The sequence below is a fragment of the Cellulomonas sp. Leaf395 genome (assembly GCF_001424125.1).
GTDB lineage: Bacteria > Actinomycetota > Actinomycetes > Actinomycetales > Cellulomonadaceae > Cellulomonas.
This window is the reverse complement of sequence record NZ_LMQI01000001.1, coordinates 624,920-682,590: the sequence shown is the minus strand read 5'-3', so window position 1 is coordinate 682,590 and position 57,671 is coordinate 624,920. Positions and strand designations below refer to the sequence as shown.

General features: G+C 72.2%; 45 protein-coding genes and 1 tRNA gene (2 of these 46 running past the window's edge). 9 read left to right on the top strand and 37 right to left on the bottom strand.

The genetic code is table 11. The features are described from left to right. The 5 genes from eno to ASG23_RS03170 form a co-directional block, all read right to left on the bottom strand. Positions 1-111 carry the 5' end (the start) of a phosphopyruvate hydratase gene (gene eno, locus ASG23_RS03190; protein WP_056019900.1) on the bottom strand. It extends 1,170 nt beyond the left edge of the window, so only the first 111 of its 1,281 coding nucleotides appear in the window; the start codon lies at positions 109-111; its stop codon lies off the left edge, out of view. Between the two features lie 86 nt (positions 112-197). Further along, positions 198-1,580 carry a Re/Si-specific NAD(P)(+) transhydrogenase subunit beta gene (pntB, locus tag ASG23_RS03185; RefSeq protein ID WP_056019897.1) on the bottom strand — a complete coding sequence of 461 codons (1,383 nt, stop codon included), beginning with the start codon at positions 1,578-1,580 and terminating at the stop codon, positions 198-200. 4 nt (positions 1,581-1,584) lie between these two features. Further along, positions 1,585-3,138, bottom strand: coding sequence for a Re/Si-specific NAD(P)(+) transhydrogenase subunit alpha (locus ASG23_RS03180; protein WP_056019894.1), 1,554 nt, complete (start codon positions 3,136-3,138; stop codon positions 1,585-1,587). Positions 3,139-3,277: 139 nt separating this feature from the next. Beyond that, positions 3,278-3,910: a MazG family protein gene (locus ASG23_RS03175; RefSeq protein ID WP_235520826.1), complete on the bottom strand. Its 633-nt coding sequence runs from the start codon at positions 3,908-3,910 to the stop codon at positions 3,278-3,280. Then, positions 3,907-4,521 (bottom strand): hypothetical protein, encoded by a 615-nt coding sequence (locus ASG23_RS03170; RefSeq protein ID WP_157465500.1) that lies wholly within the window; start codon positions 4,519-4,521, stop codon positions 3,907-3,909. The genes ASG23_RS03175 and ASG23_RS03170 overlap by 4 nt, the downstream gene beginning before the upstream one ends. 198 nt (positions 4,522-4,719) lie before the next feature. Between ASG23_RS03170 and ASG23_RS03165 the strand changes: the two genes are divergently transcribed. Further along, complete coding sequence (locus ASG23_RS03165; RefSeq protein ID WP_056019888.1) at positions 4,720-5,883, top strand: acyltransferase family protein; 1,164 nt, start codon at positions 4,720-4,722, stop codon at positions 5,881-5,883. A gap of 3 nt (positions 5,884-5,886) precedes the next feature. Here ASG23_RS03165 and mfd read toward each other — a convergent pair whose 3' ends face one another. The 3 genes from mfd to ASG23_RS03150 form a co-directional block, all read right to left on the bottom strand. After that, on the bottom strand, positions 5,887-9,552 hold the full coding sequence (gene mfd / locus ASG23_RS03160; protein ID WP_056019885.1) for a transcription-repair coupling factor: 3,666 nt from the start codon (positions 9,550-9,552) through the stop codon (positions 5,887-5,889). 109 nt (positions 9,553-9,661) lie between these two features. Beyond that, positions 9,662-11,158: a glycosyltransferase family 39 protein gene (locus ASG23_RS03155; RefSeq protein WP_056019883.1), complete on the bottom strand. Its 1,497-nt coding sequence runs from the start codon at positions 11,156-11,158 to the stop codon at positions 9,662-9,664. Beyond that, the gene (locus ASG23_RS03150; RefSeq protein WP_056019880.1) at positions 11,155-12,297 is read right to left on the bottom strand and encodes a glycosyltransferase; all 1,143 of its coding nucleotides are present in this window, start codon (positions 12,295-12,297) and stop codon (positions 11,155-11,157) included. The genes ASG23_RS03155 and ASG23_RS03150 overlap by 4 nt, the downstream gene beginning before the upstream one ends. 250 nt (positions 12,298-12,547) lie before the next feature. Here ASG23_RS03150 and ASG23_RS03145 point away from each other — a divergent pair, with 250 nt between their 5' ends. Beyond that, positions 12,548-12,988: an adenylyltransferase/cytidyltransferase family protein gene (locus tag ASG23_RS03145; RefSeq protein ID WP_056019877.1), complete on the top strand. Its 441-nt coding sequence runs from the start codon at positions 12,548-12,550 to the stop codon at positions 12,986-12,988. Positions 12,989-12,999: 11 nt separating this feature from the next. On the opposite strand, the gene ASG23_RS03140 is transcribed toward ASG23_RS03145, so the two are convergent. The 7 genes from ASG23_RS03140 to ASG23_RS03110 all read right to left on the bottom strand — a co-directional run bounded on the left by ASG23_RS03140 (position 13,000) and on the right by ASG23_RS03110 (position 27,415). After that, positions 13,000-13,749 carry a CDP-alcohol phosphatidyltransferase family protein gene (locus ASG23_RS03140; RefSeq protein WP_082515713.1) on the bottom strand — a complete coding sequence of 250 codons (750 nt, stop codon included), beginning with the start codon at positions 13,747-13,749 and terminating at the stop codon, positions 13,000-13,002. Continuing rightward, a complete protein-coding gene (locus tag ASG23_RS03135) occupies positions 13,746-14,900 on the bottom strand; it encodes a glycosyltransferase family 4 protein (RefSeq protein WP_162242653.1) in 1,155 nt (384 codons plus the stop codon). Before ASG23_RS03135 ends, ASG23_RS03140 begins: the two co-directional genes overlap by 4 nt. Before the next feature lie 49 nt (positions 14,901-14,949). After that, on the bottom strand, positions 14,950-16,083 hold the full coding sequence (locus tag ASG23_RS03130; protein ID WP_056019868.1) for a DUF1972 domain-containing protein: 1,134 nt from the start codon (positions 16,081-16,083) through the stop codon (positions 14,950-14,952). Between the two features lie 206 nt (positions 16,084-16,289). Further along, a complete protein-coding gene (locus ASG23_RS20780; RefSeq protein ID WP_082515711.1) occupies positions 16,290-19,823 on the bottom strand; it encodes a PKD domain-containing protein in 3,534 nt (1,177 codons plus the stop codon). A gap of 41 nt (positions 19,824-19,864) precedes the next feature. After that, positions 19,865-25,402, bottom strand: a complete 5,538-nt coding sequence (locus ASG23_RS03120; protein ID WP_056019861.1) for an alkaline phosphatase — start codon at positions 25,400-25,402, stop codon at positions 19,865-19,867. Positions 25,403-25,413: 11 nt separating this feature from the next. Next, positions 25,414-26,118 (bottom strand): hypothetical protein, encoded by a 705-nt coding sequence (locus ASG23_RS03115; protein WP_056019859.1) that lies wholly within the window; start codon positions 26,116-26,118, stop codon positions 25,414-25,416. 127 nt (positions 26,119-26,245) lie between these two features. After that, positions 26,246-27,415, bottom strand: coding sequence for an oligosaccharide flippase family protein (locus tag ASG23_RS03110; RefSeq protein WP_056019856.1), 1,170 nt, complete (start codon positions 27,413-27,415; stop codon positions 26,246-26,248). 120 nt (positions 27,416-27,535) lie between these two features. Between ASG23_RS03110 and ASG23_RS03105 the strand changes: the two genes are divergently transcribed. From ASG23_RS03105 to ASG23_RS03095, 3 genes are all read left to right on the top strand, one after another. Then, positions 27,536-28,891, top strand: coding sequence for an O-antigen ligase family protein (locus ASG23_RS03105; protein ID WP_056019854.1), 1,356 nt, complete (start codon positions 27,536-27,538; stop codon positions 28,889-28,891). Next, the gene (locus ASG23_RS03100) at positions 28,888-29,934 is read left to right on the top strand and encodes a glycosyltransferase (RefSeq protein WP_056019851.1); all 1,047 of its coding nucleotides are present in this window, start codon (positions 28,888-28,890) and stop codon (positions 29,932-29,934) included. The genes ASG23_RS03105 and ASG23_RS03100 overlap by 4 nt, the downstream gene beginning before the upstream one ends. A gap of 76 nt (positions 29,935-30,010) precedes the next feature. Next, a complete protein-coding gene (locus ASG23_RS03095) occupies positions 30,011-31,615 on the top strand; it encodes a polysaccharide biosynthesis tyrosine autokinase (RefSeq protein WP_056019849.1) in 1,605 nt (534 codons plus the stop codon). A gap of 26 nt (positions 31,616-31,641) precedes the next feature. Here the strand turns inward: ASG23_RS03095 and ASG23_RS03090 are convergent, their stop codons facing one another. The 16 genes from ASG23_RS03090 to ASG23_RS03015 all read right to left on the bottom strand — a co-directional run bounded on the left by ASG23_RS03090 (position 31,642) and on the right by ASG23_RS03015 (position 47,864). Next, a complete protein-coding gene (locus tag ASG23_RS03090) occupies positions 31,642-33,108 on the bottom strand; it encodes a lipopolysaccharide biosynthesis protein (protein WP_082515709.1) in 1,467 nt (488 codons plus the stop codon). Continuing rightward, complete coding sequence (locus tag ASG23_RS03085) at positions 33,105-34,166, bottom strand: hypothetical protein (RefSeq protein WP_157465498.1); 1,062 nt, start codon at positions 34,164-34,166, stop codon at positions 33,105-33,107. Before ASG23_RS03085 ends, ASG23_RS03090 begins: the two co-directional genes overlap by 4 nt. Beyond that, positions 34,159-35,433 (bottom strand): O-antigen ligase family protein, encoded by a 1,275-nt coding sequence (locus ASG23_RS03080; protein WP_157465497.1) that lies wholly within the window; start codon positions 35,431-35,433, stop codon positions 34,159-34,161. The genes ASG23_RS03085 and ASG23_RS03080 overlap by 8 nt, the downstream gene beginning before the upstream one ends. Continuing rightward, positions 35,430-36,260: a glycosyltransferase family 2 protein gene (locus ASG23_RS03075; RefSeq protein WP_162242652.1), complete on the bottom strand. Its 831-nt coding sequence runs from the start codon at positions 36,258-36,260 to the stop codon at positions 35,430-35,432. Before ASG23_RS03075 ends, ASG23_RS03080 begins: the two co-directional genes overlap by 4 nt. A gap of 10 nt (positions 36,261-36,270) precedes the next feature. Next, positions 36,271-37,212 (bottom strand): NAD-dependent epimerase/dehydratase family protein, encoded by a 942-nt coding sequence (locus tag ASG23_RS03070; RefSeq protein ID WP_056019836.1) that lies wholly within the window; start codon positions 37,210-37,212, stop codon positions 36,271-36,273. Further along, the gene (locus ASG23_RS03065; protein ID WP_056019833.1) at positions 37,209-38,006 is read right to left on the bottom strand and encodes a WecB/TagA/CpsF family glycosyltransferase; all 798 of its coding nucleotides are present in this window, start codon (positions 38,004-38,006) and stop codon (positions 37,209-37,211) included. The genes ASG23_RS03070 and ASG23_RS03065 overlap by 4 nt, the downstream gene beginning before the upstream one ends. Continuing rightward, positions 37,993-39,207 carry a glycosyltransferase gene (locus ASG23_RS03060; protein WP_157465496.1) on the bottom strand — a complete coding sequence of 405 codons (1,215 nt, stop codon included), beginning with the start codon at positions 39,205-39,207 and terminating at the stop codon, positions 37,993-37,995. Before ASG23_RS03060 ends, ASG23_RS03065 begins: the two co-directional genes overlap by 14 nt. Positions 39,208-39,259: 52 nt before the next feature. Further along, the gene (locus ASG23_RS03055) at positions 39,260-40,783 is read right to left on the bottom strand and encodes a sugar transferase (RefSeq protein WP_056019827.1); all 1,524 of its coding nucleotides are present in this window, start codon (positions 40,781-40,783) and stop codon (positions 39,260-39,262) included. Positions 40,784-40,899: 116 nt separating this feature from the next. Further along, positions 40,900-41,520 carry an aminoacyl-tRNA hydrolase gene (gene pth, locus ASG23_RS03050; protein ID WP_056019824.1) on the bottom strand — a complete coding sequence of 207 codons (621 nt, stop codon included), beginning with the start codon at positions 41,518-41,520 and terminating at the stop codon, positions 40,900-40,902. A 175-nt stretch (positions 41,521-41,695) separates the two neighbouring features. Then, positions 41,696-42,325 (bottom strand): 50S ribosomal protein L25/general stress protein Ctc, encoded by a 630-nt coding sequence (locus ASG23_RS03045; protein WP_056019821.1) that lies wholly within the window; start codon positions 42,323-42,325, stop codon positions 41,696-41,698. Between the two features lie 260 nt (positions 42,326-42,585). Continuing rightward, positions 42,586-43,260: an SIMPL domain-containing protein gene (locus tag ASG23_RS03040; RefSeq protein ID WP_056019818.1), complete on the bottom strand. Its 675-nt coding sequence runs from the start codon at positions 43,258-43,260 to the stop codon at positions 42,586-42,588. 5 nt (positions 43,261-43,265) lie between these two features. Further along, complete coding sequence (locus tag ASG23_RS03035; protein ID WP_056019815.1) at positions 43,266-44,249, bottom strand: ribose-phosphate diphosphokinase; 984 nt, start codon at positions 44,247-44,249, stop codon at positions 43,266-43,268. Then, complete coding sequence (gene glmU, locus ASG23_RS03030; protein WP_056019812.1) at positions 44,246-45,859, bottom strand: bifunctional UDP-N-acetylglucosamine diphosphorylase/glucosamine-1-phosphate N-acetyltransferase GlmU; 1,614 nt, start codon at positions 45,857-45,859, stop codon at positions 44,246-44,248. The genes ASG23_RS03035 and glmU overlap by 4 nt, the downstream gene beginning before the upstream one ends. A 126-nt stretch (positions 45,860-45,985) precedes the next feature. Further along, positions 45,986-47,323 (bottom strand): phenylacetate--CoA ligase family protein, encoded by a 1,338-nt coding sequence (locus ASG23_RS03025; protein WP_157465495.1) that lies wholly within the window; start codon positions 47,321-47,323, stop codon positions 45,986-45,988. A 136-nt stretch (positions 47,324-47,459) separates the two neighbouring features. Continuing rightward, positions 47,460-47,735: a hypothetical protein gene (locus tag ASG23_RS03020; RefSeq protein ID WP_056019806.1), complete on the bottom strand. Its 276-nt coding sequence runs from the start codon at positions 47,733-47,735 to the stop codon at positions 47,460-47,462. 57 nt (positions 47,736-47,792) lie between these two features. After that, positions 47,793-47,864: transfer RNA gene (locus ASG23_RS03015), tRNA-Gln, on the bottom strand. A 115-nt stretch (positions 47,865-47,979) separates the two neighbouring features. Here ASG23_RS03015 and ASG23_RS03010 point away from each other — a divergent pair. The 3 genes from ASG23_RS03010 to ASG23_RS03000 are packed head-to-tail and all read left to right on the top strand — an operon-like array spanning position 47,980 to position 50,315. Further along, positions 47,980-48,576 carry a TetR/AcrR family transcriptional regulator gene (locus tag ASG23_RS03010; protein WP_056019801.1) on the top strand — a complete coding sequence of 199 codons (597 nt, stop codon included), beginning with the start codon at positions 47,980-47,982 and terminating at the stop codon, positions 48,574-48,576. A 34-nt stretch (positions 48,577-48,610) separates the two neighbouring features. Then, on the top strand, positions 48,611-49,135 hold the full coding sequence (locus tag ASG23_RS03005; RefSeq protein ID WP_056019798.1) for a MarR family winged helix-turn-helix transcriptional regulator: 525 nt from the start codon (positions 48,611-48,613) through the stop codon (positions 49,133-49,135). A 4-nt stretch (positions 49,136-49,139) separates the two neighbouring features. Next, on the top strand, positions 49,140-50,315 hold the full coding sequence (locus tag ASG23_RS03000; RefSeq protein ID WP_056019795.1) for an MFS transporter: 1,176 nt from the start codon (positions 49,140-49,142) through the stop codon (positions 50,313-50,315). Here ASG23_RS03000 and ASG23_RS02995 read toward each other — a convergent pair. Continuing rightward, positions 50,312-52,141, bottom strand: a complete 1,830-nt coding sequence (locus ASG23_RS02995; RefSeq protein ID WP_056019791.1) for an ABC-F family ATP-binding cassette domain-containing protein — start codon at positions 52,139-52,141, stop codon at positions 50,312-50,314. The genes ASG23_RS03000 and ASG23_RS02995 overlap by 4 nt on opposite strands. 87 nt (positions 52,142-52,228) lie before the next feature. Here ASG23_RS02995 and ASG23_RS02990 point away from each other — a divergent pair, with 87 nt between their 5' ends. Beyond that, a complete protein-coding gene (locus ASG23_RS02990; RefSeq protein WP_082515707.1) occupies positions 52,229-53,431 on the top strand; it encodes an LCP family protein in 1,203 nt (400 codons plus the stop codon). Between the two features lie 59 nt (positions 53,432-53,490). On the opposite strand, the gene ASG23_RS02985 is transcribed toward ASG23_RS02990, so the two are convergent. From ASG23_RS02985 to ASG23_RS02965, 5 genes are all read right to left on the bottom strand, one after another. Further along, positions 53,491-53,967, bottom strand: coding sequence for an SRPBCC domain-containing protein (locus ASG23_RS02985; protein ID WP_056019785.1), 477 nt, complete (start codon positions 53,965-53,967; stop codon positions 53,491-53,493). A gap of 2 nt (positions 53,968-53,969) precedes the next feature. Next, positions 53,970-54,299: an ArsR/SmtB family transcription factor gene (locus ASG23_RS02980; RefSeq protein ID WP_056019784.1), complete on the bottom strand. Its 330-nt coding sequence runs from the start codon at positions 54,297-54,299 to the stop codon at positions 53,970-53,972. Between the two features lie 47 nt (positions 54,300-54,346). Then, the gene (locus tag ASG23_RS02975) at positions 54,347-55,285 is read right to left on the bottom strand and encodes a 4-(cytidine 5'-diphospho)-2-C-methyl-D-erythritol kinase (protein WP_056019781.1); all 939 of its coding nucleotides are present in this window, start codon (positions 55,283-55,285) and stop codon (positions 54,347-54,349) included. Next, on the bottom strand, positions 55,282-56,229 hold the full coding sequence (gene rsmA / locus ASG23_RS02970) for a 16S rRNA (adenine(1518)-N(6)/adenine(1519)-N(6))-dimethyltransferase RsmA (RefSeq protein ID WP_056019778.1): 948 nt from the start codon (positions 56,227-56,229) through the stop codon (positions 55,282-55,284). Before rsmA ends, ASG23_RS02975 begins: the two co-directional genes overlap by 4 nt. Positions 56,230-56,438: 209 nt before the next feature. Beyond that, positions 56,439-57,671 carry the 3' portion of a flavin monoamine oxidase family protein gene (locus tag ASG23_RS02965; protein WP_327019456.1) on the bottom strand. The gene runs 321 nt beyond the window's last position, so 1,233 of the gene's 1,554 nt are visible here — the last part of the coding sequence; its start codon lies beyond the right edge, outside the window — the gene reads right to left on this strand; it ends in the stop codon at positions 56,439-56,441.

The window sequence follows — 57,671 nt, the reverse complement described above, 5'->3', positions numbered from 1 at the left end:
AACTGCGGCGCGGGCGATGGTGCCGTCGTCGAGTGCGACCTCGACCTCGACAGTGGGGTTGCCGCGCGAGTCCAGGATCTCGCGGGCTCCGACGGCCTCGATGCTGGCCATGGGTGCTCCTTTGGAAGCGGGTGGGTTTACGACCTCACCCTAGTGGGGTCCCCAGCCGGGCGTCCCGGGCCCTTCGACCCGTGGACTCAGAGCGCCAGCATGATGTGCTCGACCTGGTCCTTCGCGTCCCCGAACAGCATCGAGGTGTTGTCGCGGAAGAACAGCGGGTTCTGCACCCCCGCGTAGCCGGTGGCCATCGACCGCTTGAACACGATCACGCGCGCGGCCTTCCACACCTCGAGGACCGGCATGCCGGCGATCGGGGAGGACGGGTCGTCGAGCGCGGCCGGGTTGACGGTGTCGTTGGCGCCGATGACGAGCACGACGTCGGTGTCCGAGAGGTCGCCGTTGATCTCGTCCATCTCGAGCACGATGTCGTACGGCACCTTGGCCTCGGCGAGCAACACGTTCATGTGCCCCGGCAGGCGGCCCGCGACGGGGTGGACCCCGAACCGGACCTCGACGCCGCGGGCGCGCAGCTTGGCCACGAGCTCCGCGACGGGGTACTGCGCCTTGGCGACGGCCATCCCGTACCCGGGCGTGATGACGACTCGCCGGGCGTCCAGCAGCAGCTCCGCGGCCTCCGGCGGCTTGATCTCGTGGTACTCGCCGAGCTCGACGTCGGAGGCCACCACGGTCCCGCCCGCAGCGCCGTACCCGCCGAGGATGACGCTGATGAAGGAGCGGTTCATGGCCGTGCACATGAGGTAGCTGAGGATCGCACCGGAGGAGCCGACCAGCGCGCCTGTGACGATGAGCAGGTCGTTGCTGAGCATGAAGCCCGCCGCGGCGGCCGCCCACCCGGAGTAGGAGTTGAGCATCGAGACGACGACAGGCATGTCGCCCCCGCCGATGGAGGCCACCAGGTGCCAGCCGAGCAGCAACGCGACGACGGTCATGAGCAGCAGCGGCAGCACCCCGCCGGTTCCGAGGAACCAGACCAGAAGCGCCCCGGAGACAACGACCATCGCGAGGTTCAGCCAGTTGCGGCCGGGCAGCATCAGGGGCGCGGAGCTGATCTTCGTGGCCAGCTTCAGGTACGCGACGATCGAGCCGGTGAACGTCACGGCGCCGATGAGCACCCCGAGGAACACCTCGACCAGGTGCGCCGGGTCGGACGGCTCGGTGAGGAACGAGTTGTAGCCGACGAGCACCGCCGCGAGCCCGACGAACGAGTGCAGGATGGCGATGAGCTCGGGCATCTGCGTCATCTCGACGCGACGGGCCTGCCAGGTCCCGACGGTCGAGCCGACCAGGAACACGACGAGGATCAGAGTCGCGGTGACCTCGACCGGCCGCTCGGAGCCCTCCAGGGCGAGCGCGACGGTCGCGACGAGGGCGAGCGCCATGCCCACCATGCCCGCGACGTTGCCGCGGCGGGCGGTCTCCTGCTTGGAGAGCCCGGCGAGGCTGAGGATGAACAGGACGGCGGCGGCGAGGTAGACAGCCTGGGCCACGGAGGTCAGCACGGGGTCAGGCGTCCTTCCGGAACATGCGGATCATGCGGTTCGCGACGAGGAATCCCCCGAACACGTTGATGCTGGCCACCGACGCGGCGATGACCGCGAGCACGGTCACCAGCCAGCTGTCGTCGCCGATCTGCAGCAGCGCGCCGACCAGGATGATCCCCGAGATGGCGTTGGTCTGGGCCATCAGAGGCGTGTGCAGGGAGTGGCTGACGTTGGAGATCACGTAGTAGCCGACGATCACGGCCAGCACGAACACCGTGAAGTGCCCGAGGAAGGCGGCCGGCGCGAACGAGATCGCGAACAGCACGGCGACGGCCAGCAGGGCGAGGACCACCGACCGTCGCTGCCGTCGACGGGCCTTGTCCGCGAGCGCTGCCGCCTCGGAGGCCGCGCGCTCCTCCGCGGACGGTCCGGCGGCCGCGACCGGCGCGGCGGAGACCTGCACCGGCGGTGGCGGCCACAGCACCTCGCCGTCGTGCGTCACCGCCATCCCGCGCTGCACGGGGTCGTCGAGGTCGAGCACCAGCTGCCCGTCCTTGCCGGGGGTGAGCAGCTGGAGCAGGTGCACGATGTTGGTGCCGAACAGCTGGGACGTGTGCTGCGGCATCCGGCTGGTCAGGTCGGTGTAGCCGACGACCGTCACGCCGTTGTCCGTCACCACGGAGGCACCCGGCACGGTCAGCTCGCAGTTGCCGCCACCCGAGGCAGCGAGGTCGATGATCACGCTGCCGGGCCGCATCCCGGCGACCATCGCCGCGGTGATCGTCGTCGGCGCGAGCCCTCGCACGAGCGCGGTCGTGATGACGATGTCCGCGTCGGCCGACTCGGCGGCGTACATCTGCTGGGTCAGCAGCTCCTGCTCCTGCGTCAGCGCGCTGGCATATCCGTCGGAGCTGACCGCCTGCTGAGCGGCTTCTGCCTGGACGAACGTCGCACCCATCGACTCGATCTGCTCGCCGACCTCGGGCCGGACGTCGAACGCACGGACGCGGGCGCCCATGCTGCCGGCCGCCCCGATCGCGGCGAGACCGGCCACCCCGGCGCCGATGACGAACACGCGGGCCGGCGGGGTCTTGCCCGCCGCGGTGACCTGTCCGGTGAACATGCCGCCGTAGACCTCGGCGGCCTCGACGACCGCGCGGTAGCCGGCGACGTTCGACATGGTGCTCAGCACGTCGAGGGCCTGCGCCCGGGAGATGCGCGGCACCGCGTCGAGCGCGAGCGCGGTCACGCCGCGGGCGTGCAGGTCCTCGACGAGCTCGGGGCTGGAGGCGGGCGAGAGCATCGCGACGAGCGTGGCGCCCGGGCGCAGCGAGGCGACCTCGGCATCCGTCGGCGGGTTCACCTTGGCGACGACGTCGCTCAGCCAGACGTCGGCAGCGTCCCCGACCGCAGCGCCCGCCGCCTCGTACGCCTCGGTGCGGAACGTCGCGGCATCACCTGCGCCGCGCTCGACGACCACCTCGTAGCCGAGGCCGACCAGCTGGCCGACCGTCTTCGGCGTCGCGGCGACGAGCCGTTCGCCGGGGCGGCTCTCGATGGGGATGCCGATGCGCATCGCTGCGTTCCTCCGTGCTCAAGGTGGTCGAGGTGGTGGTCGTGGGTGGGCTCATCATGGCGGGCACGCGCAGGCTACGGGCTCGGACGGGTCCCCGGCAAGCGCTTTCCTTCCGCGGCCCGGAGGATTCGCCAATCTCTCATGTACCGGCCGCGCTCTCCGTCGCCCGCAGGTCCTGCTCCCAGGCGGCCGCCGTCCGCCGCAGCGCGCCCTCGGCGTCGACGCCGGCTGCGTCCGCCTCCAGGACCAGCGCGAGCAGCCGCTCCCCCAGGCCGTCCCCGGCAGGAGCCTGCGTCGCGAGCCCGGCCCGTCCCGCGCGTCCGGCGACCTTCTGCGCCCGCGCGAGCGCGCCCAGCGCGAGCGGCACGCCGTCGAGCGCCGACGCGCGCTGCTTCTCCGCGTTCTTCAGCCGGTCCCACTGCACGTGCACGTCACCCTCGGGCGCCTCGTCCTTGAACACATGAGGATGCCGTCGTACCAGCTTGGCGACGAGGTCGGCGGCCACGTCGTCGACATCGAACGGGTCGGTCGGATGCTCGGTGGCGATCCGCGCGTGGAACACCACCTGGAGCAGCAGGTCCCCCAGCTCCTCGCGCAGGCCGTCCCGGTCCCCCGCCTCGATCGCCTCCGCCAGCTCGTGCGCCTCCTCGAGGGCGTACGGCACCAGCGACTCGTGCGTCTGCTGGGCGTCCCACGGGCAGCCGCCCGGCGAGCGCAACCGGTCCATCACGCGCACGAGCGCGCGCAGCGAGTCCGGCTGCGAGTCCGTCACGACGCCGAGGGCGTCGGCGCTGGGGCCGGCTCCGTGCTGCCGTCGTCAGCGGGCGAGCCGGCCTGGGGGACGACGATCCACGGAGCCGGGGTGGGCGCGGCGATCTGGTTGCCGTCCTCCAGCGAGCCGAACCGCGGGTTCACCTCGACGTCCAGGCCGCGCAGCCGGGCGTCGATCTCGTCGCCGATGCCCGCCGCGTCGGGGAGGTCCTGCAGCTTGCTGTAGGCGATCGAGTACCGGGCCACTGCGAGCGAGGGCTCCGTGAACGTGGCAGTGGCGCCCGCGACCTTCTGCTGGACGACCTGGTCCAGCAGCGCCTCGGCCTCCTCGTCGGAGACCCCGACACCCTGCTCCTCGGCCAGCTCGACGACCGTCGGCTCCTGTACCAGCACGGAGAGCACGTTCGTCGTCGTCACGCCCTCGAACCACGGCATGAGCTCGGTCAGGGCCGCCTCGACGTCGGAGGTGGGGACCGCCGCGCCGTCGACCACCGCCGCCGCCCCGGGCTCTCCGGTGCACCCCGCCAGACCGGCCGTCGTCGTCAGTGCGACCAGCAGACCTGCGGTCCGCACCGCCTTGCCCCGCACAGCCCTACGCCACTGCACCGCCACCGCCGGACCTCCTGCGTCGTCGCTCGTCGATCGTGGGTCATCGTAGGGCCCTTGGCCGTGCGCACGGGTGAACGGGTGAACGGGTGAATCTCCCGCTCCCCGCCCCCGGGCCTCGATCGGACGGGCGGCCCGCCGGTACGATCCGTCCCATTCGCGGCGTTTGCACCGGGGGTCGCGGCAATCCCGAGGAGGCCAGGCGTGACGAGCGCACCGTCTACGGCCTCGAGCCTGGGTGTCTCGTCGCACGGCCGCTACGAGCACATCGACGCGCTGCGGGCGCTCGCGGTCATGCTGGTGGTCGTCGCGCACGCCGGGCTCGGCGGCGTGGTGCCCGGCGGCAGCGGTGTGACCATCTTCTTCGCCATCTCCGGCTTCATCATCACGCACGTCCTGCTGGTGGAGCGCGAGCGGACCGGCCGGTTCTCTCTGTCGGACTTCTACCTCCGGCGCCTCTTCAAGCTCGCTCCGCCGTTCCTCCTGATCATCGCGATCCCCACACTGGTGTACGCGGTGTGGCGTCCGATCGACTGGGCCGCGTTCGCGTCGCAGATCTTCTTTGCGTTCAACTGGGTCTATATCCATGGCGTGCCCGAGGTGCTGCCGGGCTCCACGGTGGTGTGGAGCCTCGCGATCGAGGAGCAGTTCTACATCGCCTTCGCGCTGATCTGGCTCGGCGCGGCCCTGCTGCGCCGGCGGCTGGCGTTCCTCGCCCTCCTGGCGTCGGCCACGGTCGTCGGGGCGCTCGTCCTGCGGATCGCCCTGGTCGCCGGCAGCACACCGGAGCTCGCGCACCGCCGCATCTACTACGGCACCGACACCCGCGCAGACGGGATCGCGTGCGGCATCCTCGCCGCGGTCGTCTTCGCGCTCCTGCGCAGCCATCGCATCGACGCGCGCCTCCGGGCCGCGGTCGGCAGCACCTGGGTGCCCGTGCTCGCCGGCGGCCTGTACCTCGCCTCGCTCGCCATCCGGGAGCCGTGGTTCCGCGAGACGTTCCGTTACACGATCCAGGCTGGCGCGACCGCGATGGTCATCCTCTACGGGCTGGAGCGCCAGGACGGGCGGTTCCGGCAGGTGTTCGGTGCGTTCGCCGGGGCGCGGCCCGTGCAGGTGATCGGGCTGGCCAGCTACAGCATCTACCTCGTCCACCTCGTCGCCGGGCACGCGCTGCGCCCGCTGACGGCGGACTTGCCGTTCACGGCGCGCTTCCTGGTGACCGCCACCGTCGGTGTCGCGCTCGGCATCGCGATCTGGCACGTCGTGGAGCGGCCGGTCGAGGCGTTCAAGGCCGCGCTCATGAAGCGCCGGCGAGCCGCACGGATCACGGCACCGGCCGAACCCGCCATCCCTGCCGCCCCCTGAGGCCTACCGGCCGGTCCCCACAGTCGCAGCGGCCCCCACGTCCCCGCGCACGACCGCGTCGATGAACTGCCGCGCCCAGAGCATGACCTCGCGACCCTGCACGGGCTTGCCACCCAACCGCGCCGTCATCGGCCACGGCACGAGGACGGTCCGCGTGGTCGGCTTGAGCACGGCGCCCGGGTACAGTCGCTTGAGCCGCAGCTGCGCGGACTCGGGCAGGTCGACGGGTGCGAACCGGACGAACTTGCCCTGCGCCGTGACGTCGGACAGCCCGGACGTGCGCACGTGCTGACGGAACTCGGCCACCTCGAACAGGTTGTCGACCGCCGCAGGCACCGCGCCGTACCGGTCCACGAGCTCGGACCGGACCTCCCCGAGCGCCGCCGAGTCGACCGACGCCGCGATCTTGCGGTAAGCCTCGAGCCGCAGGCGCTCGTGCGCGATGTAGTCGTGCGGGATGTGCGCGTCGACTGGCAGCTCGATGGTGACGTCGGGCAGCTCCTCCTCGACGTCGCCGCGGAAGTTGGCCACCGCCTCGCCGACCATGCGGATGTAGAGGTCGAAGCCGACGCCCTCGATGTGCCCCGACTGCTCGCCGCCCAGCAGGTTGCCCGCGCCGCGGATCTCCAGGTCCTTCATCGCGACGGCCATGCCGGCCCCGAGGTCGGTGTTGGCGGCGATCGTCTGCAGCCGGTCGTGCGCGGTCTCCGTGAGCGGCTTCTCCGGCGGGTACAGGAAGTAGGAGTACGCGCGCTCGCGCCCCCGACCGACGCGCCCGCGCAGCTGGTGCAGCTGCGAGAGGCCGAGCAGGTCCGCGCGCTCGAGGATGAGCGTGTTGGCGTTGGAGATGTCCAGGCCGGTCTCGACGATCGTCGTGCACACCAGGACGTCGAACCGCTTCTCCCAGAAGTCGACGATGACCTGCTCGAGCTGGTGCTCGTTCATCTTCCCGTGCGCCACCGCGACCCGGGCCTCGGGCACCAGCTCCATGAGCCGCGACGCGGTCCGCTCGATCGAGTCGACCTTGTTGTGGACGTAGAACACCTGGCCCTCGCGCAGCAGCTCGCGCCGGATGGCCGCGCTGATCTGCTTCTCGTCGTACGCGCCGACGAACGTCAGGACGGGGTGCCGCTCCTCGGGCGGGGTGGCGAGAGTCGACATCTCGCGGATGCCGGTCACGGCCATCTCCAGCGTGCGCGGGATCGGGGTCGCGCTCATCGCCAGCACGTCGACGTTGGTGCGCAGCGCCTTGAGCGTCTCCTTGTGCTCGACGCCGAACCGCTGCTCCTCGTCGATCACCACCAGGCCGAGGTCCTTGAACCGCACCTCGCCCGTGATGAGCCGGTGGGTGCCGATGACGACGTCGACCGTGCCGTCGGACAGCCCGGCGACGACCTCCTTCGACTCCTTCGGCGACTGGAACCGGCTCAGCGCCTTCACCGTCACCGGGAACGCGCTGTACCGCTCGCTGAACGTGTCCAGGTGCTGCTGGACGAGGAGCGTCGTCGGCACCAGGATCGCCACCTGCTTGCCGTCCTGGACCGCCTTGAACGCGGCACGCACCGCGATCTCGGTCTTTCCGTAGCCGACGTCCCCGCAGACCAGCCGGTCCATCGGGATCGGCTTCTCCATGTCCGCCTTGACCTCGTCGATCGTCGCCGCCTGGTCGGGTGTCTCGACGTACGCGAACGCGTCCTCGAGCTCGCGCTGCCACGGGGTGTCCGGGCCGAACGCGTGCCCTGCGGTCGCCATTCGCGCCGAGTAGAGCCGGATGAGCTCCGCGGCGATCTCCTTGACGGCCTTCTTGGCGCGGCCCTTCGTCTTGGCCCAGTCGCCGCCGCCCATCTTGGACAGCGACGGCGCCTCGCCGCCCACGTACTTGGTGACCTGGTCCAGCTGGTCGCTGGGCACGTACAACCGGTCCCCCGGCTGCCCCCGCTTGCTCGACGCGTACTCGATCACCAGGTACTCGCGCGTCGCCGCGGTCGCGCCGGCGCCGATGGTCCGCTGCACCAGCTCCACGAACCGCCCGACCCCGTGCTGCTCGTGCACCACGTAGTCGTGGGGGCGCAGCTGGAGCGGGTCGACGACGTTGCGGCGCCGGCTCGGCATCTTGCGCATGTCCCGCGTCGACGTCCCCGCTCGACCGGTCAGGTCCGACTCGGAGAACACGGCGAGGTGCAGCGGCTCGGCGACGAAGCCGGGACCGACGGGGGCGGGCACGACGAGCACCACGCCGCCCTCGGGCTCGTCGGTGATCGTGCCCACCAGCCGCGCGGGAACCTCCGCGGCCCGCAGCTGTTCGACCATGCGCTGCGCAGGGCCGTGCCCCTCGGTGGCGAGCACCAGGCGCCAGCCCGCCTGCTGGAGCACCCGCACGTCGGCGACGGCGCGCGCGACCTCCCCGCGGTAGCGCTCGACGTCCCGCGCCGCGATCACGAGCGTCTGCGCGGTCGCGGCCAGGTCGTCGGCCATGCGACTCTCGTGCGGCGCCAGGTTCCGTGCCGCGGTGTGACCGGTGCCCGTGGCGCCCTCGTAGAAGTCGTCCGGCTTCGCCGCCTCCGCGGCGTCGACGTCCAAGGAGAACGGCGACAGCGTCCACCAGCCCAGCCCGCGCACGGCTGCGAGCGCGCGGATCTCCGCGAACGACGCGAAGCTCGCCGCGGACAGGTCCAGCGGTGTCGCCGCACCGGCCGCCGCGGACGTCCACGCGGCCTCGAGGAACTCCTGGGTGGTGGCCACCAGGTCGTGCGCGCGCCGACGCACCCGCTCCGGGTCCACCAGCACGAGCAGGCTGTCGTCGGCCACCAGGTCGAGCACCGGGACCATCGACTCCACCAGCGCGGGCGCCAGCGACTCCATCCCCTCGACCGCGATGCCGTTGGCCAGCTTGTCCAGCATGTCGACCGCACCCGGCAGCTGCGGGATCAGCTCCGTGGCGCGCGCCCGGACGGCGTCCGTGAGCAGGATCTCCCGGCACGGCGGCGCCCACACGCCGTGGTCGGCCACCTCGAGGCTGCGCTGGTCCGCGATGGAGAACCAGCGGATCTCCTCGACGTCCTCGCCCCACAGCTCGACGCGCAGCGGGTGGTCCTCCGTCGGCGGGAACACGTCGATGATCCCGCCGCGCACCGCGAACTCGCCTCGCTTCTCCACCATGTCGACCCGCGTGTACGCCGCGGCGACCAGCTTCTCCGCGAGGTCCGCCAGGTCCACACGGTCCCCCGTGCTGATCGCGACGGGCGCCAGCTCCCCGAGGCCCTCGACCACCGGCTGCAGCAGCGCCCGCACCGGCATGACGAGCACCCGCACCGGACCGGCGTGCCCCTCGGTCTCCGGGTGCGCGAGGCGGCGGAACACCGCCAGACGACGGGCCACCGTGTCGCTGCGCGGCGACAGCCTCTCGTGCGGCAGCGTCTCCCAGGACGGCAGCACCGCGACGTCGTCCGCCGGTACGTAGCACCGGATCGCGGCAGCCAGCTCGTCCGCGTCCCGGCCGGTGGCGGTGACCACGACGAGCGGGCGGCCCGACGCCAAGGCGGCGAGCAGCGGCGGGCGCACGCCCGCAGGGCCGACGACGTCGAGCTCACCGCGAGCGCGGACGGACTCGAGGGCGGCAGCGGCGGCCGGGTCGGCGAGCATGGCGGGCAGGAGGCCGGTGAGGTCCATGAGGTCCTTCGTGGATCGACGTGCGCAGCGCGAACGCCCCGGATCCGCTGGAGCCGGGGTGCACGGGAAGTCTACGTCCGGGGTCCGACAACGCGTCGGGCCGGTGGTCTCAGGAGGCGGGCGGTGTGAGCAGCCGCACCTGCGTGGTGGGCCCGGACCAGACGACCTCGCCGGTGAACCCCTCCGACTCCAGCCAGCGCAGGGCCTCCTGCGACGGCTCGCCGTCCGTCGACAGCACCCAGACCCGCGTCGCCGCACCGAGCTCGTCGCCGAGCTCGGTCACCGGGCGCCCTCGTTCCCAGAGGCTGTCGGTGGTCGTGACGTCGGCCCCGTGCCCGATGTCGTCGAGCCCGGCGAACTCCTGCGGGTAGCCGTCCGACGCCCGGCGCGGCGACCGCGATTCGTCCTCGGGGACGAACACCACGGCGTCGCCTGCCTCGTGGTCCGCCGCGACGAACCGTGCGGCGGCCGACCAGTCAGCGCCGTCCTTGCCGAACTCGGAGCGCTGGGCCGCGTACAGCGGCGCGGCCAGCGCCGTGAGCGCCACGACCGCGGCAACCTGCGCCCAGCGCCGACGCAGCGCCTCCAGGCCCGCACCGACCAGCAGGGCGATCGCCGGGACGCAGTACCGCAGGTAGCGCGGGATCCACAGGGGGGTGGCGACGACGGACACCGCCAGCACGACCAGGGTCGGCACCACGGCCCAGGGCAGCGTGGCCTGCACCAGCGAGACGGGGCGTGAGGCCCACGCACTGGCAGCCCAGCGCGGCGCCACGAGCACCGCGGCGACCAGGAGCACGACCGCCCCGGTGAGCCACCAGGACCCGTCGAACCACTGCCGGGTCAGCACCGCGGGCACGGAGTCGAGCCCTGGCCGGTCGATCCACTCGACCTGGTACCGCTGACGGGCGCCGACGAGCACCGCGGGAGCCATAATGACGAGCGCGCCGGCCGAGGCGAACAGCCACGGGCGCAGGACCGTCCGCTCGACGCGCGCCCACACGAGGGTGATGCCGTGCGCGAGAACGAGCACGAGCGACTGCACGAACAGCAGGCCGGAGACCCCGATCAGGACCGCGTACGCCCACCACGGAGCCCGCCCGTGCAGCGCCCGGAGCAGGACCACCGAGGCCCACGTGGTCGCGGCGGTGACGAACGCGTAGCTGCGCGCCTCCGCGCCCATCCACGTGGTCGCCGGGAGCACCGCGAGCACGCAGCCGGAGAGGATCCCCGTGGCGCGGGTGCCCAGGTCGTTGCCGAGCACCACGACCCCGGCGGCCACCACGCCCATCGCCAGCGCGCTCGGGACACGCAGGCTCAGCGGGGACGTGCCGAACACGTCGGCCCACAGGTGCAGCACCGTGTAGTACGTCCCGTGGACCGCGTCGACGTGGCCGAGGAGCGCCGCCATCTCGGACCAGGAGCGGCCGACGGCGCTGACAGTCGCGACCTCGTCGAGCCACAGCGACGGGATCCACGCGCCAGCCACACCGAGCACGACGACCACCGAGGCGAGCACGAGCGCGTCCCGAAGGACCCACCGGCGGTCGGTGTCCGCCGCGGCCGTGCTCGGCGGGGTCGAGGTGCCCGCCGCGGTGGTGCTCACCGACGCTCCTCCAGGGCGGGCAGCACGTCGGCCTGTGCACGCCGCGACCGTCGCGACGCCCGCGGCCGGTAGACGACCCGGGCATGGAACGTGAACCGGACCACGAAGGCGACGAGCAAGGTGACCGCCGTCGCGGGCGCGGCCGCGAGGTGGCCCGTGCTCACCAGGAGCGCCAGGAACGGCAGGCGGATCGCGGTCTCCACGTTGTTGAACCCGAACGACTGCGCGAACCGGTGCCACGTCCCACGGCCCTCGTGCCGCAGGTCGCGGAACACGAACCGCTCCTGGAGCAGGAAATTCATGACGATCGTCAGCTCGGCGGCGACGATGGCCGCCCACATGTAGCCGACACCCGCGCGGGTCAGCCCCGCGACGATCGCGATGTTCACGGCTGCGCCGATGCCGCCGATGACCGCGAAGCGCGACATCCGCCCGAAGCGCAGCGAGGCCAGTTGGGCGAAGAACCGCACCCCCTGGGTGAGCGACGCCTTGGACCGCCCCGCGAACCGGCGACCGAACACGAACGGCACCTCGACCACGGACAGCCGGTGCCGCGCGAGGATCTCCAGCAGGATCTTGAAGCCGCGCGGCCGCAGCCGGGACAGGTCGACAGCGTCACGCCGGACTACGAAGAACCCCGTCATCGGGTCCGTGCAGTCCGCGAGACGGACCGGGAACATCGCTCGGGTGACCGTGGTGGAGACCGAGGACACCGCCTGCCGGACCACGTTCGACAGCCCGCTGCTCGCGCCGCCCCGCGTGTACCGGGACGCGACGACGACGTCGGCACCCGACGCCTGCGCGGTCTCCAGGAGCACGGGGACCATGCTCGGCGGGTGCTGGAGGTCGCCGTCCATGACGAGGCACCACGTCGCGGTGCTGGACCGGATGCCGTCCTGCACGGCGCCGGACAGCCCACCGACCGGGTCGTCGCGGTGGATCATCCGGACCGGCAACGAGGCACCGACGCTGACCGCGGTGATGATCTCGGGCGTGTTGTCGGTGGAGTCGTCCACGAACACGATCTCGGCGTCGAGGCCGTCGACCGCCTCGCTCACCTGACGCACCAGCTCGAGGACATTCGGAGCCTCGTTGAACGTCGGGATGATGATGCTCAGGACGGGATCGGTCAGCGTCATGCGCGGACACCTCCCCCTCGGGACCAGACGAGCCGACGTTCCTCGGAGCATAATCACGATCGCGCGTCAATTGTCCGGTTTTGTCACTCTTCACCCGGCGACCGGGCGGGCCGGACGGCGAGGCTCCGGATGCCCGATTTCACCCCGATTCCGCGTGTTCGTGGTGGTTGTGAACGGCTAGGGTCGCATCATCCACGGCGGGCCCGCACGAGCGCCTGCCGACGTCCGACGCCCGCCCGAGAGGACAGCGATGACGATCGGGTACGCCCCCGGCGCCTGGGATCTGTTCCACATCGGGCACCTCAACGTTTTGCGGCATGCCCGCGCGCACTGCGACTACCTGATCGCGGGCGTCGTCGACGACGACATGCTCGAGCTGGCCCGCGGCCGGCGCCCCGTGGTGCCCACGCACGAGCGGGCCGAGATCGTGCAGCACGTGCGGTACGTCGACGAGGTCTACATCGAGCACCAGCCCGACAAGCTCGTCACGTGGAAGGAGTGCCCGTTCGACGTCTTCTTCAAGGGCGACGACTGGCGCGGCACCTCGAAGGGCCGCGAGCTCGAGCGCCGGTTCGCCGAGGTGGGCGTCGAGGTCGTGTACTTCCCGTACACCGTGTCGACGTCGAGCACGATCCTGCGCCGCGCGCTGTCGACCCTCGACGGCACCCAGCCGTTCGCCGTCGCCGACTGAGCGACCAGGCCTCAGCCGCGACGCATCTCGCGGAACCACTTCGGCAAGGCCAGCACCAGGAAGCCCGCGGTCGCGAGGAACAGCAGCGAGTACACCGGGACGAACACGACCGGCCAGCCGACCAGCCCGAGCGCGAGGCACAGCACCCCGTAGTCGGTGGGCAGCACGGCGAGCGAGTAGGCCGTCGAGGAGCTCCCGTCCGCCGCGAGGAACATCCCCTCCTGTCCCCGCGCCGCCCGGCGCAGCTGGTCGGTGAGCGTCATCGCGAAGAAGAAGACGCACGAGACCACCGAGAAGCCCAGCGGCACCAGCAGCCAGGCGTCCGGGACGTCGAGGTAGCGGTACGCGCAGACCAGGACGGCCAGGTGCAGCGACGCCGTCTTGATCGCGTCGATGACGTGATCGAGCCACTCGCCCGCACGCGAACCGCTCCCTTGCAGGCGCGCCAGCTGACCGTCGGCGGCGTCCAGCGCGTACCCGAGGACCAGTCCCAGGCCGACCAGCAGCCCCACGACGACCGTGGGTCGCAGCGTCGCGAGCGCACCGATCGCCGCGAACGTGCAGACGGCCGAGAGCGCGGTGACCCCGTTCGGGCTGAGCCCGACGACCTCCGCGCCGGCGGCCAGCCGACGACCGAGCCACCGGTTGACCCACCGCGAATACCCGGGCGCCCCCTTGGACGTCTTCTGTCGCGAGGCCAGCGTCTCCACGTTGCGCCGGTAGCGCTGCAGCGCGGTCTCCCGCTCGTTCACGGTCGTCACCGGACTCCCTCGTTCTCGTGCTGCGGCGCTCGCGTCCCGAGGCCGACCCCGGCGTCGAAGACGCGAGCGAACCGGCGTGCGAACGCCGCCTTGGTGAACATGGTGTCGAACCGGTCGACCGCCCGGCCACCCTGCGCGTGCAGGACGGAGGCGTCGAGCGCATCGAGCGCGGAACGCCAGGCGGCGACGTCCCCGGTGGGCACCAGGGCCCCGGTGCGCCCGTCCTCGACGATGTCGGGCAGCCCGCCCGAGTCGGACGCGAGCACGGCGCGCCCGAGCGCCGCCGCCTCGATCGCGATGGTGGGCAGGGGGTCGGGGCGGACGCTCGGGACCAGAACCACGTCGCTCGCGCAGATCCAGGCGGGGACGTCGTCGCGCGAGCCCAGCACGTGCACCCGGGATGGGTCCGGCAGTGCGGCGACGAGGGCGTCGACGTCGACCGCGGAGCCTGAGGGGGGCGGGGCGCCGAGCACGACGAGGTGCAGGTCCGGCCGGTCCAGACCCGCCCAGGCACGCAACAGCACGTCGTGGCCCTTCCAGGCGTTCCAGCGGCTGGCCACGAGGGCGACCACGTCGTGCGGCCCGACGCCCAGGCCCGTGCGCAGGGTCGCCGCGTCGGCGGCGGAGGCGGCGGGGACGGTGAAGCCGTTGTGCACGACGGCGACGCGGTCGGCGGGCCTCGGCAGCTGGGCGGCGACGGCGTCGCTGACGGCGATCACCGTGCCGCACGCTCGCAGGAACGCGCCGAGCAGCCGGCGCTCCGAGCCCGTCCACGTCTCGTGCACGTGCAGGACAACCCGGGCACCCACCGACCGCGCGAGAGGGGCGACGAGCAGCGACGCCGAGGTGCTCAGGTACACGACGTCGGGCCGGACCCGACGCAGCAGCCGCCACGTCCGCCAGGTGCGGCGCGCCAGGCCGGGCAGCGCACGTGCGCGCAGGTAGTCCCGCCGCAGGATCGGCAGGTCGACGGCGTCGGAGCGGGTCCCCCGTGCGGCGAGCGCCCCCGTCAGGAGGTGCTCGGGGTAGTCCACGTCCCTGGGCAGCAGGACGCGGACCTGCCCGCGCCGCTCCAGGATCTCCGTCACCTCGAGCAGGACGCGGTCCGCGCCGTAGAGCTCGTCGGACGGGTGCACGACGACGATGCGCATCGGGGTGCCTCGGCTCACGTGAGCCGGACGGACGTCGCTGCGCCGGCCGTCATGGTCGGCCGCCCCGGGCACGACGGCCCGACGGGCGGCCACCGGCGGCCCGTCGCGCGGGGAGCTCGGCCGCCAGCTCCTCGTAGCGCCGAGCGACGTCGTCCCACTCGTAGCGCTTGACCTCATGCCGAGCCAGCTCGGCCCGGTCGAGGGCTCCCGGTACGTCGTCCTCGCTGAGCTCGACCAGTCGCGTCACGTCGGCCGCCCTGGAGAAGAACAGGCCGCTGCCCGCGAGCACCTCGCGGTTGAAGTTGACGTCGTAGGCGAGCACCGACGTGCCCGCCCCCATCGCCCGCAGCAGCGACGGGTTGGTCCCGCCGACGGAGTGGCCGTGCAGGTAGGACAGGCTGCCGGCGTAGAGGCCGTCCAGCAGCTCGCTGTCCCAGACCCCGCCGAGCAGCCGGACCCGAGAGTCCGCCAGCGCGTGGATCCGCTCGGTGTACGCCTTGCCGTAGGGCGCCGAGCCGACGACGACGAGCGGCAGGCGCGCCCGCGAGCGGCGGTACCCGTCGACGATCATCTCCACGTGGTTCTCTGGCTCGAACCGTGCGACGACCAGGTGATAGCCGCGGGGCTCGAGGCCCAGCTCGGCGATCCGTGCGAGGGCCCCCGGGCCGGGGGTCCGGGTGCCGTAGGCGATCTGCACGGTCGGCGCGTCGAACTCGTCGCGGTAGTACGTCGCGATGCCCTCCGCGTCGGCGATCAGCGCGTCGGACCACCGGACCGCGGCCGCCTCGGCGGCGCGGTAGTAGCGCCTGCCCGAGGCCGACCACTTCGCGCGCTTCCACTCGAGCCCGTCGACGTGCGTGGCGACCGGCAGGCCGCGGGCCCGCAGCAGCGGGAGGAACGGTGCGTTGGCGGCGTTGTAGACGAACGCCACGTCGACCGTACGAGCGAGCAGGTGCCCGACCGAGAGAGCCGTGTGGGACACGGTCTCCAGGGCGCGGTGGTGCAGGGCGGGCAGGTGGACCAGGTCCATCCCCAGGTACGTGGCAGGGCGCTCGGTCTGCGGCGTGGTGGACCGGCAGTAGACGACGATCTCGTGGCCGCGCTCGACGAGCCGCGAGCCCACCTCTTCGATGCAGGTCTCGAAACCCCCGTACCGCGCGGGAACACCCCGCGTCCCTACCATCGCGATGCGCAACCTTCACCGCCGTCCGTCGTGTCGTCCATGGTCCGCGCCCCCGCCAGCGGCCCCGCAGGGGCGCATTTGCGACGATTCGGACACCCTAGCCGGAGCCGTCAGCACGTCAGGCGCACTCCACCAGACTTCAGCCGCTCGGCGGCGGAACTTCGCCCGCTCGGGCGCACCGGTCCTGGGGCCGGTGCCCCCGGGGGTCACGGGACCGCCGTGATGCGGTACGAGTCGAACCGTGCCACCACCGGCGCGTTCGACGCCGACGACGACAGAAGTGCCGCCAGGCCGGTGTGCCCGGCACCCTGCAGCTCGGCCGTCGCGTCGGTGGCCTGCACCAACCATGCCGACGGCTCGGCCTGGGCGGCGTTCCAGACCTTGGCGCGCAGGGTGGTCGGCGAGGTGCCCACCACCTCGAACGCCGCCGCCAGGACGGTGCCGGCGTTGTAGCTGACACCTGTGGCCGTGACCGAGTCAGAGACAGCTGTCTCGGCGCCGGCGGTGTTGGTCCGGAAGAGCCGGGCGGAGACGCCCCCGCCGGAGGACAGGGCGATCTTCAGCCGGTACTCCCCCGCGCCGTCGACGATCCGACCGCGCACGAGCACCCAGCCGCCCGATCCCGCCGGCCGCTTGTCCAGCGTGACGGTGACCTGCTCGCGCAGCGAGGTGCTCGTGACGCCCGGGAGCCGCGCGCTGACCACGCTGCCCGCCGCCCCCATGCGCATGGCGCCGGTGCCGGAGCCGACGCTCGTGGCGCCCGCGGTCGTCGTCCACGCACCGCCGACGTCCGCGGTGCCGAAGCCGTCCGCGACCGTCCGCTCGAACGCGTCCGCCGCGAGGATCACCGGCCCCGGGGGCGCCACGACGCTGACGGACACCGTCTCGGTGTCCACGCCGCCGCGGTTGTCGGTAACCGTGAGCGTGATCGGGTACGTGCCCGTGGCCAGGTACTGATGGGTGGCGGTCGGCCCCGTGGCCGTGCCCCCGTCGCCGAAGGTCCACTGGTACGTGCTGATCGTGCCGTCGGGGTCGCTCGACCCGCTTCCGTTGACCGAGACGGCGAGGGCGGGCGGACCGGAGACCGCGATCGCTGCCGTCGGGAGCTTGTTCGGCGCCGAGACCACCGCGCTGCCCGACGCCTGATCGGTGCCGCCGTCGTCGTCGACGACCGTGACGGTCACGGCGTACGTACCGGCCGCGACGTAGGGGTGCGTCGTCGTCGGCGTGGTCGTCGTCGACGTCTGACCGTCACCCCAGCTCCACCGGTACTCGGCGATCGTGCCGTCGAGGTCGACCGAGTCCGAGGCGTCGGCCGCGGCCGAGAGCTCACCGCCGGTCACCGTGACCGCAGCTAGCGGCAGCAGGTTGGTGGCCGTGCCGGTGGTGCCGATGCTCAGGTGCCGCTGGATCTCCACCTGGTCGAGCTGGCGCGAGTAGGTCGCGACCTCGTCGATCCGGCCGACGAAGTTCTCCCCCGCGGCGTTCGGCCAGGTGGCCAGGTTGTCGCCACCGATCCGCCAGTACCCGCTGGCCAGCTGCGCGAAGGTCACGTCCGGGTTGGACGCGACGAGCGTGCCGTCGACGTACATCTCCATGCCCCTCATGCCGACGCTGGCCACCACGTGGTGCCACCTGTCGTCGTTGTACGCGGCGGGAGAGGTGATGGCGCGCACGGCGTTCGGGTAGACCCCGAAGTTCAGGCGCCCGTTCGCCCCCATGTAGATGTGGCGGTCGTAGGTGCTGCTGTTGGTCGTGCCCGACGTCGAGCCGAGGCCGACGATCTTGCCCCCGGCACTCGATCCGGTCCGGAACCACGCCTCGACGGAGAACCGCAACGGCCCGGCGATCCGACGGGTGCTGTAGATCCGCGAGGTGCTGGACCCGGTGAACGCCATCGCCGCGTTCGCGTCACCGACCAGGGCGCCCTGCTGCCCGCGCGTGACGCCGTCGGCGACGGTCGCGGTGCCGTAGGACGTCCAGTCCGGAGCGCTGCCGCTGGTCTCGCCGAGCCGCCAGTAGGCGGACGGGTTGTCCCCCAGGACGGCCGTCGCGTAGGCGCCCAGCTGGGCGGTGCCCGAGCCCGTGGTCGTCACGGTCACCGCCGGGGAGACCACCGAGTTGCCGCCGGAGTCCACGGCCTCGACCCGGTACGTGTACGACGTGCCGTTCGCCAGCCCCGAGTCCGTGAACGACAGCCGGGGCAGGTCCCAGAACCGGGACTGGCGCGTCACCTGGTAGACGGGCGTGCTCGAGCTGCCGCGCAGGACGCGGTAGGTGAGCGTGTCGTCGTCGCGGTCCCAGTTGGCCGGCCACGAGACCTGGACGGTGCCCCTGGCGTACGACGCGGCGGTCGGCTGCAGAGCGCTTCCCGAGAGCGACGGACCGACGTCCCGGGGTGCGGTGTCCGGGGTGGCGAACCGGACCAGCCCTTGCTGCGCGCGACCGTTGATCGCCAGGAACTCACCGCCGTACACGATGTAGCGCCCGTTGCCGGTGACGCTGAAAGCCGACTGCTCGAGCCCAGTGAAGGTCCCGCGCGTGAAGGTCGGGAAGAAGCTGCGCAGCTCGGACGCGCCCTGGCCCTCGAGCGAGTAGTAGCCGGACTGGGAGTTCGGCTGGACCTTGCCGACCGCGGACTTCGAGAAGGCGAGGGCCCACTGGAACCGGCGGGGACTGACCTCCGGGTAGCCCCCGAAGTTCGCGCACTGGTGCGGGTGGCCGGCGACGTACACGTGGTCCCTGCCCGGGTTCGCGAAGACCGAGTAGGTGTCGCCGTGGCAGTCCTCGACCCACGCGACGTCGGCGGTCACCGCGTCGGCGGCGAACACCCCCTCGAGGTTGGTGTCGCTGTCCTCCTCGAGCAGGAACCCGAACGACGAGCCGTAGACGAGGTTGCCGTCCGTGCTCAGGCTCGTGATCCCCGCCGCGTACCCGTAGGCGAAGATCTCCGGGTTCACGGTCCACGACGTCGTCGCGCCGTTCGACGTCGCCGCCGCGCCGATGCCTTGCCGGGCGACTCCGTTGATGAAGTCGAACCTGCCGCCGATGTAGAGGGCGGACCCGTTCGGACTGAGCGCGATCGCGTCCACCTGCCGAGGCTGGACCGAGACCCGCCAGGAGGTGATCGCCCCGGTCGACGCGTTGAACGCCGCCACGCGCGGCCGCGACTGTCCCGCGACGGTGTTGAAGTTTCCTGCGATGTACACGACGGAGGCGGTCGCGACGATCGACCGCACGGCCGCGTTCGCGCCGCCGCTGAACGCGGTCACCAGCGCTCCGGTGCTCGCGTTGAGCACCGCGAACCGGTTGCGGGCGACGTTGTTGACGCGGGTGAAGTCGCCGCCGACGTAGATGCGCGTGCCGTCGGGCGACGCCGCGATCGAGTACGCAGGCGCGTCGAGGGTCGGAGCCCACGTGGTGATGAGCGCACCGGTCGTGAGGTTGTACGCGAGGAGGTTGCTCCGGGGCGTCGTCGAGACGCCGGCCGCCGCTCCTGCCGGCCGGGCGGTCGTGAACTCACCGGCCACGAATACGGTGTTGCCGACCACGACCTGGGCCCACGCGACACCATCGATCTGGACGGTGGGGAGCGGGTCGGCCGTCACCGTCGGATCGGCGAAGACGGGTTCGGCGGCCGTGGCGACGCCGGGCGCAGCCACGAGCCCGACGGCGACGATCGTCACGGTTGCAGCGACGGCCGCAGCCCGACGCCACCAGGCCCCCTGCGCTGATCGCATGATGATCTCCTTAGCTGGAGCGGGCTGGCGTGCCCGCCGTGTCACGGGACGGTCGTGACGCCGTACCCGTCGAACCGCACGGTCACCGGGGCGTTCGTCGCGGTGCTGGACAGGAGTGCGAAGAGCCCGGTGTGGCCCGGGACCTGGAGGGCCGCCGTCGTGTCGGTCACGCTGGTCAGCCAGCTCGCGGGCTCCGTCCCCGTGGCCGGCCAGATCTTCGCCCGGACCGTCGTCGGCGAGGTGCCGACGACCTCGAGTGCGACCGTGAGCTGCGTCCCGGCCGTGTAGGTGACCCCCGTAGCCGTCACCGCGCTCCCGATCGCCGTCTCGGCGCCGGTGGCGTTGGTGCGGAACAACCGCACCGAGACGCCGCCACCGGAGGACAGGGCGACCTTCGCGCGGTAGTCGCCCACGCCGTCGATGATCCGGCCGCGCAGCAGCATCCACCCGCCGGAGCCGGCCGGGCGCTTGTCGAGCGAGAACGTGACCGTCTGGCGGTGGGACGCGCTGGCGACCCCGGGGAGCCGGGCACCCGCCGAGCCTCCGGCGGCAGCCAGCACCATGGTGCCCATGCCTCCACCGACACTCGTCGCCGATGCGGTCGCGACCCAGTCGCCACCCTTGTCCGCCGTGCCGAAGCCGCTGGCAACGGTGCGCTCGAACGTGTCCGTCGCGAGCGGCGGCGGTGCCGGGGGCTCGTGGACCGTCGGGGCGTCGCCGGGGGCACCGCCCCAGAACGCGAGAGACGCAGCCCCCACGTCGGTGTTGTCCAGGTAGCTGCCCCGCACCGGGTCGGTGCCCGTCGCCCGACCGCCGAGCGCCGCGGAACCGACACCCATGGCGTAGAACGGCACCAGCTGGTTGGAGTGGCTGTCGGTGTTCCACTGGACCGCCGGCAGGGTGCCCGCGGCGCCCACGATCGGGTTCCGGACCGGGTTCGAGCCAGGGCCCCACAGGTAGCCGGTCTCGTGGTCGGCGGTGACGATCACCAGGGTCTCGTCCCAGCTGGACTCCGCCTCGACCCAGTCGACGACGGCCTGGACCGCGTCGTTGAAGTCGACCTGCTCCTCGACGACGCCCGCGGTGTTGCTCGCGTGCGCCGCGGTGTCGATCGCGCCGCCCTCGATCATCACGAAGAAGCCGTCGGGGTCCTCGTCCAGCACGTTCAGCGCGGCCTTGCTCATCTGGGCGAGGTTCGGCACGTCGGCGTTACGGGTGGTGCTGAACGGCACGCTCGTCGGCACCAGGGCCGAGCGCGCGGCCTGCAGCGTCGAGAACGCGTGCGGGGCACCGAACACGCGCTCCGGCGTGGGACCGGCGGCCAGCGCCTCGAACTGCTCCACGGTGTCGACGACGGTGTACGGCGTCTGCCCGGTGGTGAGCTTGTCCCAGGTCGGCTGGCTGATGTACGTGTGGTCCGGCGTGGCGCGCAGCGCGGCGTTGTCGTCGTACAGCGGGTTGCCCGCCCCGAAGAGCACGTTGGCGTTCGACGCCACCATGTCGTCGGCGATCTGCGTGTAGTTGTCGCGGTCGTCGTCGTGCGCCAGGTAGCTGCCCGGGGTCGCGTCGGACAGGAACTTGGTGGTCACCACACCTGTGGCCTTGTTCACGTCCTGCGCGAGCTCGGCGATGCTGCGGATGTCCTTGCCGGTGGTGTCCTTGCCGACGACCGTGTTCGTGGTCTTGAGCCCGGACGACAGCGCCGTGGCGGAGGCCGACGAGTCCGTCGGGAAGCTCAGCGGTTGCGTGAACGACGACCAGGCGCCGGACGGGCTGTAGGAGCCGCCCGCGGCGAAGTTCGACATCCCCGCCTGGACCGCGAAGTACTGGTACGGCTGCGTGGCGCCCTGCCCGCCGATCTTGGTGAGGTTCGGGCCGTTGGTGATCTTCTGCTGGTACAACGTCTTGCCGGACTGGAACGCGCTGCCCAGGTCGACGGTGTTGTAGCCCATGCCGTCGCCGATGAGCGTGATGATGTTCTTCGGGGTGCCCTGCTGGGCGGCGGGCAGCGTCGGTGTCGGGTCGTCCGGCGGGATCTGAGTCTGGGGCGGGGCTGCCGTCCCCACGGACAGGACCGAGTAGTCGTCGGCCCGGAACGTGACCGGCACGTTGCTCGCCGAGCTGGACAGCAGGTACGCCAGGCCGGTGTGCCCGGCCTCCTGGAGCCCGCTCGTCGAGTCGGTCGTCGTGACCTGCCAGTCGGCCGGCTCGGTGCCGATCCAGACCTTGGCGCTCAGCGTGGTGGGTGTGCCGCCGCTGACCTTCAGCGCGGTCTTGATGACGGACCCGGCCGAGTACGTGAGCCCGGCGAGCGTGGTCGCCGGAGTCAGTACGACCTCGGCACCTGCCGCGGTGGTGCGCACGAAGCTGGTCGTCGCGGTGCCGTTGGACTTCAGGTTCACCTTCAGGCGGTACTCCCCGCCCGGCGTGATGCGGCCACGGGACAGGATCCAGCCACCCGAACCCGACGGACGCTTGTCGACCGTCGTCGAGAGCCGCGTGACCAGGTCGGTGCCGCTCACGCCCGAGAGCCGGGCACTGAACAGTCCGCTGACCGCCGCGATCGTTGCGACGCCCTGTGTGCCGGACACCGAACCCGCACCGGCCGTGGTCGTCCACGCGCCGCCCTGGTCGGCAGAGCCCCACCCGGGCGACACCGTCCTGGTGAACGTGTCGGTGGCGATGAGCACGTCGACCACCGGGGCGATGATCGTCACCGGCGCGGTCGTCGTGGTGGCGACGCCGTCGTCGTCGGTCACGGTCAGCGCGACGGTGTAGATGCCGCTTCCGCCGTAGGCGTGCGAGACCGTGGCACCGCTCGCGGTGGCGCCGTCACCGAAGTTCCAGTCGTAGGCCACGATCGTGCCGTCCGGGTCCGACGACGCGGTCCCGTCGAGCAAGCCCGTCAGCCCGGTCGAGCTCGACGTGATCACCGGGGTCGGTCCCACGTTCGGGTTGGCGACGATCACCTGGTGCGTGAGCGACGTGGAGCCGCCCGCGTTGTCCGTCGCGGTCAGCGTGACGTCGTAGGTCCCCCCGGTCGCGTAGGTGTGCGACGAGGTGACGCCGGTCGACGTGCCGCCGTCGCCCCAGCTCCACGCGTACGACGCGATCGTGCCGTCGAGGTCCGTGGTGGCGGACGCGTCCACGGTCGCGGACAGCTCGCCGCCGTCGACGGCGAACTTGACCACGGGCGGCAGGTTGGGCACTGAGCCGGTCGCGCCGAGCCCGCGGTGCCGCACGACGTCCACGAGGTCGAGCTGGCGGCCGTAGACCGAGACGTCGTCGATGGAGCCGTTGAACGACGAGGCGCCGACGTTGGGCCAACCCCCCAGATTGTCGCCACCGATCCGCCAGTAGCCGTCGTAGGCCTGCGCGAAGGTGACGTTCGGGTCGCTGGCCACGAGTGCGCCGTCGAGGTACAGCTCCATGCCGCGGTAGCCGGTGCTCGCCATGACCTGGTGCCACGCGCCGTCGTTGTAGGCGGCGGGTGACGTGATCAGGCGCGTTGCGTTGGGGTAGACGCCGAAGTTCACACGCCCGTCCGGCCCGAGGTAGACGTGCCGGTCATAGCTGCCGCTGTCGCCGGTCCCCGAAGTGGTGCCGAAGCCGACGATCTTGCCGCCCGCCGTGGACGTCGTCTTGAACCACGCCTCGACCGTGAAGTGCAGCGGCGCGGGCACCCGCACGGTGCTGAACGCGCGAGAGCTCGACGCTCCCGAGAAGCTCATCGCGCGGTTGGAGTCACCGAAGATCGCACCGGCCTCGGACCGGCTCACCCCGCTGCCGACCGTCGCGTTGCTGTACGCCGACCAGTCGAGGGTGGAACCGTTGGGCTCACCGAGCCGCCAGAAGCCTGACGGGTTGTCGGCGAGGACGGCAGCCGTGTACGCGCCCATGGCGCCCGCCAGCGAGCCGGAGGTGGTCGCAGTGACGTTCGGTGAGGTCACTGAGTTGCCGGCGTCGTCGACCGCCACGACCTTGTACGTGTACGACGTGCTGTTGGACAGGCCGGAGTCCGTGAACGACATCCGCGACAGGTCCCAGAACCGCGACGGGCGCGTGGTCGTGTAGACGGGCGTCGAGCCGTTGTTGCGGAACACCTGGTAGGTCAGCTCGCCGTTGTCCCTGTCCCAGTTGGCGGGCCACGAGACCTGCATGGTGCCGGTGGCGCGCGAGGCGGCGGTCGGCTGCGTCGCCGAGCCCGCGAGCACCGGCCCCTGGTCGTTCGGCGCAAGGTCCGGCGTCGCGAAGCGGACGAGCCCCTGCTGTCCAGTGCCGTTGACCCGCAGGAACTCGCCACCGTAGACGACGTACTCGCCACCGCCGGTGACGTTCCACGCCGCCTGGTTCAGTCCGGTGTAGGTGCCGGGCGTGAACACCGGCCAGAACGTCCGCGGCGCCGGGGCACCGAAGCCCTGCAGGTCGTAGTAGCCGCCCTGCGAGTTCGGCTGGACCTGACCCACGGCGGCCTTGGAGAAGGCGAGGGCGTACATGCTCCGGCGCGGGTTGACCTCAGGGAAGCCACCGAAGTTGGCGCACACGTGGGGGTGCCCAGCGACATACACGTGGTCCTTGCCCGGGTTGGCGTACACCGAGTAGCTGTCTCCGTGGCAGTCGCTGACCCAGGCCAGGTCGGCTGTGACCGGGTCCGCGGCGAACGTGCCCTCGAGGTTGGTGTCGCTGTCGTCCTCCAGGAGGAACCCGAAGCCGGTGCCGTAGACGAGGTCGCCGTCGGTGGCCAGGGCTGTGATCCCCGCCGCGAAGCCGTAGGCGAAGATCTCCGGGTTGACGGTCCAGGAACTGATGGCCGCGCTCGTGGTGGACACCGCACCGATGCCCTGCCGCGCGACGCCGTTGATCATGTCGAACCGGCCACCGATGTACAGCGTGGACGCGTCGGGGCTGAGCAGGATCGCGTCGACCTGGCGGGGCTGCACGGACACGCGCCACGTGCGCAGCGCTCCGCTCGTCGCGTCGAACGCCGCGACACGGGGGCGTGACTGGCCGGCCACCGTGTTGAAGTTGCCCGCGATGTACACCGTCGTCGCCGTCGCCACGATGGAGCGCACCGCCGCGTTCGCGCCGCCCGTGAACGCGGTCACCAGTGCACCCGTGGTGGCGTTGAGCACGGCGAACCGGTTGCGGGCCACGTTGTTGACCCGGGTGAAGTCGCCCCCGACGTAGACGCGAGTGCCGTCCGGCGACGCGGCGATCGAGTACGCCGGCCCGTCGAGCACGGGCGCCCAGGTGCTGATCAGCTCACCGGTGGTCACGTCGTACGCGAGCAGGTTGGCGCGGGCCGTCGTATCGACGCCCGCCGCAGCACCTGCCGGCCGCGCCGTGGCGAAGTCGCCGGCCACGTAGACCGTCGTGCCGACGACGAGCTGCGCCCACGCGACGCCGTCGATCTGCACGGTCGGAAGGGCGTCGGTCGTCACCGTCGGGTCGATGGATCCCGAGCTCGACGGCAACGGTTCGTCGGCCCAGGCCGGCGTCCCGAGGCCGAACAGCACGAGCGCGCTGCAGACTGCGGCGGCGACGAGAGCACGGCACGACCGCGCGACAGACGAAGACATCAAGGGGCTCCTCACGGGGCGATCTCGCCCTCGAACGCTGCTGCGGGCACCGCGGCATCGTGGCTGACCGTGACCTTGACCGAGCCCCCCTCGGTCGGTGCACGGAAGACATAGGTCGCGTCAGCGGACTCGCCCGGAGCCAGGACGCCCGAGTAGCCCTTGACGTTCGGGTCGCTGGCGAGCTCCACGCTCGGAACACCCGACGCGGAGTAGACGTTGACGACGACGAAGTTCAGGTCGAGCGGCGCCCCGGTGTCGTTGCGGACCGTCATCGCGATCGCGAGCGCCGGGCCGGACCGCTCACCGATCGAGCGGCCGACGCCGTCGATCCGGGTGATCCCGGTGAGGCTGACCACGGCCTTGTCGCCTGGGTCTGCCGGCTGGTCGAGCGCCACGGGCGGCGCCTCGGAGAAGTCCTCGACGCGCACGACCGTCGCGTCGGCCGGGTCGGTGCCCGCCTCGGGCTCGGTGCCCGCCTCGGGCTCGGTGGCGGCCCCGGGCTCGGTGGCAGCCTCGGGCTCGGTGGCCGGCGGCGCCTGCTCGACGACCGCCGGGGCGGTCGTGGCCGGGTCCGCGGAGGCCGACGCGCTCGGCGTGTCCTGCGACGCGGCGGGGTCGGAGCTGTCGGGCCGGTTCGCGATGCCGACGGCGACGCCACCGAGCAGGACGACGGCGACCGCCGAGCCCGCCACCCACTGGAGCGTTCGCCGCTGCATGTGCTCACCCGATCCGCAAAGGAAGGACCCCCTTGGGACCGGGGGCTCATGCGGCGAGAATACGAGCCAAAACCGGACAGAACACCATATTCTTGAACAGTTCACCCGACGCGGACGGGTGACGTCCTCAGCGCAGCGCGCACACCGTCAGGACCCCCGAGCGCACTGCAGACACGCAGGTCAACGCGATGGCCGCACCCGTGATACCGCCCATGACCGCGCCGACCGGCACCGCCGCCACCGTGGCCACGGCCGACACGACGCCGATCACCGCGACGAGGTGCTCCCGTGACTGGCCCTGCAGCAGCGCGGCCAGGACCGTCGACACGGCAGCGAACGGTATGCCCGCAAGAGTCCACGCGAGGACGGGGCCACTCCCCGCGTACGTGGGACCCATGAGGAACGTGACGATCTGTTCGCCGAACACCATGAACGGCACCAGGAGCAGCCCGCATGCCAGCATGGCCCCGACGAGCCGGAGTGCGAGCCGACGGGCCGCCGTGGCGTCGAGCCGCGCCGACCGAGGTGTCACCACCGCGGCCAGCGACTGCGGGATCAGCAGCAGCGGCTGGACCAGCCTGACCGCCGCCGCGTACAGACCAGCTGCGGTGGGCGTGAGGACCGCCGCCACGATCGGGACGTCGAGCGTGCGTGCCTGCCCCGCCACGTGCGCGACGAGGAACGGCCACCCACGTCGGGCGATCGCACGGGTGGGCACCGCGGACGCCCGGCCGGGCAGGTCGCGCACGCGAAGCCGGACGTGCACCTGGGCGGCGGCGGCGCCGAGCAGGAGCCCGACCGTGTACGACACCACGGGGTCGACGCCGGCAGCGAGCCCTGCGAGCAGGGCGACGAGGCTCACGGAGCGTCGCAGCATCATCGAGGTCGCGGCGGTCCGTGTGTCGCCGTCGGCGATCGGTACACCGAGCACCGTGTCGACGTTGCGCTCGAGGCCGAGCGAGAGGCAGATCAGTACGACTGCGAGCGGCCCGTCGTGCACCGATACCCACCAGCCGGTCGCCACGAGCAGCACGGGCGTGGTCAGGGCGGTGCTCACCGCGTTGAGTCGCAGCCCCGCCTGCACGTCGTCGTCCTGGCCCAGTGCCCGCGCCCGCGGAACGAAGGCCACCATCCCGAACCCGGTGACGACGAGCAGGAAGCCGACGAGCGCGATCACGGACGCCACCGCGCCGAACGCGGCGGCCGGCACGGACCGCGCCAGGACGATCAGGGCGAGCGCCTGCAGGCCGCTGCCCAGCCCGCGCGAGACGAGGATGCCGAGGAACTGACCCTTCACGACGGAGCACCCCGACGAGGGGACGGCACCGTGAGGGGCCCGGGGCGCGACATGGCCGCGAACGTAGCACCTACTTTTTCACCATCGACCCGCCCACCCCGGGCACGTAGCCTCGACCGCGTGACCAGCCTGGGCGTGAGCAGCACGGTCGTCTCCGTGCGCGCCGCGATGGCCGACCGGCTGGTGCCCACCGTCGTCGTCGGCCTCACGGCCGCGCTTGTCCTGGCGGGTTGGGTGGGTGGGCTTCCGCCGATCGTCCTGGTCGCCTTCGCCACCATCCCCCTGGTCATCGTCTTCGGCTTCCGCCTGTCGCTGGTCGGGCTCGGTGTCCTGCTGGTGGGCCGCGCCCTCATCGACGACCTGGGCGGCGCCACGGCCACGGCCGGGATCGCCGCCGCGGTCATCGGCCTGTCGGTCCTCGTCCTCGTCCGGTCTCCCAGCTGGCCCGCCCGGGTGATCGCGATCGCGGCGGCGCTGTTCGCCTCCGCCGCGGCGGGCGCGGCAACTTTCGGGGCGGCCGAGACCTACGGGGAGGCCGTCCGCGTCCTGTCGCTTGTGGCGGTCGCCGTCATCACGATCAACGCGCCCGGCCGGGTGACGTTCGGGAGCGTGACCGGGCTGGTGCAGTGGGTCGGGTTGGTGCCGGCGCTGTACGCGCTGGTCCAGCTCGCGACAGGCACGGGAACCTACATCGATGGTGCCCTGCGCGCGTCGGGCACCCTCGCTCAGGCCAACTCGGCCGCCGTGCTGTTCGCGCTCTGCAACATCGCCACGTTCGCACGGCTCCTGTCGGGCACCGGACGCCGCTGGCTCAACGGTGGCCTCATGGTGCTGTTCCTCGGGGCGCAGCTGGCCACCGCGAGCATCGGCGGGTTCGCGACGGCGATCGCGATGATGCTCGTCTACCTGCTGGTGGAAGCCGGCCGGCGGATGCACCGGATCGTGCTCGGGCTCATGGCGCTCGCGCTGGCCGTCGTGATGGCGCTGAACTCCAAGGTGGGGGCCGAGCGCCTCACCGAGTACACCGGCGGCGTGCAGGACACCTCGTTGGGTTGGCGGCTCCAGGCCTGGGAGAAGGTTCTCGCGGTCTGGCGGGAGCGTCCGGTGTTCGGCAACGGCCTGGGTGCGACTACCAGCGGCATCATCCTGCAGTCGATCCCGCACAACGAGTACGTTCGGCTTCTGGCGGAGGTTGGCGTCATCGGGCTCGCCGCCACGATCCTGCTGGCCGTCTGGTACGCGGTCGCCATGATCCGCCGCCTGCTGGCCGGGGCCCCTCGCGCTGTCTGCGCGCTGGCCCTGTCTGTCCTGGCCGGCACCGCGGTCAACTGCCTGGCCGCCAACACCATCCTGTACACAGTCGCTTTCATGACCACCGTGTACGTTCTGTCGGCATGCTGGCGGATCGCACGAGAGACACCCCAACCGAGCCTGCAGCCGGCGAGCGAGCCGCTGCGCCAGAAGGTGCTCCGATGACCCCCCGCGTGCGCGTCCTGGAGGTGATGGAGCCGCCTGACGGCACCACCCGCTACGCCGACCAGCTGGTCGAGCACCTGCCCGAGAGCGTCGACATCGTGTGGTTCACGTGGCGGCGGGCGCTCACCTGCCGGTACGACGTGCTGCACGTGCACTGGCCGGAGTGGCTGGTGCGGACCAGACCGTCGACGCTGCCCCGCCGGCTGGCCACCCGGGCGGCGTTCGTGGCGCTGATGCTGCGCCTTCGGGTGACGCGCACGGCGATCGTGCGCACCGAGCACAACCCTGAGCCGCACGAGCCCGGGGGCAGGACCGAGCGCGCCCTGCTCCGGTGGCTCGACCGCCGCACGTCCCTGCGCGTCCACCTCAACGCGCTGCCCGGCGGCGAGGGACCGAGCGACGTGGTCATCCCGCTGGGCCACTACCGCGAGCAGTTCGGCGTCCACCCGGTGTCGACGCGCGTCCCCGGCCTGCTCGTCTACTTCGGCAAGATTCGCGACTACAAGGGCGTGGACCTCCTGCTGGAGGCGTTCGCCGCAGCTCGGGCCGACCTGTCCCTGCGCGTGGTCGGCAACCCGCAGACGCCGCAGTGGCGCTCGCTCGTCGAGGATGCCGCCCGCGCCGACCCGCGGATCGGGTACGTCCTGGAGTTTGTCGCGGACGACACCCTCGTCGCCGAGGTCACGGCGGCGGAGCTGGCCGTCCTGCCGTACCGCGACCTGCACAACTCGTCGGTCGTGCTCGTGGCGCTCTCGCTCGACACCCCGGTCCTCATCCCCTCAACCCCCGTGACCCGAGCGATCGCCGAGGAGGTCGGTCCCGGCTGGGTGCACTTCTTCGAGGGGACGCTCGACACCGCCGACGTGCACCGTGCGGTCGACGCGCTGCGCGCCGCACCCCCGACCGGGCGCCCCCTGCTGGACGCCCGCGCCTGGGACGTCATCGGAGCGTCGTACGCCCGCGCGTTCGCCGCCGCGACCCGCTCGTCCGCCCTCGCCCGGCCCTCAACGAATCACCCGGAGCCCGCCCAGATCGCTCGGTAGAGTAAGTGGACGTCACGGGGGGATCTCCGCGGCGCGGTCGCACCCGCAGACTACGTCGAGGAATCCGAGGGCCACTGTGGAACTTCGTCAGCTGATCGCGCTCATGCGCCGCCACTGGCTCAGCGTCGTCATCATGACGATCCTCGGAGCAGCAGCAGGGCTGGGTCTGTCGCTGGCCACGCCCAAGGAGTACAGCGCGCAGAACCAGGTTCTGATCACCGTGCAGTCGGGCGACTCCATCGGTGACCTCAACCAGGGAACGTCCTACGCGGAGCGGGTCGTAGCGACGTACTCCAAGGTCGCCCGGTCTCCCGTCGTGCTCGACCCCGTGGTCGAGGAGCTCGGGCTCCCGGGCTCGGGACGGACGCTGCGTGGCGCCGTCGCCGTGAGCACGGACGCGTCGGCGCCCATCATCACGATCACCGCGACCTGGGGTGAATCGGAGACTGCCGCCGCGATCGCGAACTCGGTGGCCACGAACCTCGCCCTCACCGTGCAGGACCTGTCACCCACGGCCGTCGACGGCTCCCCCACGGTCCTCGTGAACTCGATCGACCCGGCCACGCCCCCCGGCCGCGCCTCGGTGCCGCACACCAAGAAGAACATCGCGCTCGGCGCGGTGCTCGGCCTGGTCCTGGGCCTGGGCTGGGCCGCCCTGCGTACCGCGCTCGATGTCAAGGTCCGCACCGACACCGACGTTGCTGCGCTCGTCCCGGTGCCGGTGCTCGCCACTGTCGCGATCGACGCGCAGGCGTCCGCGCGTGCGCCGGTGATCATCGCCCCGAGCGCCAGTGCCCGTTCGGAGGAGTACCGGAGGCTGCGCACCAACCTGCAGTTTGTGAACGTGGCCAACCGGCCCCGGTCGATCGTCGTGACATCCTCCCGCAGCGGGGAGGGCAAGTCGGTGACGGTCGCCAACCTGGCGGCCACCCTGGCCAGCGCCGGAACGCGCGTCTGCCTGGTCGACGCCGACCTGCGACGGCCGTCGGTCGCCAAGCACCTGGGGCTCGAGGGTGCGGTCGGACTGACGACGATCCTCATCGGGCGGGTGTCGCTGGACGACGCGCTGCAGCCGTACGGGGATGAGAACCTGCAGGTCCTGGCCTCGGGTCAGATCCCGCCCAACCCGAGCGAGCTGCTCGGGTCGGACGCCATGGTGGCGCTCCTGGCCCAGCTCAAGCAGAAGTTCGACATGGTGCTGGTGGACACCGCACCCCTGCTCCCGGTCACCGACGCAGCGATCATCAGCACGTCCGTGGACGGCGTGCTCGTCGTGGCCGGAAGCGGCATGGTGACCCGTGAGCAGCTCAAGCGGTCGATCTCGATGCTCGACGCGGTGGATGCGAACATCCTGGGGATCGTGCTCAACCGCACCAAGCGCGTGGCCTCCGGTCTGGCCACCTACACCTACCGTGCCGACGTCGGGCACGGAACGTTCGACCCGACCGCCGCCGAGCGTCGGGCCTCGCGAGGTCAGTCCGCCGAGTCCGCGACGGCCGCAGCGCCCGGACCCGAGGACGTGCCCGTGCCGTCGCCGCCCCACCACGCGACACCCGACGAGGTCGCTGCCGCCTCGGGTGCGGGACCTGGGACCCGTGGGACGACGGGCACTGCGCCGACCAGGCGGCGGGAGGCGCCGGTGACCACGGCCCCGGAACCCGTCAGCGAGATCGTCCAGTAGGAGCACGGACGGCCGGACGGTCCCGATCAGCGCTGCATGGCCTTCTCGCTCCGCTGGGCTGCGTGCCGGACCAGTCCGACGACCTCGGCGACGTCCTGGCGCACCGGCCGCACGAGCACCGCGATCACGGCCACCAGGATGACCCCGGCGAGGACACCTGCTGCGATCGCGAGCAGAGGTTCGGAGATCCAGCGGCTGACGTACCAGCTGCCCAGCGCGGCCGGGAGCGCGACGCCCAGCAACGCACGCACCGCGCGCGCGACGAGCGGACCGGCGGCCAGCCCCGCGGACCGGCTGGCGATGAGGAGCCCGACGATCCAGTACACCGGCCAGACGATCACGGCGGCCCACGCGGCGCCGAGCGCACCCTGGCTCGCGCCGAGCACGATGAGCACCACGAGCACCGGCTGCGCCCACAGGTCGAGCCTGAATTGCACACCGGGCCGGCCGCTGGCCAGGAAGACCCAGTACGCCAGCTGGGACAGCGACCGGAACACGCCGGCGATCGCCAGCAGCGCCAGGATCGGCGCGACCGCGGACCACCCGGGCCCTAGGAGCACGTCGACCACGGGGACTGCCAGACCGGCGACGAACGCCAGCACGGTGCCTGTGCCGTACGCGCCGGCAAGCTGTGCCCGCAAGGTCGCGCGGGAGAAGCGGTCGGGGTCGAGGTGCGCCTTGGACAGCACCGGGAGCGCGACCCGGGTCAGCGGCCCGTTGATCTGGTTGAGCGGCACCACGGCGATCTGCTGCGCCCGGTTGTACACACCCAGCACGGCCGGACCCCAGAAGACACCGAGGGCGACCGTGTCCGCGTTCTTGGAGGCGTAGCCGAGGACCTGCGTCCCGAACACGGACAGCCCGAACCGGAAGAACCGGCGGATCGAGGTGTGCCGCTGCGGGAGCCCGGGCCGCCAGCGCGTGCTGATGACGTTGACCACGAGCGCCACCAGCGCCACCGTGAGCTGCTGCGCGACGATCGCCCAGTAGCCGCCGCCCATCAGCGCGACGACGATCGCGACGATCGTGCCCACCAGCTGCGCGGTCACGTCGGAGCCGGCCAGGGCCACGAACCGCAAACCACGTGCGAGGTCTGCCCGGTACTGGGTGTTGATGCCCGAGATGACCAGCACGAGCGACAGCGCCGGCACGATGTGCGCGAGCGTCGGCTCGTCGTAGAGCGCCGTCAGCAGCGGGGTCGACGCCGCGACGACCAGGGTGCACAGCAGCCCGAGGCCGGTGTTGGCCCAGAAGAGGTTGACGCGCTCCCCGCGGCTGACGGTGGGGGCCTGCACTGCGGCGGACGACAGCCCGAAGTCACGCAGGATGTCCGCGAAGCCGATCGCCGCGGTCACCATCGCCACGACCCCGAAGTCCGCCGGGTCGAGCAGCCGCGCGAGCACGGCGAGGCCGACCAGCTGGAGCACGATCCGGAAGCCCTGGCCGCCGATGGACACGGCCGAGCCGCGCACAGCCGTCCTGCCCAGGGTCATCCGGTGCCTCGCACGCTGCGGCGCATCTGCGCCCGCAGCCCGTCCAGCCGCGTGCGCGCCCGGGCCACGGTGTCCACCAGCTCGGGCCGGCGCGTGGCGAGCTCGTCGATCCGGGCCAGCGCGTTGTCGACGCCGATGCCCTCCGTGCTGAACGCCGTCCCGGTGGCGCCGACGGTCGCCAGGCTCCGCGTGAGCTTGCCGGCCGACCCGGACGTGAGCCCGACGGGCAACGCGCCCTCGGTGTGCCCGAGCACGAGCGCGTGCAACCGGTCGCTCACCACGAACGACGCGCGCCGGTACACGTCGCGCACCACCTTCTCGGCAGCCGCGTGGTCGACGCCGTCCCAGGGGACGAGCTCGCCCCCCAGGTCCGTGGCCAGCTCGCGCGCCCGCGGGAGGTCGCGCCCCACCTGCGGGACGACGACGACGTCGAGCGACCTGTCCGACGCCAGCGCACGGACCGTCTCGACCCAGACGGCGGACGGAGCGGGCCGGTCGCCGCGCAGGGAGAGCGCGAGCACCGGCCTGTCGCTGCCGTCGCGGGCCGCGGTGAGGTCCGGTGCGCCGAAGGCGTAGCCCCAGTCCGGCGCAACCGCGCCACGGCCCACCCACGACCGGCTGTCCGCGTCGCGCCACGCGACGACGTCGCACGACAGCAGTGCGACGTTCAGCGCAAGCCCCCAGAGCCGGTGCGGTGCGCGCAGCCCGAGCCCGACATGCAGCCCGGCCCCACCGCGCAGCCGACTGGTCGCGACCAGCGGCGCGGTCTTGAGCAGGTGGCCGGCATAGCCGGCGGTCGCGTACGTCTCCCCCGCGTTGAAGCCGTAGACCGCTCCGGCCCACGCACCGGACAGGGACCGCCGGGCCCAGTCGCGACGGTCGCGGACCAGAACGTCCTGCGCTTGCAGGCCCAGCGCCCCGACGTACCCGTCGGGCAGCCCGTCCACGTTCACGACGAGGCGTCCCAGCGGGCGCAGCGCGTCCAGCAGCCCTCGACGCAGGACGGAGTCACCCAGGTTGTCGGTCTGCCCGCGGGCGGAGACGAGGACGTCACGCACGGGGACCACCCTGCCCTACGGCAGTCGTGGCGGGTGGCCTGGTGTCCGCGTCCACCCGTTCGCCGCCGACCGGGCGGCGCGGCCCGAGCAGGACCACGCACAGCGGCACGAGGACGTACGGCCAGAACATCGTGCGGTCGACCACGCCGAAGGGCACCTCGACGATCCCCACGGCCAGGATTGCCACGACGCTGAGCGTCGGCCAGACGTCGCCCACTTCCGCGGAGCGGGCCGCACGGACCGCACCGACGACGAGCAGCGCCCCGACCACCACGACGAGCACCAGCCCACCGGTGACCAGCAGCTGCACGAACTGGTTGTGCGCGTGGTACGCGTAGCCGCCGAGGTTGTCTCCCGAGCCGGCGAGGCGGTCGTAGTAGTCCCAGCCCTGCCCGAGCACGGGCGCCTGGGCCCATCCCTCTCGGCCGGCGATCCAGTAGCCGCCGCGGTTGGCCACCGCGGTGGCGGAGGACACCGCCAGCGGGAGCGCCACCGCGAGCAGCGCGACCGCGCCCATCCCGACCCCGGCCGCAAGCGCCCGGTGGCGGGCGGGCACGACCGCCAGCACGGCGGCTGCCGCGAGCACCAGGACCACGGCGAGCCAGGCGCCCCGCGAGTAGGACCAGACGACGGCGACGAGCACGAGCGAGCCGGCCACGACCCGCCAGGCACCGCGCAGCGCGAGCACGGACGGGACGCCCACCGCGAGCGACAGACCGAGGTTGTTCCCGGAGGGGAGCAGCCCGGCGAGGATGCCCAGCGGTCCCGCCTTCTCCGCGTCCGCACCTTCGTAGTCCTGGTAACGGGCGAGCTGGGGGACGACCAGTCCCGCGACGATGCTGAGGGCGGCGGTCGCGGCGGTGAGCCAGCCGAGTACTGGGACCACCTGCCAGGAGACCCGGACCACCCAGGCGGCGGCCACGATGGCCGGGTACAGCACGGTCATCGCCGCCGGTCGCGATCCCGTCGCGAGCCCGGTCCCGACGACCACCACCCACGGCAGGACCAGCAGGGCGGGCAGCGGCCACTGACGCCACGGGGTGGTGCGGACGCCCAGCACGACCAGCGTCGCGCAGAGCGCCAGCAGCCCGACGTTGGCGACGGTCGAGAGTCCGTCCACCAGCGCGGCGGCCTCGTCGACGCTTTCGCCGACCGGCTGGAAGCCGCGGCCGGCCGTGAGCAGGATCGCGAGCTGCGGGAGCACGGCGGCCACCCAGACGCCGACGGCCAGCAGGGCGTCGCGTCGCGCCAGGACGCGGGTGATCACCTGCTCTCCCCGAGCAGGACGCGCACCGCGCGGTGCCCCGCCACCGTGACCGTCGACCACCACCGGACAGGGGCGCTGCGGCCGACCACGCGACGGACGTCAGCGGCCTGACCACGCAGGTAGCGGCGGTCGCGCCGGGTGAGCAGGTCCTCGTGCTTGCGCGCGTAGAGCCGGATGCCGTCGAGGCGGCGCTGGGTCTTGTCCGTCAGCTGGCCCTGACCGTGGACACGGTTGGTCACCAGCACCTCGGGCACCACTGCGTACGTGAGCCCCGCCGACAGGGCACGCACCAGGAGGTCCTTGTCGTTGGAGACGGGCAGCACGGGGTCGAACCCGCCGAGGCGCCGGAACGCCGCGGTGCGCATGACGAAGTTGGAACCGACGAAGCCCGGGTTTCGGGCGACGACGTCCTTGGCGGCGAGCCCCGGCTCGATCCTGGCCATCCGGTAGCCGGGCTCGTCGGCGGCCGTCCAGGCGACCGCGAAATCGTGACCGCCGTCCTGCAGGGCGGTGACCGTGCTGCGCAGGAAGCCGGGCGACCACAGGTCGTCGTCGTCGAGGAACGCCACGACCTCCGTCTGCACCAGCACGGTCCCCGCGTTGCGGGAGGCCCCCGCGGTGCCGGCCTGCGGTCCCGACGAGTCCAGGTACCGCACAGGCACGTCCGAGGCGGCGTCGAGGCTCGCGACGAGCGCCTGCGTGGCCGCCGAGCCCAGGTCGTCGCTCACGACGACGCCGGCCAGCCGGACGTCCGTCCCGAGGTCCTGCCCGAGCACGGACGCCACGGCCTCGGCAAGCAGGGGATCGCGGCCGTGGGTCGGGATCACGCAGGTGACGTCAGCCACCACCGGCCCCGATGTACTCCCACTGGCGGGCGAGCCCCTCCTCGACGCTGACCTTCGGCTTCCACCCGAGCAGGTCCCGTGCCATCGAGGCGTCTCCGCCCGTGCGCCAGGCGTCGCCGTCGACCGTCGGATGACGCTCGACCCTGACCTCCCGGCCCGTGACCGAGTGGATGACCTGCAGCACCTCGTTGACGGTGACGTTGGTTCCGCCCGCGATGTTGAGCACGCTGCCCGCGGGGAGGGTCTCGGTGGCCGCGAGCACGTTGGCCTCGACCACGTCGTCGACGTACGTGAAGTCACGGATCTGCTCGCCCGTGCCGTACAGGGTGATCGGACGGTCGTCGCGGACCGCCGTGAGGAACCGGGTGAACGCCATGTCGGGACGCTGGCGCGGCCCGAAGACCGTGAAGTACCGCAGCGACGCCGTCGGCACGCCGAAGTTGGACGCGTACAGGGAGCACAGGTGCTCGGCCGCCAGCTTGGTCACCCCGTACGGGCTCACCGGCTGCGGCAGGTCCGACTCGAGCACGGGGAACCGGGTGGCGTCGCCGTACACCGACGAGGACGACGCGTAGACCAGACGCTGGAGACCCGACGCGCGCTTGGCAGCCTCGAGCAGGGCCTGCGTGGCCGCGACGTTGGCATCGAGGTACACCCCGAACTCGTCACCCCAGCTGGCGCGGACGCCGGGCTGGCCGGCCTCGTGGAACACGACGTCGACGCCGTCTAGCAGGGCGTCCAGGTCGGCGGTGCGCAGGTCGTCCTGGACGAATGTGAAGGCACCCCCGAGCCGGGCGAGGTTCGCGCGCTTGAGGGCGGGGTCGTAGTAGGGCGTCAGGGCGTCGATCCCCGTCACGTCCCACCCGTCCGCGAGCAGGCGTGCGCTGAGCGTGCTCCCGATGAACCCCGCGGCCCCCGTGACCAGTGCCCTCATGGCCGATCCTTTCTGTGGGCGAACGATCGGGCGACGACATTGAGGAAGTGCGGGCCGCGCACCAGATACCTGCCGGCGAGCCGGCGCGGCTCCTGAGCCATCCGGAACAGCCACTCCGCGCCGATCTTCTGGACGACAACCGGTGCGCGGCGCTTGGTCCCAGCGACGAAGTCGACGGCTGCACCCGCTCCCACGTAGACCCCCGGCGGCAGCTTCTCGCGCCAGTGGGACACCCAGACGTCCTGCTTGGGCGACCCCAGGCAGACGAAGACGATGTCGGCCATGGCCTCGTGCAGGTCCGCGATCACCTGCGCCGACTCCGCGTCGCCCACGTCCGCGATCTTGGGGAACGGGATCGCCACGACGTCCGCGCCGTACTGGTCCCGCAGGTGCTGCGCGGCGAGCTCGGCCACGCTCGGGGCACCGCCGGTGAGCGCGATGCGCCAGCCGCGACGGCTCGCCATCTCCGCGGCGATCGGCAGGAGGTCCGCACCCGTCAGTCGCTGGAGGCCGTGGGCCCCGAGCATCCGTGCGAGCACCACGAGCGGGGTGCCGTCGGCGATCCGGAGCTCGGCCTCGTCGTACGCGACGTGCAGCGCCGAGTCGTGCTCGATGCCGATGGTCTGGTCCACGTTGGGCGTGACGATGGAGTACACCTCGTCCGCGGGCAGGAGCCGGCCGATCCGCGCGATCAGCGCGTCCGCGTCCCCGACGAACAGGGGTCGACCCGCCAGCGTGACCTCACCCGAGCGGGAGACGTGCACTGTGACCTTCGAGCGCTCACCCTGGGGCACCGACGATCCTCGCGACGAGCCGCGGGGCGGCGTAGACGGACGCGGTGTCTCTGGCAGCACTGCGGTGGAGGACGCTGGCCTCGCTGATGGCGTGAGCAAGGTCATCGGGGTTCCTCTCGGTGACGACGAAGCCGTTGTGTCCCGGACGCACGAGCGACCCGGTGTCCGAGCCGTCCGTCACGACGGCCGGAAGCCCCGAGGCCAAGGCCTCGACGAGCACGCGGGGGAACCCCTCGTAGCCGGGGTGCGACGTCATGAGGAAGACCCCGGCGTCAGACATGGCCGCCGCGACGTCCTCCGGTGCGAGCCGGCCCAGGAGCCGGACGCGCTCCCCCACCACCGGCGGGAGCGCCGCGACGGCGCGCTCCAGCTCGGGCAGCTGGGTGCCGGTGCCGACGACGTCGAGGGTCCAGTCCTCGTCGGGCGCGGACTCCCGCAGCCGGCGGAACGCCTCGATGGCGAGGGCGGGGTCCTTGGGCTGCTCGAGCCGCCCGACCCAGATGATCCGTTGCGGGTGCAGCGCCTGGGCGCGGTACCGGACGAGCGTGGGGTCGAACCAGGTCGGCGAGAACATCGCGTCCGGGTTGATGGTGCGGGCGGTCTCGGCGAAGTCGGGGTTGAACACGACCACGGACTGCGCGTTCTTGAGCAGGCCGTGCTCGAGACGGGCGTGGACGCCGCCCGCCCTGCGCCAGAACGAGTCCGACGTGGCACCGGTGAGCCCATGCTCCTGCGTGTGCACGAAGTAGGCGAGAGGCCGGCCGAGCACCCGCGCGGCGACCGCGGCGACGTCCGCGCGGTGAGCCTGCACGACGCCGCTCGCGGGCAGCGCGCCGCGGTAGCGAACCAGACCCGCGGCGAGCCGGACGGAGTGCGGGACGCGTCGACGCTGGTCACCCGGGTCGAGCCGGACCACGGGCAGGAACCAGACCAGCCGGTCACCCACGCGGTGCTGCTCCCACCGGCCCAGCTGCCGGCCCTCGACCAGCCCGCCGGCGTCCACCCCGACGATCGCGAACGTCACGTCGGCGGGCGCGTGCCGGACCAACCCACGGATGCAGGTCTCGATCCCGCCGGGCGACTGGCGCGCCAGGTCGATCTGGTGGACCACGAGACGGTCGACCACGTCCGGAGGGGTCGCCCGTACAGGGTCGGGCTCGTCATTCTCCAGGAACGAGATGTCCGGCCGGGTCTCGGTCACGAGCTCCTCCAGGTCCAAGAATGTGGTCGGTGCCGCGGTCGCGGTCGATAGGTCAGTAGGCACCGCTGGGTCGCAGCACTGCTCTGAAGGTCTTCCAGAGGATGAGGAGGTCCATCGTCACGGACCAGTTGTCGACGTAGCGCAGATCGAGCTTCACCGACTCCTCCCAGGACAGGTCGGACCGTCCGGAGACCTGCCAGAGGCCGGTCAGGCCCGGCCGGACCCGGAGGCGCCGCTGGACGGCGTCCGCGTAGGCGGCCACCTCCTCCGCGAGCGGGGGACGCGGTCCGACGAGGGACATGTCGCCACGGACCACGTTGAACAGCTGCGGGAGCTCGTCGAGCGAGTACTTGCGCAGCACGCGACCCACGGACGTGACTCGTGGGTCGTGACGCATCTTGAACAGGATCGCGTTGCCCTCGCTCGAGCTCAAGAGCTCCGCGCGACGCTTGTCCGCGTCCACGTACATCGTGCGCAGCTTCCACATGGTGAACTCGCGGCCGTCCACCCCGATGCGGGTCTGCCTGAAGAACGCCGGCCCCGGCGACGTCAGGCGCACAGCCAGCGCCGCGATGGCGATCACGGGCAGCGCGACCAGCAGGATCAGACCGCCCAGCGCCCGGTCGAGCGCGGTCTTGGCCACCATCCGGCCGCGGGACGCACCCACCTCCACCTCGAGCAGCGAGAGGCCGCCCGTGGGGCGCATCGTCAGGCGCGGTGCCGCGATGTCCTCGAGGTCGGTCGCCATGATGAGCTGCGCGCCCGCCCGGTCCAGCGCCCACGACAGGCGCCGCAGACCGTTGCCGCTGATGTACGAGCCGGCGACGACGACGACGTCCACCGAGCGGTCGACGACCACCTGCGGGATGTCGCACACGGCGCCGATCATCGGAGCGCCGGCGACGACCTGCTGCTCGTCGACGCTCGGCAGGCACACCCCGACGACGCTGTAACCGTGCCCCGGGTCGACCGCGAGGTCACCCACGACGCTCGCCACCGGTCCGGGCTGGCCCACGACGAGCGTGCGCATCATGGCGTGGCCGTGCATCCGGGCGGACGTGAGCGAGCGGCGCAGGATGAGCCGCGCCGTGACCGCGAGGAGGGCGGCGGCGGGGACGACGATGAAGACGAGAAACCGGGAGACCTCGGCCTTCAACGCGTAGCTGGCCAGGACCAGGACGACGACGCTGACCAGACCGGCACGGACGAGCACCCGCGTCTCGGCGGCCGACCGGCCGAGCACGGCGTCGTCGTAGCCGTGCAGGATCGCGACGAGGGCGATGAACCCGAGCGTGGCACCGGCGATCATCAGCGCGGTCTGCCCCGCGGGCGTGTACAGCCCGACCATCACCGGCGTCGCGACGACCAGGATGGCGACGAGGTCCAGCAGCACGGCATGCACGCGGTAGGTGTGCACGCTCTGGCGCCACGACCCGGCGACCGCGTCAGCCGAGTTGAACGGGGTGGCGCGACGCTCGAACGGCTCCGCCGACGCCCAGGAACGGCGCTGCCCGAGACCCCGACCACGACGCTCGCCGAGGGCGAGGCCCAGGTTGTCGACGATCTCCGCAGCCACAGCCCCACACCCCCGTTTCACCAAGTGGAATGGGAGTGAGGCTATACGTGTCAATCGCGTAGTTCATCACCTTCTGTCCGGTTTCACCCGATGCTGGCGCAGGTGGGGGACGTGGCTCACCCCTTGGTGTGAAACCTCAGCTGCGCGGCTTCGAGGCCCTCGAGGAGCACCAGCTCCACGGCGTCGGCCGCGGAGTCCAGGAGCCACGGCAGGTCTTTCTGCTCGTTCCTCGCGAAATCACGCAGGACGTAGTCCGCCGGGTCCATGCGACCGGGAGGACGGCCGACGCCCACGCGGACCCGGACGTAGTCCTTCGTCCCCAGCGCCTTGGTGGTATCCCGCAGTCCGTTGTGACCGCCCTCGCCGCCACCCTTCTTGAGCCGGACGTCCGCGAACGGGATGTCGAGCTCGTCGTGCACCAGCACCGTCCGCTCGGGTGGGACGCCGTAGTACTTCGCGAGCGCCGCCACCGGGCCGCCCGAGACGTTCATGTACGTGGTGGGCTTCGCCAGCACCACCCGCGGGCCCGGCGCACCACCGGGCAGCACCCCGAGCCGCGCCTCCGCGACCGCCGCCTGCGGCCGGCGCGAGAGCAGCCCCGACGCCCGGGCGCCGAACGTCGAGCCGGTGCGCCGCGCCAGCTCGTCCAGCACCATCTGACCGACGTTGTGACGGTTGCCGGCGTACTGCGGGCCGGGGTTGCCGAGCCCGACGACCAGCCAGGGTCCGTCGCTCATCGGGATCTCCTCCTAGGGGAACGCGCGGGTACGACGACGCCCGGCACCGTCAGGAACGGTCCGGGCGTCGTGGTGTGGGATCAGGCTCAGCCCTCGGACCTGTGGTCGGGCCGAGCCTGCGCTCCACTCACGGCGAGTGCCGCTCCGCGACCCTCACCCCGAGCTGCGCTCCGGCTCAGCCCTCGGACTCAGCGGCGGCCGCGGACGCGGCCGACTGCGACGCGGCGAGCTCGGCGGCGGCGGCCTCGGCGGCGACGTCCTCGGCGGAGGCGTGCGGCACGGAGACGGAGACGACCGTGAGCTCGGGGTCGGACAGCAGGACGGACCCCGTGGGCAGGGTGACCTCGCCGGCGCTGACGGACGAACCGCCCTCGAGGCCCTCGATGGAGACCTCGACCTCGGTGGGCAGGTGCGTCGCCTCGGCCTCGAGGGACAGCGTCTGCGTCTCGACGACGTGGATGGTGCCGGGCGCGGACTCACCGACGACCGTCACGGGCACGTCGACGGAGACCTTCTCGCCCTTGGTGACGATGAGCAGGTCGACGTGCTCGATGGTGTTCTTGACGACGTCGCGCTGGACGTCCTTCGTGATCGCCAGCGTCGTCTTGCCGTCGAGCTCGATGGAGAACAGCGCGTTGGCCTGCTTCACGGCGAGCATCGTCGCGTGGCCCGGCAGGGCGACGTGCAGCGGGTCCGAGCCGTGCCCGTAGAGGACGGCGGGGACCTGGTCGGCGCGGCGCAGACGGCGCGCGGCGCCCTTGCCGAACTCCGTGCGGGTGGTGGCGACAAGCTTGACCTCGGACACGTGTACTCCCCAGTGCTGACGTCGGCGCAGTGTCGCTGACGTGGCGGTGTGATGGCGTGGCGTGCGCGGCGGACGCCGGCGACGCGGATCTAGACAGGTGTGGTGGCCTCGACGCGGGACGGAGGACGGGCACGCGGAGGCGCTCGCCCAGTCGATCACGGAGCGCAGGTGGTCGTGGAACTTCGTCGACCGTCCTTCGTCCCTCGCCGAGGCAACCTGGAGAGCCTACCCGAGCGAGCGCGTGGAACCCAACCCGCCGGTCAGGCCGAGCCGTCGGTGCTGTCGTCAGACCACGCCCACCGCACGGTGACGTCCGCGGACACCGTCTGCTGACCCGCCTCGACGGGCACGGACATCGCCTTCGCGACCCCCATCGCACGGCCCATCCGCAGCGGCGCGGCGTCGGCACCGCCCTCGGTCACCCACTGGACCTCGCCCAGCTGGCGACCGGCCAGCTCCGCCCACTGCGTGGCGCGGGCCACGGCGTCCGCCCAGGCGGCGGCACGGGCGCGCGCACGCGGCACGCTGGGGTCGCTGATCTCGAAGCGGATGCCGTCCATTCTGGCTGGCTCACCGCCCGCGACCACCGCTGCACTGACCACGTCCCCGGCCACCGCGACGTCGCGCAGCGTGACCTGCAGACCGAGCCTGGCCACGACGCGCGACGAGCCGGTCGCGGAGCTGTCGGTCCAGGTGCTCGACTGCGTGGTCCGCAGAGAGAGGTCGTCGACACCGGCGTCGCGCAGGACGGCACGCATCCGGTCGAGACACTCCCCCGCCTCTGCCAGCGCGCGCTCGGCGTCCACCGCCCTCGCTTCCGCGCCGAGGTCGGCGATGGCGACGTCCGGCACCGCCTCGGCCTCACCGGAGCCGGTGACCGTCACGCCCCCGCGCGGTCCGCGGCGACGGACTCCCTCGTCGTCGCGACCATCCATGGGTCTCAGGCCTGACCGTCGAAGAGCGACGTCACCGATCCGTCGTCGAAGACCTCGCGGATGGCCCGAGCGATCAGCGGCGCGATCGAGAGCACGGTGAGCTGCGGGAAGCGGCGGTCCTCGGCGATGGGCAGGGTGTCCGTGATGACGACCTCGCGGGCGCCGCAGTTCTGCAGGCGGTCCACCGCGGGGTCGGACAGGACGCCGTGCGTCGCAGCGACGATGACGTCCTTCGCGCCGGCCTCGAGGATGACGCGCACCGCGCCGGCGATGGTGCCGGCGGTGTCGATGAGGTCGTCGACGAGCACGCAGCTGCGGCCCTCGACGTCACCGACGACGCGGTTGGCGACTGTCTTGTTGGGGCTGCGGATGTCCCGCGTCTTGTGCACGAACGCCAGCGGCCCACCGCCGAGCTTGGCGGCCCACTGCTCGGCGACGCGGATGCGGCCGGCGTCCGGCGAGACGACCGTGACGTTGGAGGTGTCGACGCGGCTGCGCACGTACTCGGTGAGGATCGGCATGGCCCAGAGGTGGTCGACGGGACCGTCGAAGAAACCCTGGATCTGCGCGGCGTGCAGGTCGACGCTCATCAGACGGTCGGCGCCGGCCGTCCTGAACAGGTCGGCCATGAGGCGCGCGGAGATCGGCTCACGCCCACGGTGCTTCTTGTCCTGACGGGCGTACCCGTAGAACGGTGCGACGACGGTGATCGTCTTGGCGGAGGCCCGCTTGAGGGCGTCGACCATGAGCAGCTGCTCCATGATCCACGTGTTGATGGGCGACGAGTGCGACTGGAGCACGAAGGTGTCGGCGCCCCGGACGGACTCCCCGAACCGGGTGTAGATCTCCCCGTTGGCGAACTCGTACGTGGTGGTCGGCAGGAGGTCGATACCCAGATGGCTGGAGACGCTGGTGGCCAGGTCGGGGTGCGCCCGCCCCGTCAGGAGCACGAGGCGCTTCTCACCGTCCGAGGAGATGATCCCGGTCATCGTGCGGAGTCCTTCGGGTTCGTTCCGGGGGGTTCCGGCAGTGCGGGCGGCGGGATTGGGGGTGCGTCGGCGGCTGCGGCGGACGCGCGGCCCCGCTCGGCGCGGGCCTGCGGGGAGAGCTCGTCGTCGGCGGACGGCCGGACGACCGCCTTGGCGGCGGCGGTCCCGGCGCGGGCCCGCGAGACCCAGCCCTCGATGTTGCGCTGCGCGCCCGCGCTCACGCCGAGCGCACCCGAGGGGACGTCGCGACGGATCACGCTGCCGGCACCGGTGTACGCACCGTCGCCGACGCTGACGGGCGCGACGAACATGTTGTCGGCGCCCGTGCGGGCGTACGAGCCGATCGTCGTGTGGTGCTTGTTGACGCCGTCGTAGTTGACCGTCACCGACGCGGCGCCGATGTTCGTGTGCTCGCCGATCGTCGCGTCGCCCACGTAGGACAGGTGCGGGATCTTCGAGCCGGTGCCGATCTGCGCGTTCTTCGTCTCGACGAACGTGCCGATCTTGCCCTTCTCGCCGAGCACCGTGCCGGGGCGCAGGTACGCGAACGGCCCCACGCTCGCATCCGCGCCGACCACCGCGAGCGTGCCGTGCGTGCGCACGACGCTGGCCCGCGGGCCCACCTCGACGTCGGTCAGCGTGGTGTCCGGGCCGACCGTCGCGCCCTCGCGGACCACCGTCGCACCGTGCAGCTGGGTGCCGGGCAGGAGGGTGACGTCCCGCTCCAGCTCGACGTCGACGTCGACCCACGTGGTCGCCGGGTCGACGACCGTGACGCCCTCGCGCATCCAGGTCTCGAGGATCCGACGGTTCATCTCAGCGCGCAGCACCGAGAGCTGGACATGGTCGTTGACGCCCTCGACCAGCACCGGGTCGTCCGTCTGGAGCGCCCGGACGTGACCGCCGTCGGTGCGGGCGATCGCCAGCACGTCCGTCAGGTACACCTCGCCCTGCGCGTTGTCGCGACCGAGCCGCCCGAGCGCGCCGCGCAGGACGCCGGCGTCGAAGACATAGATGGAGGAGTTGATCTCGGTGATCGCGCGCTGGGTGTCGTCGGCGTCCTTCTCCTCGACGATGCCGAGCACGTCGCCCGTGCCGGGCTCGCGCAGGATGCGGCCGTACCCCGTGGGCTCGGCGACCTGGGTGGTCAGCACCGTGACCGCGTTGCCGTCCGCGTGGTGCGCCGCAAGCAGCTCGTGCAGCGTGCCGGCGTCCAGCAGCGGGACGTCGCCGGCGATGACGACGACCGCACCGGACACCTGCGCGTGCGTGGCCGAGCCGGCCGTCGTGTCCTTCGCGGCGTCCGCCTGCGCGGCCGCATCGAGCGAGGTCATGGCCACCTGGACCGCGCGGCCCGTGCCGGGGATCTCGTCCTGGTCGGCGAGCAGCGCCTGCGGGTCGACCTCGGTGACGTGGGCGGCGACCAGGTCGCGCTCGTGCCGGACGACGACCAGCACTCGGCCGGGGTCGAGCGCGCGGGCCGTGGACAGTGCGTGGCCAAGCATGCTGCGACCGGCCAGGGTGTGCAGGACCTTGGGGGTTGCCGAGCGCATCCGGGTTCCTTCACCTGCGGCGAGGACGACGACGGCGGCCGGGCGGGGGAAAGTCACCTGCGGGTGCTCCTCGCGGATCTGCCCGGGTCTCGGGCGGCGGATCTGTGCGCACCGGTCACTCTACCGGCGCGCGGCACGTGCCCTCGTCGCCCCGCCCGGGCTGGTTCGCTGGCGCCCGGGCCGTCAGGTCGCGGGGTCCGGCACCTCGCAGATCACGTACTTCACCTTGCCCTTGTAGTACGGCAGGTCGTCCACGTACTCGACGAGCACCGGGACCTCGCCGCGGACGCGCTCGCGCAGACCGCCCACCGCGGACTGGATCTGCGCGTCGGCGTCCGGGTGCGGTCCGCGCACCACGCGGACCGTGATCGTGTAGTCGGCCTTCTGATGGATCTGGAAGAGACGCACGGCGTCCGGATAGCCGCCGAACATGCCGTGGAGCCGGTGCCCCATGGCCGCTCCGCTCGGCAGCCGGAGCAGGTCGGTGGTCCGTCCGTCGGGCTTGGCCATCAGGGGCAGGGTGACGCCGCACGCGCACGGCTGCTCGACGAGCGAGCCTCTGTCGCCGAGGCGGTAGCGGACCAGCGGAAAGACCCGGTTGGTGAGATCCGTGACCACCAGATCGCCGACGACGCCCGGCGCCGCAGGCCTGTCCTGCGCGTCGACGACCTCGATGCGGCGCATGTCGGTGAAGCAGTGCAGACCGTTCTGCTCGCGGCACTCGCCCGCCATCCAGCCGAGCTCTGCCGCGCGGTACTCGTCGTACACCGGTGCGCCGAGGACTGTCTGCAGCCTGCGGCGGACGTCCTCGGTCAGCGGCGCGGCCGTCGTCGCCACCGCACGCGGCACCGGGAGCTGGACGCCTTCCTCCTCCACGAAGCGGGCGAGCTCGAGCATCGCGCCCACATACCCCTCGATGAGCGCGGGCCGGACGCGCTCGATGCGCCCGACGAACGCACTGAGCGAGGAGCGGTCGATCAGCGACGCGTCCGTATAGACCTGTCGTGTCGGCCACCATTGGATCGCGTTGGCCGCAGACGCCCGTGCGCCGAACCCCCATCGGCCGACGCGGGCGAGGTCGTCCCACGGCTGGACTCCCCACCACCGGTACATGCGCCAGCTCAGCGGCAGGGTCGGGACACGGGTGTCGTGGTACGCCCTGAACGGCTCGCCCGTGCTCCCACCCGTGAGCGCGGGACGCATGGTCCGCGGGTTCGCCTCGCTCGTCGGGACGTCAGCCGCGCGATCGCGCAGAGCCGTCCGGTCGACGACGGGAAGCTCGGTCCATGCCTGCGGATCGGTCAGGTCGCGCGCCGACATGCCGCGGGAGGAGTACAGGTCGCGGTAGAAGGGCGACTGGGCCTGGGCGAACTGCGCGATCTGGGTCGACCGCCTCGCGGTGAGCCCGGCGAGCTCGTCGGACGGCAGCCGCTCGTTCGCGAGCAACGAGTCGTAGAGCCGCAGCGCAGAGCGTCGGACGACGCGACCCTTCACGGCGAAGGCCACTCGGCGCATATCCATGTCCGCAACGTACCGGAATGCCCCAATTCGCAGAACGGGCGTCGATGAACCTCACCCGAACTGCTCGACGATCACCCGTGCATGCCCCAGAGACCGCTCGGGTCTCGAGCGGCGGATCTCGTGCGCGGGGCGCGCTCTACCCGCGCACGGAGGTCGCTCCCCCCGTGCCGGGATCTTCCGGTGCTTCCTCGGGTGCCGGGGTGAACTGCCGCGGCTCCGGCGGCGGGACCCGCCGCTGCCGGGCGATCCACACCCCGGTCACCACTGCTCCGACGGCCGCCACGACGATCACCGCGACGCGCACGCCGACCTCTGGCGCGCCCGCGGCGAGGTCCACGACCTGTGAAACGACGGCGAACAGGAATAGAGCCAGCAGCACGTACCCAGCACGCAGGTCGCGCGTCGTCGCCATGTCTCGAACGGTACATCGCCCGACCGCTTGCTGTTGCTGCTGCTGCGCTGCGCGCTGCTCCGCCCCCAGGATTCGAACCTGGACTGCACGGCTCCAAAGGCCGGCGTGCTGCCGTTACACCAGGGCGGACCGACGCCTCGCGCGTCGTGGCCGCCAAGTCTGCCAGTCACTGCGTCTGCACCGTGACCGCTCACGGCATGATGGGCCCGTGGCCAACGACCCCAAACGCACCACCCGCTCCCGCATGACGGGGACGCAGCGGCGCGCCCAGCTGGTCGACGTGGCACGGGGCCTGTTCGCCGAGAAGGGCTTCGACGGCACCAGCATCGAGGAGATCGCGGCACGCGCCGAGGTGTCCAAGCCGGTCGTGTACGAGCACTTCGGCGGCAAGGAGGGCATCTACGCGGTCGTCGTCGACCGCGAGATCCAGGCCCTGACGGGCGCCCTGAGCGGGGCGCTGGAGGTCGGCGGGCACCCGAAGGTGCTGGTCGAGCGGACGACGCTGGCCCTGCTCGGGTACATCGAGGCGTCCGAGGACGGGTTCCGGATCCTGGTGCGTGACTCCCCCGTCGCGCAGGCGACCGGCACGTTCTCCAGCCTGATCGGGGACGTCGCCTCGCAGGTGGAGCACATGCTCGCGGACCAGTTCAAGAAGCAGGGTCAGGACCCGAAGACGGCGCCGATCTACGCGCAGATGCTGGTCGGCATGGTGGCCCTCACCGGGCAGTGGTGGCTCGACGCGCGCAGCCCCAGCAAGAACGTCGTCGCGGCGCACCTGGTGAACCTCGCGTGGAACGGGCTCTCGGCGCTCGAGCGCAGGCCGACCCTGACGCGCACCTGAGGGGATCTCTCTCGACGTCGAGTAATCTCGCGTCATGGTGGCACGCACCCCCCCGGACGCTCCGGGGGCCCGCGACGAGGTCGATCGGATCGTCCTCGCCTGGGAACGCGAACGCCCCGACCTGGACGTCCGCCCCCTGACGGTCCTCTCGCGGGTCAGCCGGCTGGCCCGGCACCTCGACCTCGCCCGCCGCTCGGCGTTCGCGCGCCACGACCTCGAGACGTGGGAGTTCGACGTGCTGTCGGCGCTGCGCCGCGCGGGTTCCCCGTACCGGCTGTCGCCGGGTGCGCTGCTCACCCAGACGCTGGTCACCAGCGGCACCATGACCAACCGCATCGACCGCCTCGCGGAGCACGGGCTGGTCGAGCGGCTGCCCGCGCCGGACGACCGCCGCGGTGTGCTGGTGCAGCTCACCGCCGCCGGGCTGGACCGCGTGGACGCGGCGTTCGCGGACCTGCTCGACGTCGAGCGGAGCTTGCTGGGCGACCTCGACGAGGCCGACCGCGACCGGCTGGCGGACCTGCTGCGCGAGGTGACCGCGCCGTTCGACGCGTCGTGAGGGCATGACGGCAGCGCGGTCCGCCGCTCGCGGGCTCCTGCTCGCAGCAGTACTTCTCTACGCGCTGAACCTGCGGGCCCCGATCACGGCGCTCGCCCCGGTCGTGGACGACGTCCGCGCCGACCTCGGTCTGAGTGCCGCGGGCGTGGGACTGCTCACCGGCATCCCGGTCCTCTGCTTCGCGCTCGCGACGCCGCTCATGGCCGTGCTGCTCGGGCGCCTCGGCACCGGGCGGGTGGTCGCGGCGTCGCTGGTGACCGTCCTGGCCGGCACAGTGCTGCGGTCCGCGGACGGGTTCGGCACCGCGCTCGTCGGCACCGTCCTGATCGGGGTGGCCATCACGGCGGGCAACGTCGCCGTGCCGGTCGTGATCGGGCGGGACTTCCCCGGGCACGTGCCGCGGGTGACCGGCCTGTACACGGCGGCGCTGAACGGTGGCAGCGTCCTCACCACCACCCTGACCGCGCCGCTCGCGGACGTCGTCGGCTGGCGCTGGGCGCTGGCGTCGTGGGGTCTGCTCGCCGTCGTCGCCCTCGTCGTGTGGCAGATGGCCTACCCCTTCGCGCGTGCCGAGCCCGTGGCGCTGGTCAGCGGCACGAGCGCGCCCGAGGTGTGGCGACGGCCGGTCACCTGGTTCCTCGCCGTCGCGTTCGCCGGGCAGGCGTTCGGGTACTACGCGGTCAGCGCCTGGCTGCCGTCGGTCCTGCACGACACACTCGGGCTCGAGCGCGCCGCGTCCGGCGGTGCCGCCGCGCTGTTCCAGCTGTTCGGCATGGTCGGCGGTATCGCGGTACCGATCGCCCTGGGTCGACGCGCACCGGTCGCCGCCGTGGCCGCGGCGATCGCGGTCGGCTGGGCCATGCTCCCCCTCGGCCTGCTGCTCGCGCCGGCGTGGTGGCCGCTCTGGTGCACGTTCGCCGGCGTGGCGCAGGGCGGGAACTTCGCGGTGATCTTCACCGTCATCGCCTCCAGCGCGGGGTCGCAGGCCGCCGCGCGCCGCATGTCCGCGACCGTGCAGAGCCTCGGCTACGGCGTCGCCGCCCTCGGTCCGAGCGTGCTCGGTGCTGTGCACGCGTCGAGCGGCGGGTGGACCGCGCCGCTTCTCGTCGTGCTCGGTGCGGTGCTGACCATGGGGGTCTCCACGGGGCTGGGCCTGAGGAGCATGCGCCGAGGGAACTAGCCGACGATCTCCGCGGCCTCGAGCCACGCGGCCTCGAGCTCGTCCTTCTCGGCTGCCAGCGCCCGCAGCTCAGCGTCCAGCGCGATCACGGCCTGGTGGTCGGTCGCCTGGTCGGACATCCGCTGGTGCAGGGTCGCCTCCTGGTCCGCGATCCGGGACAGTCGCCGCTCGATCCGCGCGATCTCCTTGCGCGCCGCGCGCAGGTCGGCCGGCGAGACGGTGGGCTGCGACGCGACGGCAGCGACGGGCTCGTCCGACGGGCCGGTGCGAGGCCGCGCGCTCAGCGGGGACGCCGCCGTGGCCGTGCCGCCGCCGACCAGAGCGGTCCTGCGCAGGTCCAGGTACTGCTCGACGCCGCCCGGCAGCTGGCGGAGCAGACCGTCGCCGAGCAGGGCCATCTGCGTGTCGCACACCCGCTCCAGCAGGTACCGGTCGTGCGAGACGACGATCAGGGTGCCCGGCCAGCCGTCCAGCAGGTCCTCGAGCGCGGCGAGGGTGTCCGTGTCCAGGTCGTTGGTCGGCTCGTCGAGCAGCAGGACGTTCGGCTCGCCGACGAGCAGGCGCAGCAGCTGCAGCCTTCTGCGTTCCCCGCCCGAGAGGTCCCGCACAGGGGTCCGGGAGCGCTCGCGGTCGAAGCCGAGCCGCTCGACCAGCTGCGCGGCGGTGAGCTCCTTGCCGGCGACGACGACCGAGCGCTTCTCGCTCTCGATCACCTCGATCACCCGCAGGCCGGCCAGCTCGTCGAGCTCCTCGACGTCCTGCGTGAGCTCGGCCACCTGCACGGTCTTGCCGCGCTTCACACGGCCGGTGGTCGGCTGGAGCCGCCCGGACAGGAGCCGCAGCAGGGTGGTCTTGCCGGCCCCGTTGACGCCGACCAGGCCCACGCGGTCGCCCGGGCCGAGGCGCCAGGTGACGTCGTGCAGGAGGACGCGGTCGCCGTACGCCACCGACACGTCCTCGATGTCCAGCACGTCCTTGCCCAGACGGGCGGTCGCCATGCGGGTCAGGCTCAGCTGGTCGCGGGGTGGCGGCTCGTTCTCGATCAGGGCGTTGGCCGCGTCGATCCGGAACTTCGGCTTGCTGGTCCGCGCAGGGGCCCCCCGGCGTAGCCAGGCGAGCTCCTTTCGCAGGAGGTTCTGCCGCTTCTCCTCGGTCGTCGACGCCGTCCGCGCCCGCTCGGCACGCGCCAGCACGTACGCGGCGTACCCGCCCTCGTACTGGTCGACCGTCCCGTCGTGGACCTCCCACGTGCGCGTGCAGACGGCGTCGAGGAACCAGCGGTCGTGGGTGACGACGACGAGCGCGCCGTTGGAGCCTCGGTACCGCTCGACCAGGTGCGCGGCGAGCCATGCCACGCCCTCGACGTCGAGGTGGTTGGTCGGCTCGTCGAGCACCAGGACCTCGTCGTCGCGCACCAGCAGCGCCGCCAGCGCGACCCGGCGGCGCTGGCCGCCGGACAGGGTGGCGACGTCGGCGTCGAGGGACACGTCCGCGAGCAGGCCTGCGTGGACGGAGCGGATGCGGGAGTCGGTGGCCCACTCGTGCTCGTCGGCGGAGCCGTGCACCACGTCGAGGACGGTGCTGCCGGCCAGCAGGTCGTCGCGCTGGTCCAGCACGGCGATCCGCAGGCCGCCGGCACGGGTGACGCGACCGTCGTCGGGCTGCTGAACGCCGGACAGGACGCGAAGGAGCGTGGACTTGCCGGCGCCGTTGGGGCCGACGACACCGATGCGTTGGCCGTCGTCGAGCCCGAGCGAGACCTCGTCGAGGAGGGTGCGCGTGCCCAGCGCGAGCGTGACGCGATCCGCGCCGAGAAGGTGTGCCATGTCCTGTGAAGGCTACCCGCACACCCGCACAGGTCCTCCACCCCGACCACCGGCACGGGCGCTGACCTGCGCACTAGCGTCCGAAGGATGAGCCAGCACGCGCGTGCAGCACGACCACGACGAGCACGTCGTGCGATCGGCCTCACCACCATGGGACTCCTCGTCTTCGGTGTCGCCGCGGCGGCCGCCGTGTACCGAGAGCTCCAGGCGAACGTCACGGAGGTCGACCTCCAAGGCCTCGTGGGCGACGAGAGCGCACGGCCGCAGCCGACCGAGCCACCTCCTGGCGACGCGCGGGCCGGGACGCCGGTGAACCTGCTGATCATCGGGTCCGACGACCGCAGCGGCGAGAACGCCACGATCGGCGGCGAGAACGACGGGATGGCCTCCGACACGACGATCGTCGCGCACGTTTCCGCCGACCGGTCCCGGGTCGAGCTGGTGTCGATCCCACGGGACCTGAAGACCGACCGGCCGTCGTGCACGATGTCGGACGGGACGACGACGCCGGCCCGGACCGACAGGCAGTTCAACGAGGCGTTCGCGCTCGGGTGGACCGAGGGACAGGACATCGCGTCGGCGTCGGGGTGCACGTGGAAGACCGTCGAGCTGCTCACCGGGGTCCGGCTGGACGGGCTCGTGCTCGTCGACTTCGTGGGGTTGCGGGACATGGTCGACGCGATCGGCGGGGTCCCCATCTGCCTGCCGACCGCTCTGCGCGACGAGGACACCGGACTCGACGTCTCCGCCGGTCCGCAGGTGTTCGACGGCACGACCGCGGTGCAGTTCGCCCGCGCCCGCCATGACATCGGCGACGGGTCGGACACCGGTCGGATCACCCGCCAGCACGACCTGATGGCCGCGATGACCCGCTCGGTGCTCAGTCAGGAGGTGCTCACGAGCCCCGCGTCGCTGCTCCGGTTCGCGCAGGCGGCGACGAGCTCGCTGACCGCCAGCCAGGGGTTCCGTGACCTCACCGACCTGACGGGGTTCGGCCTGTCGCTGCGGAACCTGCAGGCGGAGCGGATCGTGTTCGCGTCGATGCCCACCGTGCCGGACCCTCGGGACACCAACCGGAGGGTCGCCACCCCGGCGGCCACCGAGCTGTGGGCGCGCATCGCCGCCGACCTGCCCGTCGGCGAGTCCCCGCCGACCGGCACCGCGACGCCGCTCACGGACCCGACCGCCTCGCCGGTCACGGACCCGGCGGCTCCGCGGGTCGAGACGCCGTGGACGCCACCGGGCGGTGTCCTCACGTCAGCGGACGACTCGTCCACCTCCTGCACGTGACGAACCCGACCCCGGTGCCGTCGTCGTCGTGACGGCACCCGGGTCGGGTCCCGCGTCGGTCAGCCCGCCAGGTACGTCGCGAGGGTGTCGAAGATGCCCTGGAAGCCTGCTTCGCGCTGGCTGCCGTCCTCCTTGCCGTCCAGGAAGACGCCCTGCTCCGTGTACGTGACCCGGGTGCCGCCGTCGACCGCCTCGAGCTCGATCGTCGACAGCGACGTCGACAGGTGCTCTCCGCCCACCCACATGTCGTAGGTGGATACGATGCGCGAGCGCTCGACGATGTCCGTGTAGGTGGCCACGTAGCGGCTGGTGGGTCCGTCGTGCCACTGGCCGTCCTGGACGGCCTGCCCGCCGACGCGGAACTCCTCGTGCGCCTCGGTCTCGGTGAACCCGGGGTCCGAGCCGAACCACTGGGCGTGCTGCTCCGGGACGGCGAACGCGTCCCAGACGCGGGTGAGGTCGGCGTCGAACGTGCGCTCGACGACGAAGGTCGCGTGGGCGACGGCGCTGGTGGCGCTGGTGGTCTCGGTGGGCATGGTCAGGGTCCTTTCGTGGTGGCGAGGTACGTGCCGAGGCGGTCCAGCCGGCGCTCGGCGGGCAGCCGCTGCCGGCCCATCCACTCCCCTGCACCGGTCAGGGCGTCGGTGGTGAGCTGGACGGTGCGGACACGGCCGATCTTGTGCGAGGTGACGATGCCCGCGTCCTCGAGCACGGCGAGGTGCTGGTGGACCGCCGGCAGGGACATCGCAAAGGGCTCGGCGAGCTGGCTGACCGACACCGGACCGCGCACGAGGCGTTCGACCATCGCGCGGCGGGTCGTGTCGGACAGGGCCTTGAAGACCTTGTCCAGCTCGCCATTGTTAAGCATGTTCTTAAGTATTGCTCGTCGCGACGAGATGTCAAGGGGTCGAGGTGTCAGTCGGTCGAGCTGACGACGCGCGCACCGGCCACCGGCCCGGCGGCCGTCAGGACGCGGTCGGCCACGCCCGACGCCGTGAACGCCGCCGCGAGCACGAGCGCGTGCTGGCGGCTGCGGCCGAGGGCAGCGACCGTGGGACCGGACCCGGACACGACGACGCCGAGCGCCCCCGCGTCCTGCGCGACCGCGAGCGGCTCCGCCAGCCCCGGGTCGAGCTCGAGCGCGGCCATCTGCAGGTCGTTGTGCAGCGCGGCACCGAGCGCGCGCGGGTCACCCGCGCGCAGCGCCTGCATCAGCGGGACGTCGTCGTCCTGGTCGGGCAGGAGCGCGGTGCCGTGCAGGTCGTCGAACGCGGCGTAGACGTCGGCGGTGGACAGCCCTCGGTCCTGCACGGCGAATGCCCAGTGGAACTCGCCGCGGCTGAGCGCAGGCGTCAGCAGGTGACCGCGGCCGGAGCCGACGGCGGTGTGGCCGGCCAGGGAGAACGGCACGTCCGACCCCAGCTCGGCGGCCAGCTCCAGCAGGTCGTCCCGGCTGAGCCCGGTGCGCCACAGCGCGTCGCACGCCACCAGAGTCGCCGCGGCGTCCGCCGAGCCGCCCGCCATACCGCCCGCGACCGGCACCCCCTTGTGCAGGTGCAGGTGGACGCCGTCGTCGATACCCGCCCGGTCCGCCAGCAGGGCAGCGGCGCGCAGCGCGAGGTTCGAGCCGTCCGTCGGCACCAGCTCGGCCTGCGGGCCGCTCACGGCCAGCGTGCGCTGTTCCGAGGGGGTGGCGACGACCTCCTCGAACACCGACACCGCCTGGAACACGGTCGACACGGCGTGGTAGCCGTCGTCCTCGCGCGGCCCGACCCGCAGCGAGAGGTTGATCTTGCCGGGCGCACGGACCCTGACCTCGTGCTCGGGCAGCGGGGCCACGGGGGTCAGCGTCACGGCTCCACAATGCCAGGTCGACCGGCTACCGGCCCGAGGTGCTCGAGATGTTCAGCGATGCGCGCGAACCCCGCGATGTCGACGCGCTCCCCCCTGGCCTGCGGGTCGACGCCCGCAGCCTCCAGGGCGGCCACCGCGAGGTCGGAGGATCCCGCCAGCGCGGACAGGGCCGAGCGCAGCATCTTGCGGCGCTGCGCGAACGCGGCGTCGACGACGGCGAACACCGCCTCCCGGGACGCGTCGGTGGCCGGGGGCTCGCGCCGGTCGAAGCGAACCAGCGCCGAGTCGACGTTGGGCACGGGCCAGAAGACCGAGCGGCCGACCGTCGCGGTCCGGCGGGCCGACGCGTACCAGGCGGCCTTCGCGGACGGCACCCCGTAGGTGCGGCTGCCGGGCGGTGCGGCCAGACGGTCCGCCACCTCGGCCTGCACCATGACGAGCACGCGCTCGAGGCTGTCGAAGCGCTCGAGGAACGTCAGCAGGACCGGGACCGACACGTTGTACGGCAGGTTGGCGACGAGCGCGACGGGCGGCGGACCGGGCAGCGCGCGCACGTCCAGGGCATCGGCCAGCACGATCGTCAGGCGGTCGCGACCGGCGCCGTCACGCAGCACCACCGGCTCGTCGTCGGCACCCGCGACCACCGTCAGCCCGGGCACGTGCCGCGCGACCGTGGTCGGCAGGAGCCGGGCCAGCGTCGGGTCGATCTCGACGGCCACCACGTCGGCCCCCGCCTCCAGCAGCCCGAGCGTGAGGGACCCGAGCCCCGGACCGACCTCGACGACGCGGTCACCCTCGGCGACATCGGCCTGGCGCACGATCTTGCGGACGGTGCCCCCGTCGAGCACGAAGTTCTGCCCGAGCTGCTTGGTCGGGCGCACCCCCGCACGCTCCGCGAGGTCGCGGATCTCCGCGGGCCCGAGCAGCGTGGTGGTGGTCGACATGCGCACGAGCCTAGGTGTACTCGACCGTCAGCTTGGTGACAGGCGGCTCATCGGCGCGAGTGCAGTTGCCTGCCCGTCGGGGAAGCGGGTCGACGCTCTGAGCCGCCCGGCCTCGGTGTCGGCGACCACTGCTCGCGGACGAGCGGCCCGGGTCCCGGACGATCTCCGCGGACCCGGACCGCTGTCCCACCAGCGTGCGAGAGGGAGCGTCAGGTCGTCATGACGCGCTGGTGGAGGGCCTGCACGGCGTAGCGGGCGGACCAGAACGCGCCGTGCTGCCATGCGGAGACCTCGGACATCCAGTCGCCCGCGAAGTACACGTTGCCGGCGCCCTGCTGGAGCTGCTTGAAGCCGGCGGACTCGGTGTTGGGGTAGGCCCAGGCGCCCTCGATGTAGGGGACCTTGTGCCAGGCGACGGAGAAAGATGCCTCCAGCTCGGTGCGGTACTTCTCGCCGTGGATCTTGACGCCCTGCTCGACGGCGCGTGCCTCACGCTGCTTCGGGGTCATGTCCGCGTAGGCGCGGGCGCTGTTACCCGTGTTGTAGTAGCCGGTGATGAGACCCTTCCGCTCGCCGTACCCGTACGACGGGTACCAGATGTGGGCCAGGTCCATGTCGGTCTCGGTGATGCCACCGAAGATGCGGTGGTCGTCCTCCCAGAAGCGCGACTTGTACTGCAGGCCCATCTTGCCGGCGGGCGAGCCGATGGCGAACTCGCCTAGCGCCGCGTCGATGCCCGGGCCCCAGTTGGTCGCCCAGCGGCGCATGACCCCGGCAGGTGCGGCGACGATCGCGAAGTCCGCTTCGATCTGGCGCGCCTTGCCGTTCGGCGCACTGTAGGTGACCTTGACACCGCTGGTGGTGTTCTCCACCGCGGTGACCGGGGAGTTGAACAGGACGTTCTGCGTGCCGATGGCGCGCACGAAGTACTGGTAGGTCGTGTCCATGCCGCCCTTGGGCTGGAACATGAGCATCGACTGCTCCCAGTTGATCTCGAAAGGGAAGTAGTTGCCCACCTTCGAGGCGAGCACCTCCGAGACGGTGCCCGGGCCGGGCAACGGGGTGCCGTGCTCGTTCCACGCCGACGGGTAGACGGAGAACCCGCGGTTGTCTCCACCCTGGTAGGTGCCGTCCGCCTTGAGGGATCCCCACCGTTGCAGGAAGTCCCGCAGGTTCTGCTTGTCCGCAGCGGTCAGCTTCTGGTCCAGGGCACCCTGGTCGGTGGCGTGGGCGAGCAGCTCGGACGTGTAGCCGAAGACGTCGGCCTTGGCCGTGCGGTAGCGGATGGGGTTGCCGGGGGTGGCGCCGGAACGCTCGTTGTAGAGGTAGGCGTCCGCGTTCGCGTTCGTGAAGACCTCGTACGGCACCCCCAGCTCGCGGAGGTAGTCCATCGTGACCATCCACTGGGCGATGCGCCCGGCGCCCGAGTTGAAGTACGTGCC

Bases quoted from the DNA above. Each gene is read 5' to 3' on its own strand.
- ASG23_RS03130 (WP_056019868.1), bottom strand. From the start codon at position 16,083: ATGGTAGGGACGCGGGGTGTTCCCGCGCGGTACGGGGGTTTCGAGACC.
- ASG23_RS03005 (WP_056019798.1), top strand. From the start codon at position 48,611: ATGGTGGCACGCACCCCCCCGGACGCTCCGGGGGCCCGCGACGAGGTC.
- ASG23_RS02985 (WP_056019785.1), bottom strand. From the start codon at position 53,967: ATGCCCACCGAGACCACCAGCGCCACCAGCGCCGTCGCCCACGCGACC.
- ASG23_RS20780 (WP_082515711.1), bottom strand. From the start codon at position 19,823: ATGCGATCAGCGCAGGGGGCCTGGTGGCGTCGGGCTGCGGCCGTCGCT.
- ASG23_RS03040 (WP_056019818.1), bottom strand. From the start codon at position 43,260: ATGGATGGTCGCGACGACGAGGGAGTCCGTCGCCGCGGACCGCGCGGG.
- ASG23_RS03035 (WP_056019815.1), bottom strand. From the start codon at position 44,249: ATGACCGGGATCATCTCCTCGGACGGTGAGAAGCGCCTCGTGCTCCTG.
- ASG23_RS03090 (WP_082515709.1), bottom strand. From the start codon at position 33,108: ATGACCCTGGGCAGGACGGCTGTGCGCGGCTCGGCCGTGTCCATCGGC.
- pth (WP_056019824.1), bottom strand. From the start codon at position 41,520: ATGAGCGACGGACCCTGGCTGGTCGTCGGGCTCGGCAACCCCGGCCCG.
- rsmA (WP_056019778.1), bottom strand. From the start codon at position 56,229: ATGTCGACCACCACCACGCTGCTCGGGCCCGCGGAGATCCGCGACCTC.
- ASG23_RS03135 (WP_162242653.1), bottom strand. From the start codon at position 14,900: ATGCGCATCGTCGTCGTGCACCCGTCCGACGAGCTCTACGGCGCGGAC.
- ASG23_RS03025 (WP_157465495.1), bottom strand. From the start codon at position 47,323: ATGGATATGCGCCGAGTGGCCTTCGCCGTGAAGGGTCGCGTCGTCCGA.
- ASG23_RS02995 (WP_056019791.1), bottom strand. From the start codon at position 52,141: ATGGCACACCTTCTCGGCGCGGATCGCGTCACGCTCGCGCTGGGCACG.
- ASG23_RS03120 (WP_056019861.1), bottom strand. From the start codon at position 25,402: ATGTCTTCGTCTGTCGCGCGGTCGTGCCGTGCTCTCGTCGCCGCCGCA.
- ASG23_RS03115 (WP_056019859.1), bottom strand. From the start codon at position 26,118: ATGCAGCGGCGAACGCTCCAGTGGGTGGCGGGCTCGGCGGTCGCCGTC.
- ASG23_RS03010 (WP_056019801.1), top strand. From the start codon at position 47,980: ATGACGGGGACGCAGCGGCGCGCCCAGCTGGTCGACGTGGCACGGGGC.
- ASG23_RS03020 (WP_056019806.1), bottom strand. From the start codon at position 47,735: ATGGCGACGACGCGCGACCTGCGTGCTGGGTACGTGCTGCTGGCTCTA.
- ASG23_RS03000 (WP_056019795.1), top strand. From the start codon at position 49,140: ATGACGGCAGCGCGGTCCGCCGCTCGCGGGCTCCTGCTCGCAGCAGTA.
- mfd (WP_056019885.1), bottom strand. From the start codon at position 9,552: ATGGACCTCACCGGCCTCCTGCCCGCCATGCTCGCCGACCCGGCCGCC.
- ASG23_RS03070 (WP_056019836.1), bottom strand. From the start codon at position 37,212: ATGAGGGCACTGGTCACGGGGGCCGCGGGGTTCATCGGGAGCACGCTC.
- ASG23_RS03100 (WP_056019851.1), top strand. From the start codon at position 28,888: ATGACCCCCCGCGTGCGCGTCCTGGAGGTGATGGAGCCGCCTGACGGC.
- ASG23_RS02980 (WP_056019784.1), bottom strand. From the start codon at position 54,299: ATGCTTAACAATGGCGAGCTGGACAAGGTCTTCAAGGCCCTGTCCGAC.
- ASG23_RS03180 (WP_056019894.1), bottom strand. From the start codon at position 3,138: ATGCGCATCGGCATCCCCATCGAGAGCCGCCCCGGCGAACGGCTCGTC.
- ASG23_RS03145 (WP_056019877.1), top strand. From the start codon at position 12,548: ATGACGATCGGGTACGCCCCCGGCGCCTGGGATCTGTTCCACATCGGG.
- ASG23_RS03150 (WP_056019880.1), bottom strand. From the start codon at position 12,297: ATGACGCTGACCGATCCCGTCCTGAGCATCATCATCCCGACGTTCAAC.
- ASG23_RS02990 (WP_082515707.1), top strand. From the start codon at position 52,229: ATGAGCCAGCACGCGCGTGCAGCACGACCACGACGAGCACGTCGTGCG.